This is a genomic window from Mesorhizobium sp. WSM3868, assembly GCF_002294785.1.
GTDB lineage: Bacteria > Pseudomonadota > Alphaproteobacteria > Rhizobiales > Rhizobiaceae > Mesorhizobium.
The window spans coordinates 576,715-634,385 of the sequence record NZ_NSGB01000001.1; the positions used below are offsets into that span (position 1 = coordinate 576,715).

Sequence of the window (57,671 nt, forward strand, 5' to 3'; positions counted from 1 at the left end):
CTATCTAGCCGCAACGGGTGCTGACCAAGGGATGCTGGTTTTCCTAACTCTCAGCGAAATTGTTCAGGTGGAAAGCGCCAGCCGGAGTCAAGTTGACCGTCCGGGCTGAGAACGAGCGACTGGCAGGAGGCATCTTGCACCGAGGTGATTGCATTGGCGGCGCTCCGAAAGGTGATGTGCTGCTTTGGCAATGGTGTCGCCTAGTCGAAATTCGGGTGATTACGTTCGAACGGCTTCCGTCACTGGCCGTACTGATCGAGCCAGTGGCGTAGATTGAAATAGTCGTTGAGTGCAATCTGATATTGGAGGTCTTCGGCGAACTCACGCGCGGGGCCAGTGAAGTAGGATGTCGTCATCAGCATTGCAGCGGTTGCGCGCTCGCGTTGCGCAACGCCGTACAGTGCCCGAACGACCCCGACGCCAACAGGTCGGTCAGGCGAGTGCCGCTTGCACTCAACGACATAAAGGAACGCGCCAAACTGGTCGCTACGAGCCGCGTACATATCCTTGCCGCCATCTCGCGTCTGGGGCGTCAGGGTGACGGAGTAGCCGGCACGCTCCAGGAGCTCGGCTACTAGTTCCTCGAACCGGCGCGGCGGCATCTCGTATAGAAGCCGCGGATTGCTCGCAACTTGGAGGAGCAGGGCGTCGCTGACCTCACGCACATCGGTGATGATGCGTTGCTCCGATTTGCTGCCTTGCTGCAACGGCCGACCATCTGGACCGAGCAGCCCAGACCTGTTCCAGGGATCGAAGAGCCGCGTGAATTCACCAACCTCTCTGATCTTCCCAGCTCGCCAATGCTCTCCCAGCAGCCGGGCAAGCAGCGGGTTGCCCCGCGTCGCCTCCCATAACCGTTCCATGCCGGCCGCGTCCAAGGCTCCGTCGAACTGAGACTCAAGCAGTTCCCGAAATGCCGAACCACCAAGCGGAGAAAGTTCGACGATGGGACCGCTGAGCCCTAGTCCCTTGTGGGAGGCGATAACCGTTGAGAAGGACCACGGCCCCGAGGAGAGGCGATCGATCGCTTTGAGCGTATCAGTTGGATCCAACGGATCGGCTGCATCGATCACAAGGACACTGTGCCCGCGCGCCTCGCGAAGGTTTTGGGCGATCACATCGACCGCTGCGCTCAAAGGGAAGGCATCGCTACCCGCGAAGTACTCCACCACTCCCCCGAAAGTCTCCTGCGCATCGAGGGAAACTCGCTTCAGCAGCGTGGTCTTTCCCATGCCGACTGATGCCACGAGTTCCACGATTTGTCCCGGTTGCCGCAGTGCCTCGAGAAGCCTGGCACGCTCCCTCTCACGCCCGATTGTAGGCGGAGGTTCGAGATGGTTCCACTGCTCGACTAGCGCGCGCATCTAGACGTCCGAGTTCAACCGAAGATCCTGACGATCATTCGCTACCCGCAAAGTATGAAGAAACATAAGCTACCAGCGAATCTAGTTGTAGACGGAAGCGCAAATCGCCTGCCTGATCGTCATGGCACCTCGTGGAAGGCATGGTGCCCGCTGCATGAACCGCATCGTAACGTAGTCATAAGATCAAGGAACTATCCAACAAGCCACTCAGAAGGAGTCGATGAAACCCCGTCAAAGCGTTTGCGCTATCCATTGCAGCACACCGAGTGCAGCCAGAAAAGTGCGTTCGTCCCGGCAATAGATCAGCGGCGGGCGCCCATCGAGCTTGCCATCAACAGCTTGCCTGACGATACGCGCGGCGCCATCTCCAAAAAGCTTCTTGGCCTCATCGTCCAGTCTCAATCGCCACTCTGCCGCAACGCGTTCCGTACGTCGCGTCTTCGCAAACCTCATCAGGACCTCTTCAGCTATCCCAAAGTCGGCGGAGCTTCTCTCGGCAAGGATCGAGTGGAAGGATTCCGCCCTGATCGGCAAGCGGCGTGCGAAAGAAATCGGCGCGATCCTGTTCATCCAAGGCCTGTCCACTGAGCCTGATCAGCGATTGCCGGCGACAATCCACCTCGTCCGTTGCACGTTTCGCGAAGGCCTTCGCCTCGTTCTGGGCTCTCAAGGATATCGCCTCCTGATGGCGCGTTCGGAGCAATTAAAGCTGCTTTATCCGAAAAACACGATAGGGCACGCTGCAGTACGATATCCATTTGAAAGCGCTGGATATTTCCTACCTTTGATGCGACCGTTCCTATCCAAAACTACGCCCTGACTTTCCCCCGTGCTTACGTGGTGCTTACGCGGGATCTTAGGGCCGATGGGAGACTAGGTGTGCCCAGGATCACCAAACGGCTCGTAGACGCCTCCGAAATTCGAAGGGTTCAACGCCCCGGTTCACAACATCGAGGTGTCGGGCCTGTCGTTCCATCGGGCAAAGGGGCTGGAGGCGGACTACACGATTCTGCTCGATGTCAGCGAAGGCGACTATGGGGTACCGAGCCGGATCGAGGACGATGAGCTGCTCAATCTCGTGATGCCGCGACCCGAAGCGTTCGAATATGCGGAGGAGCGGCGCTTGTTCTATGTGGCCCTGACTCGCGCCAGCCGCGGCGTCTTCCTGCTCGCCAACGTTCGGGAACCATCCCGCTACATCCGTGAGCTCTCCGAGATTGCCGGCAACGACCTCCGCTTTGAGACGATAGACGGCGAGCTTCTGCGTCAATGCCCAGCATGTCGCGCCGGTCACTTGGTCGAGCGAACTGGACCTGCCAATCGCCGTTTCCTGGGCTGCAGCCAGTTCCCCAACTGCGAGCATACGGCACCGCTGAAATAGCAGAGCGCCGCGCCCATCTCATTCGAGTTCACGCTCGAAGGTCTCAAGCAAGGACGTGGCCAACTTGGGTCCCTCGAGATAGAGGCCGATTTCATCGAGCGGATTGTCCTCGAGTCCTGACTGGGACCCCCAATTCAGACTGCTGACGACGACGTGGTCGGAGTCCCAGGCCAGAAACTTCGCATGCAACTGCGGTTCGGGCACACCTGTGAGGTCCACGATGCCGTGGAGCCGTTCTCGATGCTTTGTGACGTGGCTGCGCTTCACCGGTCCGGTTCGGCGCGAATAATAGATGCGCACGTGGCTGAGCCGCCGGCCGGCGACCTCGGCGGGATCGAACAGCGCCGGCACCATGTTCGCGCCCACCTTGTTGGTACAGCAGATGAAGCGCTGTTGCGCATCGTGGGCCGCAGCGCGCAACAAGCGCTCGTGGTCAGCGGCATGCAGGATCGTCAGCGTCGCGGCCGGCGCTTGCGCCTCTTCAGAGGTCGACAGCATGTTTCGCTGGCGCCGCAGCTCGGACGCCATGAACTGCAGTACCTCCACGGATCGGCTGGCACTTGAAAGCCTGGAGACAATCTCGCGGAGCAGATCCAGCCCTTCTGCGGCCGCGTTGGCCTCTCTGAGTTCGGCCGAGACTTCAACGGCCGAGAAGGGAGAGTGAAGCCAATTGCACGATCCCATCAGCACCACCGCACCGTCGTGGCCGTCGTCGGCAACGAGGAACTTTGCATGGCTCTCGACGGGATCCCTCTGCACCAAGAGATATCCTCTGGTTTGCCGCGCCGCAGACAGGCGCAGATAGAGTTCCTGCATGGCTGCGGCATGCTTGGCGCGATCGAGCGAAGTGCCGAAAAAGAGGTGGCATCTCACGCCGCGCTTACACGCATCCTCCAGGGCTCGCACGATGCGTTCCCGACGATCCCGGCCCTGTTCATCGGACTGAGAAGCAACGAACGTGGACAGGACGAATATGTTGGATTTCGCAGCGCCGACGATCTGTTCGAAGCGTTTCAAGTGCTGCTCGGCGCCGACGACGATGTCGCTGGCGCTGAATCGGGTTTCGATGGATACCGGACGCTCCGGCGGCGGTGCGGTGGTCTTGGGTAGAACGCCGGTCTTGATCGTTACTTTGAGGGCCTCGACGAGCTGGTCGCTCGCGCCTTGCGGAAACACGCCAGCTCCGGTCTCATCGAGATCAAGCACGAGGAATTTCGGCTCCAGGAACGAGCTATTGGCCTGCACGCCGCGCAGCCATTCTCCGGGCCTTAGCATGCCGACCATGAACTCGTTGACGCGTTGCATCATCGAATAGTGCGTCTCTGGCGGCTCGCCGTCCGGAAACCGGATGATTGCACCCTTGCCGGGAAGCTTGGTGACGGAGATCGTGTCGACGTCCCTCGTCCTGAAGACTGATAAGCCGACCTTCTCGTAGACCACGCTGATGCCGATCTCGCGATCGGCCGAGCGTTCGGGAAGGGCGCGCCCCGTGCGGATGAAGTCGTGACCAATACTGCTGGTGACGAGGACCGGGTGCGGCGATAGCCGAACTTCCACAAGTCCGAACTGCATAAGGCGGGCCACAGTGGAGCCGACCACCTGTCGGGGAATCTTGAGCGTGTCGGAGACGTCATTGATCGTTCCCGGGCTTCGGTCCAGCGACAGCAGGATCATTTCCTCGACAGGGCTCCAGCCCCAGGTCCGCTGGACAATGCCGGGTGCGCGATAGTGCCAGGCCGGGATATAGATGTTGTTCACCGGGGCAACCTCCCCTGATCATCCACCGGGATGATGGAGGCGCCTTTGCCAACCGACGGAAAGTCGGCCTCGGACAGCCGGGTCAGTTCATCGAGCATGGTTCGCAGAAAGCCCAGCTCATCGTTGACCGCATCGGGATCGATGCCATCAACCGCGTTGCGGACGAACTTCCGGCTGGTGGTGAGGACGAGCTTATGCTTGGCGCGGCTGAGCAGCACGTTCAGGCGCTGGGGGTTTCTCATGAAGCCAACGGCTCTTGAGCCCACGAGGACGTTATTGCGGACGAGGCTGGCGAGGACGAGATCGGCCTCACCGCCCTGAAAGCTGTCGCTCGTATAGACGAACTTGCCGTCGCCTCGCGGGCTGGCGAAGCCGAACAGCGTTCCCGCGGACACATCGATCTCGGGCTTGAGCAGCCGCTCGAGGTGATTAACCTGTGCGAGATATGGCGACAGCACCACCAGCGTGGGGACCCGCTCATCCTCGCTGATGACCGGCCGCAACTTCCGCAACGCAGCCAGCAACGCATTGGCCTCAACCTCGTTGCGGATCGATCGTTTCACCGGTTGCTCGAATGCACGTCTTTTGACCGTGCTCAGCGAGGGCACGTCAAGGATGACGACCGGAGAGGCCGGGAATCCGCCTACGCTCTCCACGACCTGGCCACGTGTCTTGACCCGGCCGGACGAAACCAACTGTCGCTTGTAGAACGTGTTGGAGACGAGCTCGCAGATGGCCCGATGCATTCTGCTCTGTTCGCGCAACGTGGTGGCGATCGAGCTGGGGCGGCCGGTGTCCATCGTTCTTGTCTCTTCCCGCTCGGCAATGGATCGGAACGGCTCTTCGAGGCGAGACGCGACCGCGAGAACGTCCCCGAGCAGGAACTGATCTGCCTTCAACGCCTCGAGCGCCAATTCCACCTCGCTCGGCAAGTCGGAGATCGCGGCGAGCTTCTCCTTGGCATCACGCAGGAGCTCACCGGCCCGACTCGGGTCGTAGAATTTCTGCCGATCCGCCGCATCGAAGGGCGAGAGCTGGTTGTGATCGCCGATGATCACTCGACGGTTCCCCAAGAGCAGCGCACCGATCAGTTCGGCGCCATTGGCCCGCGCCGCCTCCTCGATGAAGACCCAGTCGAACTGCTCGCCGTCGGCAATCATCTCCTCGAGAATGTGCGACGACGTGGTCGCCAGCGTCACGTCCGACGAGCGCAGCATCAGATTATCGGTGTCTCGGAGAGCGCGGTCAGCGATCGATTGCTCGGACATATCTACTGGTTTGAGGGCATGGATGATCTGGTTGAGCTGGTTCGTCATTATCGCGGCGCTGGCCGGATCCGGCTTGGACACGGAACGCAGCAGAGACTGCGAGCTACGCCTCAGCGTGCTCTCTTTCTCGCTCGATCGAGATCGCTCGACGCGAACGACGATGGTTGAGGACGCGGGCAGAAACTTGCGGAGCTCGTCCTCCATGTGAACGAGCGTCTCGTGGTTTTGGGAGGATACGAGGATCCGAGCGTCGGGCGTTTCATGCAGGATACTCTTCACGAGGTGCGAGATCAAAAAGGTCTTGCCCACTCCGGGCGGGCCGACAACGACATTGATCGATCTGCCCTCGACGATGGACTGCCATGCCTCGACCTTGGATTTTTCCATGTCGGCGTCGGCCGGCGGTGGGCCGGGTGCTGCGATGTCGCGCAGCACGTCATCGATTCGCACCTGCGCGGGATCGTCCAAAGCCCTGAGAAGCTCGACATTGGACCTGGCGGCGACGATGTTCTGCAGTCGTCGCCGAATGGCCCGCTCGGTACCGGTGTCTTTGCGGGGGCGCAGGAAAAGCCGCTGCCCGGCCTGCATCGCGAGGTTGGTCCCGAATGCGAACGCGACCTTCCCGTTGATCAGCCCACTGCCCTCATAGCTGAGTTCCGGAACGCGCTCGCGGCCCACGGCCAGACGCGCCGTTTGTGACAGCGTCCAGTTTGCCTTTCCGTCGTCCTGCTTCAGCTCTCGCTTCAGCGCCTCGGCAGCGGGGCGCAGCCCCATTGTTTCGCGCTGCGCATCCCGCGGAGCGTCCTCGGCGGGGGCCAGCCAAACGACGTTGACGTCGGTATTGACTGTCGGGAGTACATGCACCGGATAAAGGCGAAACTGCTCTCGGAGCAGAGTGAAGGCCTCGAGGAGGATAAGAGCAAACCATATTGGAACGTCGTTCGTCCCGTCGGCAGTCTGGATGGGTTCCAGGAGATCACGCCAGACCTTGGCGCCTGGCCCGAGGTTCTGGACCCGCTCTTCCGAGCTCGCTCGATTTCGGGAGAGATGCAATCGATGAACGATGTCGACGGCGCCGTGCATCCATTCGTTTGGCCGACGCTGGTGTGCCGCTACGATCATCCCGACAGAGTCGCTCATGACGCGAACATGATAGACTGCGAGGTCCGTCATGAGACGGACGGTGTCCTGGTCGGCCGGGACAAGGCGGACGCCGGGCGACAACAGATCGTCCGCAACAAACTGCAGGATCGCGGCGCCATCCGCTGCGGGTATCGTGCCCGAAGAGAGGGCCGGCAAATCGCTCTGAACCACGTCCCGAGAGGGATAAAGAACGAGCTCCCCCTCCGAGCTGGAGCCAACCCTGTCGAGCTCGGTCACGACGCTTCTTAGCTCGTCGAGGACAACCGCACCGTCGAACAGTTGAAACTGCGGGGGACTCGCCAGTCGTTCCAGCATTCGACGTTCGACCGAAAGAAGCGCGGGCGGGTTGTCACCATCGAGGCCGAGCAGCGCGCCGGCGACCGCAGCCAGGTCGATCCAGTCTTGCCGGAACGAGATCACAGCGGAGGCGCGAAGCAGATGCCCCGACTCTTTGAGATCGCCGTCCGCAATGTGGACGCAGGCCTCGACCCCACCGAGCCGATAGTCGGCGCTATCGTCTCGCTGTGAGAATATCGAATGCAGGCTGACGCCGCCGTGCACGATACCGGCGTCGTGACACAGTGCGAGCGCTTCTGCCACGCGGACCATATTCCGCCAGAAGACACCACGACTTGCGCTCGTAAGAAAACGCCCCTCCCTCGTCCTCCGGCGCTGTGACGCCCCCGAGATCGGACTTCCGGGGTCCACCATGACGATGGCCAGCTCGTGCTGGTCTTCCGCGGTTTCGAGGACCTCGACCAGGACGTCTCTTGCGCGACGGGAAGAAAGCACACGCCGAATACGCCTCAGTCCACGTCCGACGATCGCCCTCAGATCGTCGTCGAGCGGGGTGCCAGTCTTCTTGAACAAGCGCAGGAGATACGGCTCGCCGTCCGCCACCCCCACAGCAGGGCGCAGGTGAGAGTCCCACCCGCCCGCCAATCGGGCAAACGAGTCTTCCGCAAATCTGAAACGTGTATCTAGTGGCGGATAAGTCTTCTTCTTGACTGCAGCCATATAGTCCGAGCCCATCAATACTTACCGCTTAGCAGATTCGGGGGCGACTTGCCGTGGGAGATGGCAACAAGCTGGGGATCATGCCAACACACGATCGTTCAGTTTAGCGTAGGGCGGGGCTCCTGCATCGCCTCGGGAGCCACAGAGGCGGGCAACGCCGTCCTGCAGGGACTCGACCTGGGGCTCGAACAGGTGAGGCATGATGTCGGTCAGCATCGGCAACTCGGAAATGCGATGTTGCTGAAGGTAGGCGACGGCACTGTCCCGAGCAGCGCCGGAGGCCCAGATGGCGGTTCCACCACTGGCGAAGTGTTTTTCTTCCGCGATGTCCTTGATCCATAGCCAGGGAGCAAGGCGCTCAGTTCCATCGTTCGATATGCGCCACATTGGAAGATAGTCGCGCGAGAAGGCGACTTCCAATCCGTCCGTCAATTGCCAGAGCCCGTAGGGCAACCAGATGCGCGATGGCACGAAGTCCGGAAGCGCAGTGCGCGGAGTGGCGACCTCGAAGTCGGCCCGCATACCAAATCCCGTGTCGAAGAGCAGGTGGGTGGGCCGGCCGGGATAGCGAAGGTAGGCCAGGGCGGCGGAGTCATAGGCTTTGTATTTCACGACGGTTCCAGGCTTGCCGCGGCCCGGCGGCCCGAAAACACGTCGCCGCCAGATGGAGGCGCGCAGGACCATATGCTCATCGATCGACCACGGCGTCGCTCGCAGTAGACGGGCCCTCGAAACGGCATATTGGACATGGCCGTCCGGAAGGCCAAGGGCATCAGCCAGATCGAGGATCGTGAGAAGCGCGGCATCGAGATCTGGACCATCATGAGCAGCGAGCGCGTTTGGGTGACTAGTGATCGAAAGCTCGTGCCAGTCTCGATAGCCGAGTGCCCGCGCAAGCGCCTCGTGCACCGTTGCGAGCTTCAGTCCGGTCGACGCGCGAACGAGATATTTTGCGGCCTGTTTCGGCCGAGTGAGATCGGGAAAATGCATTCGCATGGAACCGCTCCGGCGGTGCTTCAATGGCGTGTCCACTTGGCCCGCGCACCTTGGAGAGAGGTTCATACGGGGTGATCGTTCATTCCTGCCCGCGGGCTTCGCCAATGTGGACGGCATGGCCGGATCAGCCATGCTCCAGCATAGGCGATTCGAACCTGTCCGCAAGCTACGCCGGTGGCGCGGGCAACCAATCTTGGTGAGGAGCAGCGCGCCGCCCTAATCGACGAGGCGGGTCCGCGCATTGTCGCGGCCGTTGTGGAGCACCGTGAGTCCGCGAGTCTGGGCTATCCGCTGACGGCGGCTGCAGATGTCTCGATTGCGCGGATGACCTCAATGGCCTTTTGCGCAAACGGCTGATCTGCAGTTACACGCCGCAGCCTGCCAAGGTCGCTGCGGTCGCCGTGTTTCGCAATCACGCCAAAGGCGAAATGCAGGTCCCGATCACGAAAGCCTACCCGATGGTACGATGTCGGGGGCAAGCCCTCATCAACCAACTTCCGGCTGACCGCGAGCAGGTCGACCGGAAACACATCCACCAGGTTGAGAGCTAGATAGTTAGGTGGTCGTTCCGCCACATGACTTGCCGCCAGCGGCTCGTTTATTTCTGCGAGACAGCCGATAACACGTTGCGCAGGGAGCGCGTGCAGTTTCTCCCAGGCCGCACGTGCCTGTTCCCTGTCGACGTCGCGGCCGGACTCGGCCGCATAGACCAACGTTCTGATGAGAACCATGCATTGTTGTGCATCGTTCTCAGCCTCCACAACCGGAAGCGGCGCGGCGTGCCGTGCGAGGAAGCGAACCGCCAGGACGAAGGCCGCCAACTCGTCCTGGCTCATCGGATTCGTCTGCGACGGAAGTCGCGCCAGGTTCGAGAACAATGGAGCGTCTGAAGGCTCTTCGTATTCTGCGATCCTTTGCGCCAAGTATCTCACGCTCATGGAATCGCCGATTCCATCAGCCTGAAAGGCGCGACGGTAGAGCAGACGCTGTGTCTCCTCCGGCAGCCCGTAGACCTCCTCGGCATAAATCCAGTCAAACGGGTGATCGAACATCCGCGTGTAGACGCTGAGAGCCTGCTCGCGGATCTCGTCGCTGTCCGCTTCCCCAATCACAGCCACAACCTCGTCGTGAATGGCAGCTCGCTGCCCTTCGCCCTCGTCGTCAAGCGCTCCCAGTATCTTGAGGGCATCGATCACGCTCGAATTCAACGCCCAGTTCGAAGGATGAATCTCGAGGGCGTTGATCGCCTCGACAAGACCAGCTCTCGCCGTCTCCTTGGCGTCCCGGACGAACCCGACGATATGCAGCAGTTCGAGCCGAACATGATAGGGCTCGTATTTCCACCGCGTGCGCAATACCTCGGTCAGCTCAAGCGTGAATCGCGTGACATCCGCTTTGCCAAACAGCTCATGGCGCTGCTTGAGAACGAACAGGAGCTCGCCGGAGGTCAACCCGACAAGAGATCGCATCGCGATCTTCGGTGGCCGATTGCCGATGATATGGGTGAACCTCGTTGCGTCAGCCTGTGTCGCGGCGAGCGTGAAGTTGTGGCGCGATCCGAAGCCATAATAGGCCAGTGCGAACGCTTCACTACGCAAGGCGACGTTGCCCTCACGAGCCGCCTCGGCAAGCCTTGATCGTTCCTCGTGCAGTTTTGTGTCCATTGCTCGGCACAGAACCAGGTATTCCTCGATGCCCGTGCCCTTGGCCGCGCGAACGCCCAAGGCCTGATAGCGGGCTCGACTCGTCGGCGGAGGCTCGATGTGCCCTTCCCATTCGAGGCGCTTGAAGGCCTCACCATTCGTCAGGACCAGCGTGGACTGCGCGATCTGGGCGAGAAGACTAGCGTGGCTGGTCTCAAGAATAGCCCAGGCGGTCACGGTCGCCACGCTACCAAGTTCACCGTCGGCGGCATCGGCAATGATGTCTGCGTCCGTGATTTCATCCAGCACCGCACGGGAAGCGGGCTCCGTGTCGAGAGCGGCGATGATGTCGCGGGCCAGTGGACGAAAGAGCGGCGTGCCCAACTGGACGCCAAGTTTCGCGGGATTCGTCTGCGCCAGCCTGACCAGTTCTTGAGCGGCGCACGTGCTCTGAAAGATTTCGTGACTGAACGACACCCTGCCGCTTCGAGTTTCCAGAACGCCGGCCCGCAGAACTGCCTCGCAATCGTCGAACGTCAGGCGCTGTGCCAGCATGAACTCATCGAAGGCAATCTCCGATAGGGAATAGGCCATTTCGTCGGTGAGGCGCGCCGCGAGCCGTCGAAGGCCCAGCGAACCCGAACGCGCATGTGGACCCAGTCGCGTGCGAATGAATTGGTCAACGAGTTCAAGGCGGGTAACGTTCGGCCGCAGCTCGTTGCCGATTTCACCCACGATGCCCGCCTCGAGCCCGCTCCGCACGCCGCGCAGCACATCCTTTGCCGCCGAGGTCAAGACTCCATGTCCCCGTTCGGCGATGCGTGCCTTCAAAATCTCCGAGGGCTTCCCGACCCTGACACTGCTCAGGCCAGCCAGACCTTCTGGACGGGACTCCTGGCTCGTCACAACGACCCGCGCCTCATACCGCCTTGCGAGAGCCTTGAGTCCCCGCAGCGCTTGTCGCGCATTGTCGGCCGACAGCTCGTTCAATCCGTCGAAGATCAGGATGACCGGTATCCCCAATTGCGTAGCCCGGCGCAGGAATCGCGGATCATAGGAATCAACAAGCAGAGAAATCTCGCGCTGAACCGCCTCCGCCCACGAGCCCGAAAACAGCTTTGCCGAAACGAAGAGGCATATGGCGCCCGTCGCTGTCAGTTGGACTCCCAGCCACTTTGCCATCAGGCTCTTGCCGCACCCGGAGGGTCCCCACAAAAAGCTGCCAGCCTGCTCATTGGTGAATGCGATGAGAGCCTCTGCTTGCTCATCATCTTCCGGGATCCATAGATCGGCATCGGGCTGGTATTCTGCAGCGAATGCCCGCCGATAGCGTTCCGCCCACTCGCTAAATGTCCAGGAACTTTCGGCTGCCAGCGCGGCGTCCACCGTCGTAGCGGTCAACTTCAAGGACCGCGCAAAGCCCTGCCAGGCCGCCAGTGACCATACACTGTCTCCCCTCGCTGCCAAGGCAGCCAGCACCTCGGCAGTCGACCCGATCCGAACCTTGAAGTCGCCCGCAGTGATGGTTGACCCAGCAGGGAGGTCACCGGTCATCGCGACCAACCCATCCGGGTAGAAATCGCCGATGGGCGCCGCCTGAGCCATGGCATCACGCAAACGGTTCTTGGCGTCGAGCGCCTGCTGATAGGGGTTGCGGAACGGCGTCCACTCGCCGGACGGCGACAGCCGCTCCCATGGTCCATTGATCTCGCCGCGAACCGGAAGCTTGGTGGCTTTCGCTTCGATAAGGGCGACGGCATCCTCCGTCGCCACGACGAAGTCGATCTGTCGACCCTTGAGCTGGAAATTGCACAGGACGACTGCCGCCGCCGCGCCTCGCGCCAGATGGTCGACGAGGGCGCGCAGGAAGATACGTTCCGAGTCATGTTCCAGCGGTCCCCCGCAGAAGATCGTCAGTGGGCGTGTCGGGTTCATGATGTGGATTCTACAGCTTCATTGCTGAAAAGCACTCCTCGATGCAGGCCATCATGACCGCACCGACCGAATGCTATCGGCTGTCCATGGCGACATCTTCGAGGTACTGGTGCCACCCGTGCATATTCTCGATGGGTTCGGCCATGATTTCTTCCAGCTGGTCTATCTCTTTCCTGATCTGATCAAACATCTCCAGTGCGGCCAGGGCCGCCCGTTTGGCGCTAAGCGAGCCGGCCCGCTTTCTCCAGCTCTCGAACGGCAACTGCGGGTATCTCGGCTTCCATTTAGGCAGCAGGCGCGCATTGAGATCGACCAACACTTTCGTCCCTCGCGCCATCCCAAGCGCGTCCACATCAAGCGGCTTGGGCGGGAGGCCCTTTGCCTTCAGTGCCTTGTCGCCATCGCGGCGAAAACGAACGATTTCGGCGATCGTGTCAGCTTCGAGTTGGATCGTCCGCAGCGTATCGACAGGGTCGTCTGTTCCCGAGCGTCCCCTGGCGATGATCTCGAAGGCCGATTCCGCCTGCTCGACCCGAAACAACAAATGCGCGCTCAACGCTCGCTCGACCGACATTGGTGGTTGCGGACAAGCCGCGAGCAGCCGATCGCGTAGTCCAGCCATATCGACCTTGGCTCTGCGGTACTTAGTGGTTACCAACTCAGGCAAAAGTCGACGTGCCGCATCACTGACTACTTCAGGTTCCCAGCGCAGATGACGCTGTGCACCGAGGAGCGACTCGAGCAGCCCAGCAGCTAGGCGGAAATAGACGTGTGCGAGCTGCCCGATGATCGGATCGTCGCGGAGCCCGACATGATAGAGCTGGTTCCGATACTCGTGCAGGATTCCCATCGCCCGGACCTGATCGGGCGGAATGTGACCGAGCTCTTTTAGAAACTGGATCTTCCTGTCGAAGGCGCGGCCACGCGCGTCGCTGCGCTGTTCCGGCGTGAGCCGGTGGGAGTTCCCGTGCCGGTCTTCGAACAATACGTCAGCGCATTTTTGATGGCACATCAGCTCAACGCCATTGTCGACGAGGATCAGTGCGATCCGTTCATTGAGCGGGTGATCAATTGTCAGTTCGGCAAGTGCGCGGTCCAGTTGTTCTGCAATGGGAACGATCGATCGCACGGATCTTCTCCTAACGCGCCCCGCAACCGTGACATTACGGCTCGCCGCACCTTACATTATTTGACCCGTCGCATTCGGACAGCTTCAGATAGTCAAAAGGAGTTCGCGTCCTGAACAACCCGCTCCCAATTGAGCTAGTATCCGCCGTCGACGCGTTGTGGCGTCACGATGGTCCGGTAGCAGGCAATCTATATGCCTCCCCCGCTTTTGTGAGGCTTCGGGAAACCTGCCAACGGCTCTATCAGTCAGCGGGATCGAAGGACGCCGTGAACTTCGCCCTCAGCCACGCCCTCCACGGCCTCGGCTATCGCTGGAGCGATGGCGCACCAGCTCGCTTTGCTGTCTCCCCGGCTATCGCAGCGGCCCGCCTTGACCAAGCCTTCAGGCAAACCGAAGCGCGCCTGGTCCATCTCTGTCCGCTTGATCTCGGCGACGAGGTCCCCGAATTGCGTTTTGGACCCAATGCCATTCGAAACTTCACGGCAGAAGAGCTGGACGATCTCCTCGACACCGATGGGTTGTCGCGAAAACGGCCCGGCTGGCGTTTCGACAGCCAGCGCTTCAGCCGGTTTGCCTGGCTTGTCGTCGAAGAGATCGTGGTCCTCCCCGGAAAATCTGGCGGCCGCGTCCTCCCCGGACTGTTCGCCGATCTGCGACAGGATTTCGGGCGGATCGGACCGCACAAAAGGCACTTTCCCGCTCCGGTCGAAGCCGCGCTCTTCGCGCTACTGACGGCCTCCTGGGAGGAAGTCACCAGCTATTCCGACTTGGATTGGCGTCCCTTTCGCGTGCCATGGGTCCATACGCTGTCGGACGACCTGTTTGCGCGCCGAGCGACGCCGCCCGATGCCGACACATTGTCGTGGGAACCGGACTTCTACGAAGATGAGGACGGTGCCATGGTGGAGCTTGAACGACCTGCGCGGTTGCCCCTGACCGACGGTGCGATCCCCCAAACAGCCTATCTGGATGATACAGCCTGGACTGAACTCTCGGAAGCTCGACGTTCCCCGCTCTTTCATCGCCCGATCGAGCACTTCGTGATCCGGGCGTTCGCGAGCGATGGGATCGACGAATTTCTCGCGCATGTCACCGTGATCGAGGCAGCGCTAGGACAACCAATCGATCATGACTCCAGGAAGCGCCCGAAAATCAGCGGACAACGGCGTCAGGGCGCGACCGCCCGGGTCGCATGGCGCTTGGCGGCGCTGCTGGACGACGCCTCCGCCGGCGAGCGATACCTCGCGCTTTTCAAGGAGAGGAGCGACTTCCTCCATGGCCAGGCGATGCAGGACATACCAAGCCAAGTGCGACTGGACGCTCGACGGCTTGCGCGTCGATGCGTGTGTGCCTTGATCGGCGCAGCAACCTCACCGTCGCCTCCAGAAAACCAGGATGCCTTCCTGAACGAGCTATTGCAGCGCGGTTCGTCGCAGGCTTCGGGCTAGAACGCCATAGATGACGGCTTCGACACGCGCATATTGGATTGGAGGTTCGCTGTGACAGAAGATGTCGATCTGGCCAATGTTGGCGCAGCGTCCGAGAGGTTCTTTCGGCTCTACCGGACGCATTGCGTTTCGCCGAGCCGCGACACACTGTTCTCGCTCCTTGAGGCGGCACACAGTCTCAATGATTGACTGAAGGTCGGAGCGGCCGTCGATTTCTTGACGTCCAGGAATTTGCTGCCCTCAAGTGCCTCCGCAACTACTTCCACCATCAACAGGAACTGCGGCACGTCGTCAGACTCATTCCGATCGGCGGCTACCCGATAACGACGGATCTGATGACGATGTGCCTCGTCCCACGCGGGAACGTCGTCGCGGCGATACAGACGACAAAGCGATATCATGAGGAGGCTCGGCAGGCCTGCCATCAGATGTTCCATTGGTATGGTCCGGTCGTGAACATCAACCGCGCTCTGTTCAACTTTGTCGTCGCTGCCTATGAGCGCCTGAGGGATCGAGGCGTCCCCCTGGCGGGGGAAGCCGTTGAGGAATTCGCAGCCAGCTATTGCTATGAAGAAGAGAACGACCTTCCACATGTTGTCGACGGCAGGCTTGCTGCATCGGCTGGCAGCATCGACCAGCTCCTGACGGACATTATGAAATCCACGCCGAGCCGCGACGCGGCTGGGAATCCTTGAACTATGCGCTCCAGGCGCGCACTGCGGTGCAGCGCTGCACGATGTCCTCGACTGCCAGCGCGAGCAGCTTGCTGTCGGCCTCGGTCCCTTTCATTTCCGCGAGCACCTTCTCGGCTGCCGGGATCATGCGCTCGGCCATATCGAGCAATTGCCGAAGCACGAAGCGGGGACGGAAGTCGGTATCCTTGGCGAAGGCTTCCCAGTTTTCCGGCGTCAGCGTGAGCGGATCACGATTGCCCCCGACGAACTCGCCAGCCGCGGACGCTGCTCCTTGTAGAAGGACCGGAAGGCGGCGGCGTTGTTGACATCATAGAGCTGACTGAGCTCGATGCGATCGAGCCGATAGAGCAGTGAGTAGTTCTTGGCGTGGGCGTCCGGGTTGCCAACCAGGAACTGGAAGATCGCGCGATCAAGAAGTTGCGTGCGGGCCGTGACGACATCGGTGACCTTCTTCATCAGCTCGAAGCATTCCTGCCAGCCCGGCCCGCCATCCTTTTCGTACTTCTGCCGTGGAAACCGCCCGAGCGCCTGGCAGAAATCCTCCTGATGCAAGCGACGGAAAACCTCTTGCCCATTCACGCCGACACGGTCGTATCGCCGGATCACCATATAGGGCGTGTCCTTGACCACTCGGATGGTCGAGAACGGCACCGGAATGCCGACAGCCGCGGCTACGCGCAGGCAAAAATGCTCGACGCGGATCGAATCCGGCAAACCGTCAATGTCGACCTTTAGGATGTGAGTGCTCGGCGTGCGCCCTCTCGGCAGCGCGATCCTGCGATCGACGACGCCGACCCCCGCCTTGTGATGGACGCCGGCAAGGGACAGCCGCAGCTCCCCGTCGGCGTCGATGAACAGCGGCCGCCGCGGCAGGGCCTCGATGTATTCGGCAAGCCGATCATCGTCCAGCACGTCCCACTTCGTCTCGACATTCTCGTCGGCGATCACCTCATCGTCGAGCGGCATAACGGTGACCGCGCCCGGGCAATCGCGGCCGAGCTGGTAGAGCAGCGCGTAGTCGTCGGTGGCATCGACCTGCAGATAGCCAGAGCCTCGCGCGTTGCTGAGAGTCCGGCAGCAGCCCATCGAAAAACGGACCGGCGCGATCATGGTTGTAGGGATCTGGCGAGAGAGGTAGCGCCAGAGAAAGCGGATGGCGCGGCAATTGCGTGCGCTCAAGCCAGCCCGGCTCGTAGCGAAAGGACAAATCGCCATCCCTGGCAACGTCGAGGACGCCAACAGGAAGACCGTAAAGGCGGATGGATGCGGGCATCAGAATTCGGATCCTGCGTCTGCCGGGTCACTCGCCGAGATTGTCGCCGGCGAGAACGCGATCGTCACGCCCAGCAACACCAGCACCTTGAGCACGATCGACATTGGCGGATCGACGCGGCCACGCTCGAAATCGCTGACCCATTTCTGCGAGGTCGCCGTAAGGTCAGCGAGCTGGCCTTGGGTCAGGCCGCGACGCTTGCGCTCCTCCCGCAGAAAACGGCGAACGTCGTCGACGCTCCGAATGTGCATGTTTGACATCCTATGAACGCTCAGTGATAAAGCGGTTAGTATCGAACAAATATCACCGACTGGTGAAATTTCAAGGCAACGAGCGGAAAAATAACCGTTCGGTGGTATCTCTCCGCACCAACCGGGCTATGAACGTCGCTGTGGGGTAATCATGCGCAAGGTTGGCGACATTGCTGTCGAGGGCAACGAGACGCTCTGGAAGTACTTCCGTCTCGAGCGCTTCCTTTCAACGCTCGCCGAGAGCCGGCTCTATTTCGCATCGGCCAACCAGTTCATCGATCCGTTCGAAGGCGCCGTCGCCGTCCAGTTGAACGTGCCGCCGCCTGATCCGCGCTATGCCGAAATGGAAAGCGTGGAGCACGCCTTCTTCCAACTGAAGCGGTTGACCAAGATAAGCTGCTGGCACCGCGCCGCCTACGAGAGCGATGCGATGTGGAAGCTCTACGCCGGAGAGCACAAGGGTATCGCCATCTGCACGACGCCCGATCGCATGCGCGCCGCCTTCAAGCCCTTCCGTCTCAAACCGGAATATGGCGTCGAAGATCTGTGGAGTGGTCCGGTCCAATATGTCGACCTGACCCAGATTCGGATGCGCGGCGTCGCTATGCTCGACCGGTTCTTTTTTAAGCACAGGGCCTTTGAATGGGAGCGGGAGTATCGGCTCGCAATCTCCGTTCGCATGGCCGAGGAATTTGGCGTCCGGGTTCCCGAACACGGCATCCTTGTCGACGTCGATCTTCCCACCCTGATCGACCGCATCGTGCTCGGCTCGACCATCACCGAAACCGAGCGCGCCACCGTCGCTCAACATGTGGCAGCCGCGGGGCTCAGCGATCGCCTTGAGCTTTCCACCCTTCTGGGCAAACCCCGCTATGTCTGAAACCCAGCGAACGGGAGTCGGGGCGAGGCGAGACCCACCAGAATGATATTCTATTCAGACACCGCTCTAACGATCTCGGAAACGTTGCAGACCAACGCGATCGTGTGGATCCACTCGCTGCCGGAACAGGAGATGGGGCCAAGCCGGCGCATCCTCGAAGACCTTGAGGGCCTCGCCATTGCCGGCGGTTTCCCCGTCATCGCGTGTGCCGTCCGAGACCGCGCCGAACTGAAGGATCTGTTCAGGCAGCTGACGACGGAGGCCGAGCAGGGGTTGAGGCCCGTGCTCCACGTCGATGCTCACGGAACGGTTGCCGACGGCCTCCTGCTTGCGCCGAGCGGCGATCGTATTGGCTGGAGCGAGATCATCGAGGATCTGCGGGCCCTCAACGTTGCAACAGCCAACAATCTCACCTCCATCTTCGCACTGTGCTTCGGCCTGCATCTCTACAAGCAGGTGAGCCTGAAGCGACCCGTGCCGGCCTATCTCTTCTGCGCGCCGGCTGAGGAAATCAGCGTCGGCTTCCTCGAGGCGCAAACCCTGGCCTTCTATCGGGAGATGAACCGCACCTCGAATGTGACGGCCGCATTCGCCGCAACTCTCGGCGGGGGCATGCAGTCGTTCCATTGCCAGGGTTTGTTCCTGCAATCGCTGTTGCGATACATCCGAACCTACTGCATCGGGCGCCTGCGGCAGGATCGGCTGGAGCGCATGGTCACGGCCGTTCTGCAACGTGACGGCATCGCAAACCCTTCCAGCGCGCAACTGAAACGGGCTCGGCGCGAGATACGCGAAGCTCTCAAACCAGGCCAGAAGGTGATCGATGTGTTCGCGCCATCCTTCCTGGTCGGCCGCGCGCCGGCCTTCAGCTACGCCGATCTCGACCGGATATTGAAGCGCTCTGTCCGCGCCCGGTAATCTCAGCCGCGCCTGGCATCAAGCTGAGCGCTGAGCGATCTCAGGCTCGGATCGCGATGGACGACCCGAAACCAGCCGGATGACCGTTCGCCAAAGCGCTCCACCATCACTTGGCTCATCCCACGCCTCACCTGCCGATCAACATAGAGTTCGACCCGCAACATCCCGGTGTCGCCAGCGACCTGGGCCAGCAGATCGACCTGCCCGGTTCTTGCCGTCAGGCCTTCGCCGCTCTCGTCGATCTCTTCAATCGCCAGTGTGCAGTGATCGAGGGAACCAAAGATGACGAGGTGCGTCCCCGCGGGCATGCCCGATCGCGGTGGAGGCGCGTTCCCCATCTGGCCGAGCTCGACATGGGTCTCGACGCTGCGCAGGTCCTCATCCTTCCCTAGGATCTCGCGTGCGAAGTCGAACGCATCGGTGTCGGCATAAAGATAGCCGGCGCTTTGCGAGACCTGGAGGCCATTGAGGTAGCGCACCATGTCGCCATCGATGGCGATCGGCTCACCGGACCGCAGGCCATCCCGATAGCGGATCATTCTTGCCCTGCGCTCGGGCTCGAGATCCGCGCTCGCAGCCAGTTCGTAACGCTGGACAATCGTCGGGCAATGCAGGGCAAGCGTCAGGCCAGGCGAAACCGGCAGCATCACCATAACGCCCGGCGACTTGAGCCCGACATCTCCATAAGGGAAGGCGTTGATGCGGCTGACCGGATGGTCCGAGATGATGAAGCGATGCTCTCCGTCGCTCGCGTAGAGGGCGGGATGAAGACCAAGCAGCGCCACGGTGTGACCTTCTCGTTCAAGGAACGCCTTGACGGCACCAAGCCTCACTGCCGCGTCAGAGGGCATGGCCATGTGCGGATCGGCATCCGGGTCATAGCCGACCTGGCGCGTCATCTCCCGCAATTGGCCTGCCAAATGCTTTGGTCCCGTGCGGCTGAAATGCGTCCGCAGCATCTGGGTCGCGAAGAAATCAGCCAGGGCAATACGATCATCCGCCGTCATCCATGCCAGCGAGCGTCGCGATACCATTTCGGCGACGAGGCGGGCCGAACGCGCGTCGACCTCCTGGAACAGGTCCTCGAAGTTCCATTTGGTATCGCCCAGGCTCACCGTATTGAAGTCGTTCTCGGAACCGGCATTGGCAATCGAGGTCAGAAACGACCGGTCGGACCGCTTGGCGAAAACATAGATGGAGCGCCGTTCTGGATCGGCGGCAAAGTGCCGAAGCTGGGCCTGCGGAACGAAGTGATGCTTTTTGGATGGTCGACTCATCGTTCTCTGCCGTGATGCGCGGTCTTCAGCGCAATTGATCGTTCAGAGGCCTTCGGAAGCCCTCAATAGCGCTAAACTCCGTTTTGCCGCCGATGACCGGCAATGTCACGCCGCATCTGGAACGGGCAGCCGCGATCAAGTTTGGGGCCGCGCCGCGAATCCGATTGACTCATTCCCATCGAATAGAACACATAGGGAACATATCAACCCGAAAATCCATTGGGGACTGTTTGAGAGTGATTATCCATTGGTCAGGCGGCCGCCAGCCCTGCCATCGCTGCGCTCGCGAGCGAATCGCACGCCTCGAAGGTGGGTCGGCGCGCAATCGTACAACACTGCCGTTCGGCGGGGCCTCCATCGACAAGGTCCTGCCGGGAGGCGGGCTGGCGCTCGGGGCGCTGCATTAGGTGGCGGGCGGCCTCAACGGGGCGATCGATGGGGCGGCCGCAGCGCTCTTTGCCGCCGGCATCGCCGCGCGCACCAGGGGCAAGGTGCTCTGGTGCGTCACCCGGCAGGATCTCTTCGCGCCGGCGCTGGCCCAGGCCGGGCTGCTGCCCGGCCGCGTCGTTTATGTCGAGGCCGGCGACGAGGCCTCGGTGCTCGCCTGCTTCGAGGAAGGGCTTCGCCATGTTCGAGGCAACCGCTGCTGATGTCGAAGAACTGCTTGCCGGCCTGGACGCCGCGCTCGGCAGCATGAGCAATGACGAACGCAATCGAGAGTTCGTCGGCATCCTGCATGAGACTGTATTCGGCTCCTTCGGAAAATCCTGCGTCCGCGCCGATATTCATCGGCTATTCAATGCTGATCGAGAGTCAATTGAGTGGCAAAAGCGAATCGCCGCAAGCGTTTGCGAGGGAATGGACCGATTAAATGCGAACCTTGCCCGGCTCACTAACCACGCGTCGGCGTCGGGAGATTTATGAACGTTCCTGCGGCTTCAAGGAAACCACTTTACCGATCGCCGACACACAGTTGTCGAACGTCAGCATAGATTTCGACACATCCCCTTGCTGGTTACTTCCAGAGAACCATGATCGCGCCATACGTCGCCGGTCCGAGGTCGACACCTTTGTGGCATCGCGTCGGAGACTACAGCTCGCACGATTGAAGCGTCCCGCGCGCGTATTCGTGCAACTCGATCATCTGTCCTAGCGCGGGTGTGCTATTCGTCCGTGACGGCGACAGCTTCGAGATCGCTGTCGTCGGCAAATCCTGGCATGACGTTACCTGTGAGCAGCTTTTCTTTTGACAGCAGTCCAGCGTCTTCCAGTGCCTCGAAATCCGGCAGCTGGCGCAGCGTGTCGAGCCCGAACCGCGACAGAAAATTCTTCGTCGTCACATAGGTGTAGGGCGCGCCCGGTTGCGGGCTGCGCGGCCCCGAGGCGATCAGCTCCTGCGCGCGCAGCACGCCGATCAGGTCGCGCGACACCTCCTTGCCGAAGAAGGAAGACAGTTCCGCGCGGGTGATCGGCTGGAAGTACGCAATACACATCAGCACGAGCGCCTCGGATTGCGACAGCTCTTTTTCGCCCCTGCCGCCTTGCTGGCCGAATGCGGCGTGGATGGTGTCTCCAAAGGCCTTCCTGGTCCGGTGCTGCCAGCCGCCGGCGACCGCGACCAGCTCGTAGGGGCGGCCGGCGAGCTCGGCGCGAATGTCGTCGATGATCAGCTCGATGTTGCAGTTTCTTCCCACCACCCGCGCGAGGACACTACGCGTCACCGGTTCGCTGGCCGCAAAGACCACGGCTTCGACGCGGCCCATCCATTCACGCCAGCGCAGCTCTGGCGGCAGATGCTCCAACTCGGTGTCGAGCAGCGTCGGCTGATCATTCGGCTTGCGGCGGGCGGACGCTTCGCTCATCGCTACAGCCCAAACAGCCGGAAGCTGGGACGGCCGGAGAGCTCGCGCACGGCGTCCAGTTGTTGCAAGCGCTCGAACAGGCGTCGCGCCGCAAAACGCGACATGTTTTTCGTTGTCAGCGATCCGGCGACAGCATCTTCATTCAGAAGCAAAAAAATCACGTCGCCGGCGCCCTTGGCGCGCATTTTGGCGCCACCGACAAGAGTTTTTCCGCGCGCCGCGAAACCTCGCCGGCCAGCCGGCAGGCATCCGCCGCCGCTTGAACCAGCGCGACGTAGACCGCGCGCTCAAAACTCTTTTCGCCGGGTCGGGCGCGCCCGCCACCGGCCCCTGTGCGGAAGGCTGGAGCAAAAGCCTGGGCCATCAGCAGCGGCGGCGGCTCCGGCCAGCGCAGGCTTTGCGCCAGCACCAGGTCGGCCAGCCACCAGGCAAGCAGCTCGGCGTCGGGGCGCATGGCGACAACGTGGGTCGCGATCGCCGCGGCGGTGAATGGCGCCGGCCGCTGCGAGCCCGCCAGTTTTTCGATCTCCGTGCCAAGATCGGCGAGCGCCGCGCCTTCCCAATGGAGGCCAAGCAGGTCGACGATCTTTTCGAGCCGACCGGCGCTGGCGAGGGCCGGCTGCACGGCCAACTGCCGCCAAGCCCCAAGGACGGCGCCGGCCGGACCGGGATCGGCGCCGGCGGGACGCAGATGCCAGGCGTCGCGCAAGGCGGCTTCGTCCTCGGCGCGGCCGGCGAGCCGCATGCTGGCGGCCGCGCATTTTAGCGCCAGCCTCTGCCGCCAGGCGCCGGCCCAGGCGGGCCGCGCCCGGGCAAGCGGGTCGAGCGAAGCCAAGGCGGCGCCGGCCAGGAAGGCGGCGTCGGCGTCGCTCGGGCCGCTGCCGCCAGCGAGCGCCCAGGCCGGGACTGTCGGCGTCGCGATGGGGCTGGCGGGCAAGGGATTGGCAGCGAGGGGATCGAGGCCAATCATGTGTTCGAGGGTAAAGTGCTCGTGCGCTTTGCGCCATGAAATTCGCACCAAAACGCACAGCCTGTCGGCGCGACAAAACGAATGATAATGTTGCCTTACCAGTCGTTTAACTCTACTTCTTCCACTCGCAATAGGTTAGCATCGTTCTCCGGGCGCATCCGGACGTCCGTAGATGACAGCGGCCGGAAGCCGCCCCAGCCAAATCATCACAGCGCCCGCCCAATCGAACATGAAATCATACCGGGCGGCGTACTTGCACGGGGTGGGCCAACGTTGCACGCTGCAACTGGAGCAGGCGAGTGAAAGCGCACATGAATCGGGGGGCTCCAATATTTTGGCATTGCTTTAATCGATTATAGTTGTGAAGAGCAATTTCAGCCCGTTTACTTGCTGCTCAAGTCGCGGATAAAAGAGGTAGCACCGATTCGGTAGCTTATCCCCTGTCTTTCGCGTACTCGCGGTCGTGGCGCCGCGTGGACGATTGAAGACCAACGGTCTCACCAGCAGGTGGGCACGAGGGGGCGGGATTGGCAAGCCACAGGAGTAGGACAATGTCGAAGGATTCAGGTAAGACCGATAATCACGGCGGCGGGCCAGGCAAGATCGAGATCACGGTGGTCGTGAACGGCCAGCCCACGCAGGTCGAAGCCAATCCCAACCAGCCGCTGCACGTCGTTCGTACCAAAGCCCTTGAAAACACGCAGAACGTCGCCCAACCGCCCGAGAATTGGGAATTCAAGGATGAGGCCGGCAACTTGCTTGACGTCGACAAAAAAGTTGGCGATCTCGGTTTCGCGAATCCTGTGACCCTGTTCCTAAGCCTGAAGGCGGGTGTTGCAGGTGCCTGAACTCCAAGCTGTGGACCCGGAGGTCTCCCGAGCGAAGTTTGATCGTGAGATGGGCCGGTTCCGGCCATATGCAGATGCCTATCGTGCTCAAGGCTGCTTCCTGATCGAGGCGAGCTTCCCGAGCGCCTTCTTCATATTTGCACCGCCGAAGATAAAGCCACAGATGATCGGTGCAGCTGTCGAGATCGACTTCTCCAACTTCGACCTTCGACCTCCTTCGGTGGTCTTCGTAGACCCGTTTACCCGTCAGCCAGTTGCCCGGAAGGATTTGATGCTTAGAATGCTGAGACGTCCTGCGTTGCCGGGAACTCCTCCGGAGATGATCCCAGCCCTGATCCAGCAGAATGCTGTGGCCTTGACGGACTTCATCCAGGCCAACGGCCCCGAAGACCCCCCATTCCTGTGCATGGCGGGTATCCGCGAATACCACGATAACCCAGCCCATTCAGGTGACCCATGGCTACTTCATCGGGGTTCTGGCGAAGGCTGTTTGGCCTTCATTCTGGACAAGATCATCAAATACGGAATCAATCCTGTAGAGCAGTTGCAGATTCATCTCCAACCGACCGTCGTGGGAATGGCGGTGTCGCCTCAGGCGATACCGGAATGACTGAATTGAAAGATGTAGCGACCGTGACTCTCCCGCGCGGCTGCATCTCGACCACGCATGCGCATCTGCGCTCAGTTGGTCGCGAGGGCAATGAGGGGATGGCGCTCTGGGTCGGCGTTCAGCAACACCGGCAGTTTGCCGTAACAGAGACGGTTATCCCGGCGCAGCGTCACATTCGGACAAGCGATGGCGTTTGCGTGATAGTTCCGGCCGAAGAACTGCACCGGCTCAATGTCTGGCTCTACAAAAGCGGCCTGAAACTGTTGGCCCAGATTCACAGCCATCCGGGCCGCGCCTACCATTCGACGACCGACGACGCTTATGCGGTTGCTAGCACGGTTGGGTGTCTGTCGCTGGTAGTGCCGAATTTCGCCCGGGAGCCTTTCGATCTTGCTCGCGTCGCTGCCTACCGACTTGACGCGAAGGCGAACTGGAATGAGGTCGCGTCCACGGCCCTGATGCGAATGATCACGATAACGAGCTGACGATGGCCCTTGCAAACTTCATCGACCGCGCTGCCACGGCGGCATCTCAGGTGCTGGCCGACTTTCATCTGGGCGACTTTAAAGCCGCTCTTGAAAAGCAGGTCGTGGCAGTCGCGTTCGACAATCAGGCGGCTTCCTGCGCCGAAGGCGCGGCGACGCTGGATCTTGCGGTGAGATTGCTCGCCAGGCTCTACCCAGTTCTGGCGATACTCCCGCTGGACAGCGCGGCAAGCTGTCAAACCCAAGCGCTGGAGCGCTTGGCAAAGTCGATCAATCCAAAAGTCGGCATCCGGCGTTCCGGCAAATCTGCCACCGTCTGCGTAGTTGCAGGGGTAACGCGCCCATCACTCCGGTGCCCAACCTTTTTCATGGGATCGGACGGTTGGTCGGCCAAGCTGTCGCTTACGGACCCGGTGGGCTCTGGCTCAAGTTTGCTGCCCTATGGAGCTGGCGCCGCCGGTTGCTTCGGCGCCGCCAATGTCTTTCGAACCATTTTCGCCGCCCAACTGACCGGCGCCGAGTTGGACGAAACAATTGACCTCTCGTTATACAGCTACGACAAGACCAAAGCCGGCGAGGCAGGCCCGATCGATTTCCCTGTCGACCTTGGCGAAACGCACCTCGTTGGGCTCGGCGCGATAGGCCACGGCACGCTTTGGACGCTAGCGAGACACCCCGGCCTCTCGGGTCGCCTGCATGTAATCGATCCCGAAGCGATCGAACTCTCAAACCTGCAGCGCTACGCATTAGCCGGCCAGGCGGAGATAGGCATGTCCAAGGCGGTCCTTGCAACCACCGTCCTTCGATCGACCGCCCTCGATGTCGAGGCGCACCCGGTGAAGTGGGCAGAATATGTTGCGCGCAGGGGCAATTGGGTCTTCGACCAAGTGGGTGTGGCGCTTGACACCGCCGCCGACCGTCTCGCTGTCCAAGGTGCTCTGCCCCGATGGATCGCGAATGCCTGGACCCAGGAGCACGATCTCGGAATCTCGCGGCACGGTTTCGATGACGGCCAGGCTTGCCTTTGTTGCATGTACATGCCGTCGGGGAAATCCAAGGACGAGCACCAGCTGATTGCCGAGGAACTCGGAATACCGGAAGCACACGAGCAGGTAAAAACGCTGCTGCAGACCAATGCCGGAGTTCCCAACGACTTTGTAGTTCGGGTGGCTACTGCGATGGCTGTGCCGTTTGAACCGCTAGCCCCGTTTGTTGGCCAGCCCTTGCGCTCCTTTTATCAGCAAGCGATCTGCGGCGGTCTGGTGTTCGAGCTTAGCGATGGAAATCGCCTCGTTCGAACCGTGGTTCCGATGGCCTTTCAGTCAGCGCTTGCCGGGATTATGCTTGCCGCGGAGCTGGTCAAACATAGTGCGGGTTTTCCCATGAGCGCTACGACGAGCACTCGGGTGAATCTTCTGCGCCCCCTTGGCTCTCATTTGCATGATCCGAAGGCCAAATATTCCAGCGGCCGCTGCATCTGTAGCGACGGCGATTTCATCGCCGCGTACAGGCGCAAATATAGCAAGAACGTTGAGCAGCTAAGCTATGTCTCCGGCTCCTAAGCAGACGCGGACGTCTCCCTTGCCCCAGAGCGGCGGCTTGTGCGCGTGAGATGTCGGCGCCACTATGACACGCTTGGCCCACTCCTTTGCCGGCCGATCGCCCAGGAAATCCCGTCCCCGCGCATGATCCCGGAAACCTCCTTGCCGATGTGTCGCTCTAGCACCGGTCGCCATGGCACCAGTGTGAACTCGCGCGACTTCTCGATCACGCCATATTTGCCGCTGGCAAGCTCGACGGAACGGCGGAGCGTACCCTGTACTCGTTCTCCGGATCGCGCTTCAGCATAGGGCAGACGAAGTTCCTCCGACAGTTGGCCGGCAACACGGTGCAACTCACGCTGCCGCAGGATCGAAAGCATGTTGGCGCGGTAGACGATCCGATCCTGCTCTACGCGCGCGAGGCCTTGCGCGATCAGCCAGTGCCGCCTGCTGGCTTGCGCCTCCCGGACCTCATGCCCGAAGCCTGAGTTGCGCAACCGCTCTGGTCCGTCGGCAACCAGTTCCCGGTCGAGCCAGGTGGCACCTTCAAAGCTGACTTGGTGCTCCAGCGGCATTGATGACAGCCTGTCGACAACGACAGGCTCGACCCTGGCCCGCTGGCGCTCGTATTCCACGACACGATCGAGATGGTCCGGCGCGACCAGCCAGGTGCCGTTCGGCTCTCGCTCGATGCCGCCGGTCGCGCGGCGGATTGCCTCCAGCCGCCGGACATGCGTTTGCGCAAAGCTCTGGGTGGCGGATGGCTCATGCTTCAGGTGGATATCAGCGTCGTAACGGCCGCCATGGGCTGCGGCGATCTCGGCGACAGTACGGTCGACCTGCCTCGGCTCGGTGCTCCTCGGGGTGGCAAGCACGATGCAGCCTTCTGGCATCGGTTCGGTGGCCTCACCGTTGCCGATGTCGATCCAATGGCTTTTACCGTCAACTCCGTCGACGAGAAGATATTGCCGGTCATTGATTTCGTCGGCGAGCCCGCGAGCGACGACGCGGCCGACGACGGGCTGGGCCGGCTCACCGGATCGATCGTGGATCACGCAGTCGGCGGCACTGCGCGCGAGCCCCTTGCCGGCCAGCTCGCGATGCATGGTCTTGATGATGTCGCCGCGATCACCGATACGCCGCAGGGTGGCTTCCAGCTCGCCGTCGAGTCGCCAGGAGCCAGCGCCGACGTCCTCGGCCAGACCCATGCGCTCCAGCTTGCGAAGCCTGCCCTGATGCAGCGTCTGGCGAAAGGTGTCGCGGCCGTTTGTCGAAACAAGACCGTCATCGTGACGCGTGCGCAGCAGTTGCCGGTCGATACTGGTGAAGCGTTCCTGCTCCATTTCCTGGCGCAGGCGCTGCTCGATCTCGCGATCGGTGAGTGGACCGAGATCGAGGCTGACCAGCTCGGCAGCGCGCTCGCGGATGCCGCTCGAAATATACTCACGGGCGATGACGAGGTTCTCCCCGCGGTCGTCCTTGCCACGCACGATGATGTGGCTGTGCGGATGACCGGTGTTGAAATGGTCGACGGCGACCCAGTCGAGCTTGGTGCCGAGGTCCTCTTCCATCTGAGCCATGAGGCGCCGAGTCAGCGGCTTGAGGTCCTCATACTCGATGCCATCTTCGGCTGCGACGATGAAGCGGAACTGATGGCGGTCGCCATCAGTGCGATCGACAAACGCCTTACCATCGATGCGGTCGCTATCGGCGCCATAGAGGTCGCCAGGTTCGCCTTCGCGGGTGACGCCGTCGCGCTGAAGATAGCGCAGATGCGCACGCGCCCCGTCCGCGCCCTTGCCGGCGAGCTTGACGAAGCGGGCCTTGACGACGACCCGCCGCTGGCGGAAGGCGGCATACCGGTCGCGGGATTTGAGGAGTGCTGCGGCCGCCCCTCCCCGCCCTGCCCGGCTTCCGGTGAAGCGACCATCGCGTTGCAGCCGGCCGCCGGCCCTGTTGATCGCTGTCCGGATCTGGCTGGCGAAGCGTTTGCCTGCTTTCGATCCGCGCGACCCGATCTTGCCGAGCTTCGGCCTGAATTCATCGTCCTGCATGTCGGCCTCCGGAATCCAAAGCTAGATCAACGGTTTAGGCGCCGCAGCCTCCTGGCCCCGCCAGCTGCCTCCTCGAAAAACGATGTGCAGACAAAGACTTGACCGCCTCCCGGAGGCGGTACCTTTATCTTGCCTTACGCGCACTGCCCTTGTCGCGCGCGCACAGCCTCCAAACTCCTAGCCATCCGGCTCCTTCGGCCGCATGTCATCCTTGCGAAGCGGCACGAGCAGATCGCCGTTTCGCGTGCCGGCGCGAACACCGTCGTGGAGGAAGAACAGCGAGCGCCCCGAGGGTGCCTTTCGCCTCTCCGGAGCGACAGATTCGCCCTTGAATTGTTTCATGTCGGTGGCCGAAATCCCCGCCGCCCTGAGCTGATCGAGGTAATCGACGGTCTCTTTCGGCAATGGCTTGCCGTGCTTCAAATGCCCTTTGTAGCGCTCGGGGCCTGCGTTGTAGGCGGCGAACAGGCCGGGGAATCCGAAGCGGTCATACATGGCTCGGAGATAGGCGGTGCCGGCGAGAATATTGTCGCGCGGATCGTGCGGATTTGGGCCGAGACCATGGGCCACGCGCATCTCCGCATAGGTGGCGGGCATCACCTGCATGAGGCCAATGGCGCCGGCGCGAGAGGTGATGGGGCGGCCGTCGCGCATGGTGTTGCCGCCGCTTTCGGCATCCATGACGGCGTAGATCCAGGCCTGCGGAACACGAAATCGCCGGCTCGCTTCGGCTACGAACTGCTGCCAGTTTCGAAGCTGCGGACTTTGGGAGATGGCGACCGGCTCGGCGCCGGTCGAGGCGGAACAGGCGCATGGCGCGGTGGCGATCATGCCTAACATCAGGAGGGTCACTCGGTCCATAGCGGCACGAGCCTCCCGAGGATTTTTTGGGCCGGCACCGGCCCGAAATAGCGGCTGTCGAAGGAGCGATTGGTCTCGCTGCCGAGCAGGAACACCTCGGACTTCGTGAGTGCCCGGCAGCCGTTCCACCATGGCAAGGGCCGGCCTTGGGCGTCGATCTTGAGCCGGCGCGCGACGATGTCGCCGCCGATGATGATGGCGTCATGGAAGGCGCAGACATGCTCGCCGGGCAGTGCGGCAAGGCGTTTGACGAGTTTCACATTGACAGGCAGATAGCCGCGTTGGGCCGCCAGATACGCCACGTAATCAGGCGGGCGGACGAGCACCAGATCGCCCAGCGCCGGCGTGCCCGCAGCGATTCGATAGAGGCCGATCGGCACGCTAGCCGAGGCGTTCCAGACCAGCCAGGGCGTGGGTTTTGCGAACGTGGTGAAGCCTAAAAGGCTGAGGCCAATCGTGGCAATGGCGATCGTCTTGCGGGCGCGAATGCGGCGCAGGCCGGAGCCGATCATGCGCAGAAAAGGACGCCGGGTCATGAGCGGCCCCCATCGTCGGCCGGCGTGGAACCGGCTTCGGGAGCGCCGCAGTGCGGATGGCCTTTCGACCATTCGTCGAGCTCGTCGATGTGATAGCGGACATAGCGGCCGTGCTTGCGGAATTTCGGGCCGCTGCCCTTGAGCCGCATCTTTTCGAGCGTGCGCTGGGAGAGGCCGATATAGAAGGCTGCCTGCGCGGTATTGAGAAAGGGGCTGCCCTTCTTGGCGCGGGCGGCGCGTTCGTTTTCGTCGTCCATGATTGTCCTCGTATCGCTTAAGGAGAAGCGACGGAGAGGATGGGCGAGCGAGGTCGCTGCGGGGACGGGCGAAGAGTCGGGGGCGAGTTTTCGCCGCTCTTGTCAGATGAGCCCCGCGCCGGTCGCGGCGCGGGGCTCGGAGCTCCGCCGTTTAGTCGACGGGGTTCCAGATGATGGCGTAGGTGTCGTCATCGTCCTGGCCGGCGGCGCGGCCGAGATTGGCGTAGAGCTTGCGTGGACCGAACTCCGGGGCGGCAATCGACAGGCTCACATAGTCCTTGCCGGAAGCTTCGCCCATGCGGATCCAGCCGGCGCCGACTTCGACGCCTTGCGTCAGCACCCGGAAGTCTGGATGATTGTCGGCGGTCTTGCCCTGGTTGGGCACGATGTCGATGTCGGCACGGACGCTGAGCGTCTTGAGCTGGCCCTTGTAGCCGCCGTTTTCCTGCTTGGTGACGTATCCGATCGCGGTCATGTTAGTCTCCTGTTTTGCTGTCGCCGGGGACCATTCCCCTGCGATGGCGGACCGTGATGGGCGCGTCCGGCCCGCCTGAACCCGACAGGGCCGCAGCGACAGCGCAGGACCCGAGCGGGCGGCTTTTTTGGAGCGAAGCGGGCGCGAGGAAGCCGCCATAGGCGGCGGGGAAAAAAGCTGCTGGCCGAGGGTTTCGGGCGGGTCGGAACCGCCCATAGGTCGACAAGCCAACCGCAGGGAAATGGTCCTGAAAGACGCTTGGGGGACAGATCGCGCGATCGGCTGACACGATCCCCAAGCAACATGGCGGGTACCGGGCTTGGCACGGGTTCAGACACCGCAGCCAGCGACGACGTACCTACCCGAGTGGCGCCTCGGCGAGCATTCTGGCCTGGCACAGGGCTGGCGAGGGCATCGATTTGCGTCGGACCACCACATGCAGTGCGCGCTTCAAAAATCGCGAAAGTGCAACCGGTTCTGCCCGAGAGGTGCCCCAAGCGGCGGCTTTCGAAATGCCGCCGCTTGGGGCTTGGCCGGTCACTCCGACACGAACAGGTGCCGGACCTTGGCCCACTGATCGGCGGTGCGGAAGCCGCCGCGCGCTGTGTAGCTTTCGGCGGGGAATTTCATCCAGCGCGGCAGCCAGCTTTCCACCTTCTCTCGGCCGTCCTCGCCGGCAAGGAAGTCGCGGATGATCTTCTTTTGCGTCTTGACCTTCTCCAAGACATTGCCGTCGGCGACAGGCTTGCCGCCGATGTCGGCGAGCATGGCATTGGCGACTTCCTTGTCGCGCAGTAGCTCGAAGAACGCCTCGTCCGCTTGCCAGAAAGCAGCCATGTCGACGTTCAGATTATGCCCAAGCGCCTCAATGACGGCGCTGCCGGCCTCGAGCGTCTCGGCCATGACAAGGCTGAGAACGCGCAAGACATCGTCATCGGAGAGCGCCAGCAAGCGGGCAAAGACGCTGGCGAAAGCAAGGGCGTCGACGTGGCCGCCGGTGAGCGGGCCATCATCGTTCGCTTGCCCAATCAGCGCCAAAACCTCACACCGCTTTTCGGCGAAGGCGGCTTCGGTCTTGCAGGTGGCGAGGCTGGCGGCGACCGTCTCGTTCGCCGCGCGCTGCGGCTCGCGGCGCACCTGCCACAGGCTTGAACCGGAAATCGCATGCGCCACCATGAGGCGCATTGCGATGGCGGGATGATCGAGCAAGGCGGTGCGCACGGCACCGTGACGATGCAGATCGACATAGTTCTGCATCGGGCCGGTGAGTTCAGGCCGCGACGGCTTGAGGACCTGTTCGTCCGGCTCTCCGCCCTCGTCATCGGCGCGGGCGCGCCGCGCTTCCTTGCGCGAAAGCCAGCCCTCGTGACACTCGACCTCGCCGCGATGCGAGACGGTGATGACGACCTTGCCGCCCTTCTTCTTTGGCGTTTTCTCGTGGTCCCAGGAATGAAAATACTGCCCCGGTTCGAGCACCGTCACTTCGCTCCATCCAGCCTCGATATAGGCGTCGCGTCTGGCGGCGATCGCCTCGTTCTGCTTCAGCCAAAACACGTCGGCATCGGCAAAATAGCTGTCCTCGCCGAACAGATCGGAGACGACCATGCCCGGATAGTCCTCGATGGCGAACAGCGCCACCTTGATGGAAATCGACTGGCCGCCGAACAGCCATTGTTTCAGCTGGTAGCCGCGCGGCGCGTATTGCTCGGGGTCGGCATAAAGCGCCAGCCAGTCCTTCTGCTGCGCTTTCGAAGCCATGGTGAGATAGCGCGCCGTCTCGGCGTCGATCTCCTCGCCGCGGTATGCTTCGCGGATCTTGGGGAGAAGCTCGCCGAGTGCCAGGATGCGCTTCACCTGAAGCTCGGTGATGCCGAAGGTGGCGGCGATGTCGGCAATGGAGCGGCCTTCTTTGATCAGCCGCGAGAAGGTTTCCCATTGCGAGACCTCGTCGGGGTCGAGGCGAGCGATGTTTTCGATGAGCGAGGCTTCGAGCGCATCGGCGTCGTCGCCGTCCTCCATGATGGCGCAGGGCAAGGCGTGGCTCTCGCCGCGCTCGTCTGCGAGCGACTTGGCGGCGAAATAGCGTCGCCGGCCGGCGACGATTTCGAAGCTTTCCGGCGTCCCGTTGGGCCGCACAAGAAGCGGCACGAGAACGCCGCGCGCGCGAACGGACGGCAGGATATCGGAGATGTCCGGCGCGCGTTTGCCGTGGCGCATGTTGAGGGCGGAAATGTTGAGCCTATCAAGCGGAATATGAGCAAGCTGCATGATCTGTCTCCTTCGGTTTGGTTGAGGTTCTCCCGCCGCAAAGGCCGCAAGGCCGGCGCGGCGGGACGGTTTTCGCGCCCTAGCGGCGCGTCTGTTCCGCCATGTCAGGCGGAAGCTCGGAATGGGGGCTTGCAAGCGCGTCTGCTGCCTGCCGCAGCAGACGCTCGTCCTGGGTAATGCGGCAACACAGCCGCGCGGCTTCGGCGTAGACGGAGAGCGGAAACTCGGCCTTGAAATAACGGTCGCGCTCGATGCCGAGGCCAAGCCGGCCCTTGACGCTTTGCAGTTCGGCAAGGCTGACGCTGCCGAGTTCGGGAAAGCCGACGCCGAGATCGCAAAGGCCGAACAGCGTGTCGCCGTCGGCGGCGAGTTCGCTCAAGAGCCAGGTTGCTGCCCCGGTCGGATCGAACAGTTTTACGACCGGAACATGGTCGGTTTCGGTGTCGGAAGCGCCATTGGCGAGGAGACGGGCGCAAAGGTCGTCGGTGATCAGGATCATTGCTGAATTCCTTGTCAAAACAGGTCGAGTTCATTGCGCGCGCCTTCGTCGAAAAGGCCTATATCGAGCGGCTTTCGTGCCTTGCGCGGTCGCATCGGCGCGTGAATGAGAAGCGAAAAGCCGGTCGCGCGTGGTGACTGGCCGGACACCGGGAATGAGCGTCTGCTCGCCTTCCGGCGTCGTGTCGGGCGGCAGCGTATGAGGATCGTGCGCGCTCACGCCGCGATCTCCTCACGGTCCGAGTCTTCAGTGCTGGGGATAGAGCAGAGCAGCAAATCGGCGGCTTTCGAGGCTTGGCTAGCGGCGCGGAAAATGGCGCGGTTGTCTTCGCGCAGCACGGCGAGCCATGAGCCGATGTAATCGGCATGGCGCACGGTCGGCTCGATACCGAGACTGCTGCAGACGAAGGCTGCGCAGATTTCTGCGACCAGTTCCTCGCGCGCATAGACCTTCGAGCCGAAGGAGCCGGAAAGGTCGCGCGCAAGCCGGGTTGGATGGCCGGTCCAGTGGCCAAGCTCGTGGAAGCACGTGCGGTAATAGTCGATCTGGTGAAAGAAAGCAGGCTGCGGCGGCACTTGAATGAAGTCGCTGCCCGGCATGTAAAAAGCGCGATCGCCGCCGATGCGGAAGTCAGCGCCGCAGCCGTGAATCAGCGCCTCGGCCTGCGGAACGATCTGACGCTGGGGCAGCGGTTCGGCGGCGGCATAAAGATGATCCGGCAGGTTGTCGCATTGCGTGACATTGAAGACGGTGAAGCGCTTCAAAAAGGGCACGGCGTGCGGTTCGTCGCCATCCGTCTTGGCGCGTTCCTTTTCGTCCTTGGGAACAAAGCGGTCAGCGTGGACGATGGTCGTGCCGTGTTCGCCCTTCCTGACATTGCCGCCGAGCGCTTGAGCCTGCCGGAAGGTCAGCCAGTTCTGGCTGGCATACCCGCGCTCGAAGACAGCGCCCCAAAGGATCAGGATGTTGATGCCGGAATAGGCGCGACCGGTGGCCGCGTTGCTGGGCAGGCCGAGGCCGGCCTTGGCGCTGCCCCATGGCTTGACCCATGGCACCGTGCCGCGCTCCAGCTCGGCGATGATGCGATCAGTGATTTCCTGATAAAGGCTGGCGCTCGTGCGCCCGCCCCTGCCCGCGCCAGCCTCTTGGCTACCGGAACGCTTGTATTTTGCACCCATCGTCTGGTCCTCCGCTCCTAATCCCGCGCCCTCCCCGGAAGCGGGGTGGGCGGCGAAAGCGACCGGAAAGGCCCGACGTCCAAGGCGGACCGCATCCGAAGGACCGGAACGAAGAGGCGGACCCGAAGCGAAGCGAAGGGTTGCGGGACGCCGCGGCGGGCCTAGAAGGGAGTGCCGCTCACCGCGCGCCACCGGGGAAGGCCAGTACAAGAAACCACGCCGGCCCAAAGGCCGGCGACCGTCAGCAGCCGACAGGCTGGGCCGCGCCAGGGGGCGAAGCCGCAGGGCCGAGACCGCCTGAGCTTGCCGAAGAAAGTGGGCTCGGTTCACGAGCACCCGGCGCGCGCCTCAGGCGCGCGGGCGCTGAGCAGTGCCGATGGCGTCAAGGCGACCGCTGCGCCCTTGGCGGCTTACTAAGCCTATGGCGTCAATTACCATAGGACTCTCTTTGCGAAAGAGGCTGCGCCGCGATGCGGTCGCCCGCTTCTTCGCCAATTTGCCGGCGTGTCTGGTCGGCATGGAGGCTTTGAATGGGGCGCGCTATTGAGCTCGCGTGCTCACTAAGCTTGGCCACCGGGCGCCTGTGGGCATGTGCCGCGATATCCACGCCATGGATGCACTATATCCAAACAATCAAGTTTACCGATGGGTTCTCATACTGCATAGCGCATTGCTTGAAAGCGTATGCCCGATGCTTTCCAGCTCACGTTCGTCGGTTGCCTAAGTTGTTCCACAGCTAACTTTGACATGGATCTATTATGCGAATTTGCGGTATTAAGCTAACGCACGACGGGGCAATCGCTGTCGTCGAGGACGGCCGATTGGCCTTCTGCATCGAGCAGGAAAAACTCGACAATAATCCTCGATATCAATCCATTGATCGTCTTGAAACGATTGTTGCCGCCTTAGCGGAGCATGGCCTGGATCCGCGCGATGTAGACCGGTTCGTCATCGATGGCTGGGACGGTGAGATCGAGTCGCAATTCGAGGTTGTTAGTGAGGGCACACCAGTCACTCTCAACGGGGCACCATATGTGGAGCGGGATCCTAAAAGTCCCCTGACAGCTTGTCATGGCTCAGGCCTCGTGCTGGGCGGCGGGGTATTTTGTTATGAAAGCTATCCGCATGTCCTTGGCCACGTAGCTTCCGCATACTGCACCAGTTCATTCGCCAAAGCCAAAGAACCTGCCCTTTGCCTGGTATGGGACGGCTTCATCTTCCCGCGGCTTTACTACGTGGAACCAAGCGGAGTGCGGTTTATCGAATGCCTGTTTCCGATGATGGGTCATGCCTATGCCGCCGCGGGCCAACACTTCGGTCCTTACAGGCAGGAAACGAGGACCGGCTGGAATCTGGATATCGCCGGCAAGCTGATGGCCTATATCGCGCTCGGATCTGTCAGCGAAAAGATCGTGACAGTATTTGGGGAACTTTACGACCAACATTTCGCCGGTGACACGAAGCTTGCTATTGAATATAGAAACAACAGCCGCTCCGAGGACGCGTTACTCACGGCCGTGCATGATTTCTTCGATGCAGCCGAGGCACGGCTGGTCGCCGAGACACCTGAGGACATACTTGCTTCGTTTCATGCCTTTCTCGAGCGTCTTCTGGTTCGCGAAATGGCAATCGCGCTGCGTGGGCTCTCGGTTGCCGGAACGCGAAACCTGTGCATCGCCGGGGGATGCGGGCTGAATATCAAATGGAACAGCGCACTTCGGGCGAGTGGTTTGTTCGATACAGTTTGGGTGCCTCCGTTCCCAAACGACAGCGGGTCGGCGCTCGGTGCCGCTTGCTGCGCGCTGGCTGCCGACAAAGGCTTCGTTCACCTCGATTGGTCGGTCTACAGCGGACCAAACATGAAGGATGGCCCCGTGTCGCCGGGATGGCAGGCTGCTCCATGCAGCGTGGCAGAACTGGCCAGCGTGCTCGCCGACGGCAAGCCTGTCGTTTTCCTCACTGGCCGTGCAGAGCTTGGTCCACGAGCCTTGGGAGGCAGAAGCATCCTGGCCGCCGCGACTTCGCCCCAAATGAAGGACCACCTCAACAAAGTAAAACGTCGAGAGCACTTCCGGCCGGTAGCGCCAATATGCTTGGAGGATCGCGCAGTTGATATATTTGAACCTGGCACGCCTGATCCCTACATGCTGTTCGATCACCGAACACGTTCGGAGTGGAAAGAGAAAATCCCGGCAGTCATTCATCTCGACGGGACTGCACGACTACAGACAGTTTCTAGAAAATCTGATCACCCAATTGCAGAGCTCCTGGTCGAATACGAACAACTCACCGGCATTCCGCTGCTCTGCAACACGAGTGCCAACCTAAACGGACGGGGCTTCTTTCCCGATGCCTCGGCAGCGTGTGAGTGGGGATGCGTGGACCACGTTTGGTGCGATGGGTTGCTGTTGACCAAGACGGGCTAGTCGCCGCTCCGGTCTTCAATAAGGCTGGCTGTGTGTGCAGGGTCAATCGCGCCTGGTTTGGCGCGTGCATGCGGCATCATCGGGCAGCGTAGCCGGCGTCACAAGCCCGTGGCCGGTCGAAGGATAGGGCATGAAGGCTCTCCTCACGGTATTTCTCGTCAGGATTCGACAACCGCCACGCCGCCAATCGTTGGTCAATCACCGCTGAGCTCGTGAAGCACTGCTGACGACGCCCACTACAAAATTGTCGGAGCAAGTTGCGCGCCGATCGCCGTGCCGTTTGCCTTTGACCATTGCCCCAGTACGGGCAGACGGCCGAGGCGATCTTTTGGTCGCGCTTGCAACATTCTTGTCCGCCTTCGGGCCCAAAAAAAGTTTTTCGGATGGGCGCGCCCGCGAGCAAATCAAGGCATCTCGATCATGCAACGATCCTGACGCCCAGCCGAACTCGATCCTTACCACGTGCAGACCGGCGCGGTGCTGATGAGCGGGAGGCGTCAAAGACCTTCCTCGACGGGGGAGCAGCAACAGCGCAATGGTAGAGGTGCGATGGCCGCGTCATCCCAGATCCCCGGCCTGCGCACGCAATCACCCACTAAAAAAACGCGGTCGATGCAGGTCCCAACTCCCGAGCATGCCGAGAACGCCGGTGGACTGATGGCCGCAACGTTCCAAGTGGCCATCGCGCTGGGAGCATCGGCGTGGGCCGCGGTGATTGCGGTTTCGTATGGGGCTTTGCCTTCGGCGGGGTGCCGGTGGGTATGCAGACATGGATGGTGCTGCGCGCCGCTGCAGCCGGCGCGGTTTTCGGCGGACTACTCGTGGACAATGCCGGCGTGGCCAGTGTTTTTGCCTACAGCGCCGTAGCCTCGTTCCTCGCTGCCCTGACGGTGTTCTTGCTCGGCCCCAAGCGCGATGCCTAGACCGTTGAAAGAGGCCGTAAGTGAAAGCGCGGGGATAGATGCAATCAGATCGGCCGCGCGGTCCGATCCTGCGCACGATCTTTGGCGGTTGCAGGCTTCGCAATCGGCCCCGGACGCCGCCAGCAGGACGACCAAAATCGCGACTTTGATCCTCGGGTTCCTGGCCACGTCCAGCAGACGGCGAAAGCTGGCCGGTCCCATCGGAGGCAGCCTCGGAAGGGTCACGAGTTGCACTATCAGTGTAATGGCGGCTACGACCGCAGCGATGATGAAGGCGGTTCGCCATTCCCAGATGTCGCCGACATAGGCGCCGATAGGAGCCGCGCAGACTTTAGCGACGGTAACGCCGGTGAGGATGATCGACATGGCGCGCTGCAGGAAGGTGACTTGGAACGAGCCGCATCGCCAGCGCTGCTGAAATCGACCAGAAGCCTCCGATCGCTATTCCGAGCACGACGCGGGCGGTCACAAGAACCGGCAGCGACCCCGCGACGGCCGATAGAACGTTCGACAGGATCAGCAACAGCGTCATCGCCCACATGACGATCCTGCGGTCAAGGCGATTTGTGATGATGGCCATCGTCGGCGCGGCGATGGCACCGACGATTGCAGTCGCTGTCAGCGCCTGTCCAACTGCACCCTCGGTGATACCGAGATCATGCGCGAGCGGCGTCAGCACGCTGGCAGGCAGAAACTCTGCCGCCACAAGCCCGAAGGTGCCTAAGGCAAGCGAGATGACCGCACCGCAGGGCGGGACCCGACCGTTGATTTTGGCTGTTCTGGGTCATGCAGAACTCCGTCCATGTATATCGCGGATTCCGTCATGAACCGGGTCTCCAGTTTCGATGCGCACGCCGCGTGACCTCCGGGAAGCACCCGGGGACAGTGGGGAAGCCAGCACCACACCGTCATGCCAAAATCATCGAAGAGCCAGGCCCAATTTTTTGCGCGCCGTTTGCACCCGTACGAGGCGCTGAGTAAAATCCAGACCTGGACCAGGGAGCACCCGCGACTTCACATGCGGGACGCCTCCTGCAACATTATCTGCCGCATCCAGGTACTTGCTGGATCGCTGTTGTGAAGGGTGGGCCATTGGACGGCCTCGGTGAACGTGGGTAGTGGCCGCGGAAGTTCGATGATCCGCAAGGGAAAGGTGTTTTTGAAATGCTGAACCAGCCGGAGCGGCATGGTCGCTATACGAGATGTGCCCGAGACCATCGGCGGGATCATGCTAAAAGCCTGAACGATGATCTCGACACGCCTCTTGAGGCCATTCTCAAGCAAAAACCGTTCCTCGATGGATGGCATCTGCGCGCGGCCAAGCCTGAACGCAATGTGCTTCATCGTCACGTATCTCTCAAATGTAAGCTGCCCTGGCAATTGCTTGTTCGTGGGGCAGCCGACGCACACGAATGTCTCGTCGAATAGCGCCGCTCTTGGATGCGCGCTCGACATGAACAATTCGGGAAGGATCAGAAAATCAACGTCACCGCGCCGGAGAAGATCGTCCGGATCGTCGTCGAGCGGCAGCAATTCGAAGCTGATGGCGGGTGCTACGCGTGCAACACGCTCCACGACCTTTTCAAAAAACACAAGTGTGACGAAATCCGAAACCATGATCCGGAAGCGGCGATCGGATTGAGCCGGCTTAAACGGCTCCCAAGAAATAATCGAGCACTGGATGTGCAGGAGTGCGCCGCGAACTGCGGGAGCGAGTGTTTCCGCACGCGGGGTTAGAACACGTTCGCGTCCGCTCATCGTAAACAGTTCATCATTGAAATAATGGCGCAGCCGGCCGACGGCCGCGCTCATGGCAGGCTGGCTCAGGTTGATGCTGTTTGCCGCCGCCGTGAGGTTGCGCTCGGTCAGCAGTGCGTCGAGTACGACGAGAAGGTTCAGATCAAGGCCTTTGAAGCGCATGCCTCATCCGTCCGCAACGTGGTTGCTTGTCATCGCGACCATTGCGTAAGTCCCACTCAGAGGTGTTGTGTCTTGACCTGCCGCCCACGCGTGTGGAGGAAGTGCTCGGGTTATGCCGATTGCGCGGCCGATCAGCGAATGGCCGGCGTGTACAACTGTTGATCGGACAGGTCCGGAGCTATGAACTGAATTTTTCACGTGGCTAATTGATCACAGATTGAGATTTGAGCAGGCTTGAGCGTGGCGGCGCTCCGACAACGATCTGCGACACATATCCAAGGTCTCCCACAAACTTGCGAATTGCCATCGCTGTTACGACAATGGCCACTCCAAGAACACTTGCGAACACGATTCTGGTCGTGAGATTCCAGACTTCTCCAAACTGTATAAAATCCGTGAGGCGAAACACGGCACCCTGGACCAGGTAAAGCAGCAGAGTGCTCTGACCAAGCTCGACCGCTACAAAGTGAGCTATTCTGGTCGAATACCCGATTCTCCAGCATTGCAACATAAACTGCATTGCCACTGCAGAAGCCGCCGCAGAGCCGGCGAACATTAGCAATACTTGTTTAGCTGACCGTTCATCATTGATTAACACGAGATTGTTGAAGGCGTAGGTCTGCTTATCCCACCATAGCAAGCATATGAAAGCTGCTATCGAAAGTAGGAACAAAAATATTGATTTGTGGGTCCAGCTAATACTTTCTTGCCACCCTTTCGACTGGGCGAAAAAGAAACCCAAACAATAAAATGGGTATGTGTATCTTAACGACGGGATTATCGATGATGTGATGGGGGCGATTGCGACCGCAATTGCAGATGCGCTTATGATCCACATCGATAGACGATTGAAAGTTGTAAAAAACTTAACCAGGACGAACGACGTAAACGCCGCCCATATGAACCAGTATGTTCCAATGACCTCATTCAAAAGATCCAACAACCCACCAGTTAAACTCTTCGTCGGGACCATCACGGTGGACTTTAGCGTCCAAATTAACGCACACCAAAAAAGCATTGGCAGCAGTAGCTGGGTTGCTCGATTGCGGACTCCCTGAATGAATGGTTTTCGCAAAATTGCCGCAGAAGATAGATAGCCGCTTATGGCCATAAAGAGAGGCATATGAAATATGTATATCGACTTGAAATACGGCGACAGCCAGAAGGCGTCAGTGCCTCGATAAATGCAATATTGTAATAAGTGCCCAATTATCACTAAAGTAATGAGTATACCTTTGGCGAAATCAAAGCTTGGATCTCGGTTGTTTGTTCCGGCTGGGCGCGAGTCGCGTGCTTTCGCTCCGATTGTTATGTGATCAAGCATCAGACTCCAGCCTATCTATCGCATTGCTACGTGCCGTCTGCGGGCACGGCGAGCGGGCCAGTTGCGGCGCAAAGGATCGAAACTGACGGGGATCGGGCATGGTATTGTGGGGCGATCGGCTGCAAGCGAGCGGACAAAATCTCAGCGCCTGATCGCTACCTCGATCGCGGCGGCGGTCGCGATCATGTGCGGCGACGCGAACGCACGGCACTATTGCCGTCAGGCGGTCTCTGCAGAACTTCTCAAGGTGGTTCCACAGAGCGTGCCGAACCGTGCCGAAAGCGAATGGAATGTCAGGCTGCTGCGGTGGGACACGCATGACGCGGATAGAATGGCTCATTCCGAGTCTCTCAAGATCCGACTTGCACCGTTGTACAATCCGAGTTCGCCTACCAAGAAATCAACCTCGCCGACCGTGAGGAAACGGCGCAGCAGGTCCAAGTGAGCCGCTACGCCGTGCAGTGGCGTGATCGGGTGCATCTCGGGTGCGGTCATCTATGCAGCGCCATGGAAGTTTGGTAAAATCGATTGTTTAGATCGTGAGCATCCACGCTATGGATAAGTGAAAGCCATGCGCTTCAAGGGCCTTGATCTGAACCTTCTCGTCGTGCTCGACGCACTGCTGAGCGAGCGCAACCTCACGGCGGCGGCAGACAGCATCAACCTGAGTCAGCCGGCCATGAGCGCGGCCGTCGGCCGGCTGCGGGATTATTTCAACGATGAACTGTTTACGATGAGCGGACGCGAACGTGTTCTAACGCAGCGTGCGGAGACACTCGCTCCCGCAGTTCGCGGCGCACTCCTGACAATCCAATCCTCGATTATTTCTTGGGATCCGTTTAACCCGGCTCAATCCGATCGCCGTTTCAGGATCATTCTTTCCGATTTCGTCACACTCGTGTTTTTTGAAAAGGTCGTGGAGCGTGTTGCACGCGAAGCACCCGGCGTCAGCTTCGAATTGCTGCCGCTCGACGACGATCCGGATGAGCTTCTCCGGCGCGGCGACGTCGATTTCCTGATTTGTCCCGAATTGTTCATGTCGAGCGCGCATCCAAGAGCGGCGCTGTTCGACGAGACACTCGTGTGCGTCGGCTGCCCCACGAACAAGCAGCTGCCAGGGCAGCTTACCTTCGAGAGCTACATGTCTATGAGGCACGTTGCGGTCAAGTTCGGCCATGCGCTGACGCCATCCATGGAGGAACGGTTTTTGCTTGAGCATGGTCTCAAGAGACGTATCGAGATCGTCGTACAGGCTTTTAGCATGATCCCGCCGATGGTCTCAGGCACAGCTCGTATCGCCAGCATGCCCTTCCGGCTGGTTAAATATTTCGAAAAAACCTTGCCCCTGCGGATCGTCGAACTTCCGCTGCCGCTTCCCGCATTCACCGAGGCCGTCCAGTGGCCCGCCCTTCACAACAGCGATCCGGCAAGCATCTGGATGCGAGAGGTGTTGTTACAGGAGGCGTCCCGAATGACTTCTCCGCCGGACGCCAAAGGGCGCCGCAGGCACCCCCACACCCGCGTCTCAGGCCGCCAGTCGGGTCAATAGCCCGTGTCGGACTAGATCGATGCTTGCGGCAAGTGCGCCTGCGAAGTCGTCGAGCGGGTGGGCTGCATCGACAAACGGTGCGAATGAGAAGGGGCCCCCATAACCGCCATCAAGCAGCGCCCGGATCTGGCTGCCATTGTCGGAACCTGCCAGGACGCGATCCGGGTAAATCCAGTGGATTGGATCGTTCACTCTTGAAATGTGCACTAGACCGGTCAGCTCGCAGGAGAAGAACGTCTCCCCGGCGAGCGTGTGATGGAACGTGTCGTGCACGAGTCGGAATACCGATTGGCCATCAACAGCGGCGATGGCCTTAGCCGCTTCGTTCTTCGATCGAAGCGAGCAGGTTTGGAAGCCCAGCGGCTCGACGAGACCGATCAGACCGCGCGACTGGAGGATCGGCTTGAGCGCCTTCAAGGCGGCGTGGAGATCGCCCCGCCGCTCGCCATTGGCGGGCCAGCAACCGTCGTTGACCGGGACCAGCATGAGCATCTTGGCTCCGCAGGCGGCCGCGTAATCGGCGAGTTTGCTCGCCTCGGCCTTGCGGGCGGGTGTCCACTCATTGAAGCGCTGCAAGGCATTGACGGAAAGAATCCCAACGCCTGCTTCGGCGGCGGCAGACCGGACGTCCGCTGCCGGGATGCCGAGTGCAACCGCATTGCTGCGCGGCTGGCCGCGGATCTGGACCTCGGTCAGCCCCTGGTCGCGGGCAAAAGCGAAAAGTGCCCCGACGTCAAGTCCGGGTGTCGCCATATGATCGAGTGCAAAGCGGGGCGATGCTTGGCGCATGGGTTGGTTTTCCTTCCAGGAAACGGATGCCATTCTCGGCTGACTTGTCTTCTACCGTCCGTTGATATGCGAGGGCCGAAATGATCTTCATGCGGGAGGCGAGTCGGTCGAGCTCACGCTTCTCTCACTGTGGTGCCGCGCCTTCCGAGAAATTGCCTGAATAGGTGCAATGACCGAAGCTGGCTCGGGCCATCCATCTGCTTGCGCAAGCTAACCCGCCAACCCACAGAGACGGCCAACCGATCGGATTCACAATTCAGGCAGCCGGGTTCTTGGCCAGAGCGAGGCCTACGCCCAGCGCGATCATCGCGCCGCCCGACGCTTCCCTTAGGCGGCGGATCAACCCGGGACGCGCTGCCGCGCCGTCTTGAATGCCGCTGGCCAGGAAGGCAACCACGATGTCGGCAAGCGTGTTGAGTGCAATCGACAAGGAGCCAAGCACCACGAATTGCAGAGCTACGAACCCTGCGCTCGGGTTCACGAACTGCGGAAGGAAGGCTAAAAAAAACGCTGCCGTCTTCGGGTTGAGAGCCTCGACCAGCACCCCTTCACGAAATGCCCGCCGGGGTCCGACTGGACTCACCCGGTCGCCGTCATGGCCGCCAGTCGCTCCCTTGCGGCGGGCGGTTTGAAAGGTGCGCAAGCCCAGCCAGACGAGGTAGACCGCGCCGAACAGCTTTAATGCAGAGAACAGTTCCGAGCTCCCGAGCACGATCGCGGAGACACCTAAGCTTGCGGCGAGGACATGGATCATGCCCCCTACCCCGGTGCCGAAGCTGGAAGCGATACCTTCCGCACGACCGCCGGCAAGCGTGCGCGCGGCAACGTAGAAGATGCCCGGACCTGGCGTGATGGCGAGCATGAAGGCCGCGGCGAGATACAGGGCGAACGGGGTCAGTTCTGGCATCATGGTCGATTCCAACGAGGTTCACGATTATTTGGGATGAGCGCGGCGATCTCTCGGTCAGATGCCCGCCCGCTCGCTGCAAGGCCCTCCTTGCGTTACCAGTCAGCTACTGGCAATCTGACCTGCTGAAAACGGCCAGTCAGAAGCTATCGACGTGGTCCAGTTGACGAAAGACGGCATCGCGCCGATCCGATCAGGGACAGATCCCGCGGCGGGGTGGGCGAGTCTGGCAACAGCCTGCGTCCTTCGCAGCCGAGCGGTGGTGCATATCCCGCAACGACGGCAACGGCGGCTAGTTTCCCAAACCTTGTGGCCCGCGATCACGCAGGAATGTGGTATAGGCCTCTGGCAAGCCCAATGAATAGAGCTAACGCAAAATGAGCCATGTTAAAACAACCTCCAGGAGAGCGCGTCGGCCAGGCAATGCCGAGAGCGTGCGCGGGTCCGGCAGGTGACAACTACCTTCCATGCTTAAGCGAACGGTCGCAGTTCGTCCGAGGTCGACGAAGTGCTTGTGCGCAGGGCGTAAACGGCCTGCAAGCCTTCATGCGCGAGATCACAAGGTTCTGGCGGGAAGCAGGTCCAATCCGGCATTTCAGTGATGTTCTGGTAGCGAGCGAATTTCATATCCGCGGGCATGTAATGCCGGAATCAGATTGGACAGCGCCATAACGGTCTGGTCGCGCAGACTGGCTTGAGTGCTGGACTCGTCGGGAGGGCAACCGTCATGCAAGAGCACGATTGCGCCAGGCCGGACCGAAGCGAGCACTGCATCGACGATTGCGTCGGTGCCGGGCCGCGCCCAGTCCTTTGGGTCTATCGACCAATGAAGGGCGGCCAGCCCGGCCATCTCTGACGCAGTGAACACTTCTTCGCTCCAGGCGCCGTATGGCGCGCGAATGTAGCGGATCGAGGCCTGCGGGCATGCTGCCATAATGGCACGGTTGGCCTCAAATACCTCGCGTTGCACTTCACCCAAGTCGCATTTGGACAGATCTGGATGAGACATGGTGTGGTTGCCTACCTCGTGCCCTTCTGCGATCATTCGCTGGATGAGATCCGGGTGCTCTGCGGCACAGGCACCGATGGCGAAGAAAGTCGCTGGCACCCCATTTTGCGCCAGCACATCGAGTATCTGTGGCGTGAAAAATGGATCGGGACCGTCGTCAAACGTCAGATAAACGCTCCGACTTCCATCAGCGCATTCACTCTGCACCTCCCATCTTTCATCATGATATTTCATAGCTCTGGATCCTTCCGGGTCAATTGTTGTACCGGCCATTTGCTCATCGGCCCCGCAATCGGCATAGCCACGAGAGCACGTGCTCAAACGCGCGAGACGGCCGGTCGAGGTTCGGCACTCCGGAGTGGGATCGTACGCGAAAGTAGACGCGATAGCCGCCACGCCTGTTTCTGCAGGACCTCAAATTGGTTCCGCAGCGCGTGCCCCAAGTGAGAAAGCACTGGATATGGTATACAAAATGAATTGCTGATTCCGAACCGATCAAGATGCGGACGCATCGCGTGCAACCCGAATTCTCCCGCCACGACATCAACCTCGCCGATCCTGATGGCGGCGCAACAGGCCCAAGTAAGCCGTGACGACCAGCGCGTCGTAGCCGTTAGGCCGAAGCCCCAGCCCAACTTCGAACGGCTGCGAATAGCTTTCCATCAAAGGGATCAGTCCCTCGATAGGTTTTTCGGAAGAGTCGGAGAGTTCGACATGATCGGCCACTTGCAACTTGTTTCCAAGCACAACCTCCACCGTCCTTGGGAGCGCATGGGAAAACCTCAACCTTGTTGATGTTGAGGTAGGCGCTACGCCACCTGAGGGAGCTTGTGGCGAAGAGCCGACCCGATGCAGCTTGCGCCGATCACCGACGAACCTGATCGGAAAGCGGATCGGCTCGCCTAAGTTCGGCGCAGCCCAGGAGGCACACACCAGAAATGCTACTCGGAGCCAACGTATACATCGACAATCCTTTTAGGGCTGCATCTTCCTATGCAACGTCCTGTCCAATCCGCAAAATCGATTGCTTCGATGACAAGCATCCAGTTTGTGAATAGATGAGATCAAGCCCTTGATCTGAACCTCCTGGTCGTGCGACGCACCGACCGAAGTGCAACCTCACGGGGGGGCAAGCAGCATCAACCCAAGTCAGCCGGCCATGAGCGCGGCCGTTGCCCGGCTGCTTTCAACGATGAACTGTTTACGATGAGCACCCGCGAACGTGTCCTACTCCGCATGCGGAAACTGTCAGCGTCTCAGAGTTGAGCGACGACGTCCCGCAGCATCTCGACGCCTTTTTCGATCTGCCGGATGCCCAAGGCAGAATAGCCCATGACAAGCCCGACGCGATCGGCCTCGCCTGCTCCCGATTGCCCATGATAAAGCGGCGAAATGAGGTGCAGACCTAGACCTGCGCATTGCGCGGCTTCGACCAACGCCGTTTCGCGCGACCGCGGCAGGTCGTTGAACCATATGACGACGTGCAGTCCGGCCTCTGCCCCTTGGACGGCGATCCTATCTTGAAAACTCCGTTTCATGGTGGTCAGCAACACCTCCCGGCGCTCGCCGTTGAGGCGGCGCACGCGGCGCACATGGCTTTCATAGCTGCCGCTCTCGATCAGAGAGGCCAATGACTCCTGCTCGGCCATCGGAGAATGCCGGTCGGCAAACTGCTTGGCGGTTTCAAAAACCTGCTGCAATTCCACCGGGACGACGAGATAGCCGATGCGCAGCATCGGCGAGAGCGTCTTGGAGATGGTGCCTAGGTAGATGACGGCCCCATGATCCTCCAGGCTGTGCAGTGGGGGAACGGGGCTGATATCGTAGCGATATTCGCTGTCGTAGTCGTCCTCGATGACGTAGGCGCCCTCGTCCCGCGCCCATTCCAGAAGCTGATGCCGCCGCGCGATCGGCATGACACCGCCGAGCGGAAACTGATGCGATGGCGTCGCATAGGCCAGCCGAGCCGCGAGCCCCGCCAGTTGCTCCGTCTGCATGCCATGCTCGTCAACCTCGACCGGAACCGGCGTGGCACCTGTACTGGCAAAGACCTGGCGTGCCATCCTGTAGCAGGGGTCCTCGATGACGAAGCTGTCCCCTGGGTCGAGCAGCAGGCGCGCGCAGAGATCGAGCCCCTGCTGCGACCCATTGACAATGACGATTTGCTCAGGGTCGCAGCGCACAGTACGGGCGCGCCAGAGATAGCCCTGAAGCGCCTGGCGCAGCCGGCGCGAACCGCACGGATGGTCGTAGGCGAGCCGTGCAGGCCGCTGCGCCATAGCCGCGTTCATCGCGCGCTTCCAAACCGGTGCCGGAAAATCTGAGGGCGCCAGGTCGCCATATCGGAAATCGATCTTCAGCCTGTTGGGCAGGTGATCCGGCCAGCGCGGAGTGCCACGCAGCCGTTCGCCATAGTTCGACAAGTGACCCGGGCCGGCCCGTTTTGGGGGATTGGCGGTTAGCTCAGGTCCGATCAGCGAGGATGCGACACGATGGCGCGCGCCTTGACGGACGTCGATGAAACCTTCCGCCGCCAGCTGCTCGTAGGCAGCGGTGACGGTCGTTCGCGAGACTCCAAGTTCCTCGGCGAGACCACGTGAGGAGGGCAGTTGGCTGCCGGTGTCGTAGACGCCTCTGAGGATCTGCTCGCGAAGCGATTCGTAGATCTGGCGCGCACCCATGCCGTACGAGCGGTTTGAGCCGCCGGGACCTGGAAACTGGACCATTTCTTTTCCTCCCAACTGGACCAGTTTGCAGCTACTCTTGCCGAAAGCCAAGAGCATGTCCGAAGTCGATGCCCGAGCCCGCCCCACCGATCCAAGACTGATAAACTGGCACCGTCTGCGAACGGCCAACTCGGCTGCCCGCGCGATAGGCCGCGGCGCTCCAGTCGAACTCGCATGGTTTAGATCGGCGTGCCAACTGAGGTTCGCGTCACGCTAGCAATTCCACGTTCCTCGCGGAAATCCTTCAGCGACGCGTGGCGCAGCTTGAGAACAGCTCGCCTTGGCCACGCTTTCATTCGCTGCCCTCGACACGAGGCGATGACGCGTTCGACGCGGCTCCAACTGCCGGCTCCGTGAACGAATTTGACCTTCGGACTCGCCCTTCGCCGGGACGCTTCGAAGCGCGCCATTGTGCGGGGCTCCAGATCCGCGCCATGCCTTGCGCAAGCTCATGGTGAGCACCAGGCCGAGGCTGAAGTCGATATATTGGCCCGGCACCAGTCGAAAAACCTGCGGACTGCAATAAATGGCTATGGATCAGGATCCGGGTGTTCGGCCAATTGCTCCGGATCCCCCGCACCAAGCGGCTTGTCATATGAAGGTGCTTGGACGCACCGGTGTTTCGGCAGCTGGTATCGGTCGTCCAGGCTCTGGCATCATTTTTGGTGGACGCGAGCAGCTCGTGAGGGGTGCATCCGGACGTGGCGCTGCTCCCACAATCGTCTCAGCTCTGATGTGAGAGCCTCGCGCTGGGCTTGATCCATCGTGGTTGTGTCGAGGAGCTCTGCGAGCACGGCCTCGCCTTCGATCCGCGTCAGCAGATCGAACAAGTCATGTGAAATACGCGCGCAGTCACGGTTATCCGTTCGGATTTCGCAGACGGTCTCTTGGCGATCCTGCGCCGTGTATGCGCGGACTTTATGCAGGGACACATATGGCGGCAATGAAACCGCGAGCGCAGTCCAGTCCTGCAGCGTTGCGGCCCGTTTTTTGACGAGGTACGGCCCGACCACAAGTCCATCCAGCTCTGTCGTCAAGAACGTGGCAATCGAGTCTGCAACTGAATCTACGATCGGCTCGGCATTGTTGTTAAAGGACGTATTGAGCAGCATTGGAATGCCAGTGCGCTGCTTGAAGGCATTGATAACGTTCCAGTAGGCAGGACTGGCCTTGCGCGATACTGTTTGCAGCCGAGCCGTACCGTCGACGTGCGTGATGGCGCCGAGCAAACCACGTTTGGAATCGTGCACACGAACTACGAAGTTCATGAACGGAAATTCGCCCGCACTCCCCGGAAGGTCAAAGAATTCGCGCGCATCCTCCTCCAGCACAGATGGGGCGAACGGGCGATACCCTTCCCGCTTCTTGACCATAGCGTTGATCCGGTCCTTGTTTGTGGCGGGCCTGGGATCGGCAAGAATGCTGCGATTTCCGAGCGCGCGCGGCCCGAACTCCGAACGACCTTGCACCCAGCCGATCACGGCCCCACCGGCCATCCACTCGGCTGCCCTATCCGCCACTTCCTCGGTGCGTTCAAACTCCAGGTGCCCCGCCCATGCCTTTAGTTCCTCTTCGACAGCGTGATCACTCGCAAGATCCGGCCCCCAATAAACCTCCTGCAATCGCGCACGCGGCGCGGGGCGGCCCAGCTCATTAGACGCGATTAGTGCAGCGCCTAATGCGCACCCAGCGTCATGCGATGCGGGCTGCACGAAGATGTCTTCGAAAAGTCCTGAATAGAGGAGCTTGCCGTTCATGGAGCAATTGTGCGCAACTCCGCCGGCCAGGCATAACCGCGTCATCCCGGTGGCCTCGCGATAATGCCGAAGAATGTGAAACACGATGCGTTCGAGCGCTTCCTGTAACGACGCACTCACATCCTTGTGCTGCTGGGTGAATGGCATTCCCTTTTGCCGAACCTGAATGCTGCGGAGCAAAGTCGGACCGATGCGGTCCAGGTGGACGCGATACTCGCCGTTTGCTGAGAGTTCATAGAACTGCTCGAAAAGCTCGCGATAGGGAACGGGATCGCCGTAGGGGGCTAGCCCCATTACCTTGTATTCATCGAACAAGCCGTAGCCGAGATACCGGATCGTCTCGAGATAAAATTGCCCAAGGGAATTGTTCTCCGGGAAAGTCGCGAGTTGCGTAATTTCAGTACCGGATCCTATCGCCATTAGGCCCGACAGGAAATCACCAGAGCCATCGACCGCAAAAATCAGACTTTGCTCGAAGCCCGACATTGCAAAAGCACTCACGGCGTGCGCCTGATGATGACTTACGAATGAGATACGCGAAGCGTCGAGTTCGGTACCGAATTCCTGCGCCAACAGCTTCTGCACCAACAGTTTAGCATCCAACGGAATGGAGGCATCCGGCTGGGAAACAAGCATGTTTTCTAGCATGGCATTCGAGTAGGCTTCGGTAGCGTAGAACGCCACACGATCGATTTCGCTGAGCTGAACCCCGGCTGCTGAAAGACAGTATTGAGCCGCGCTAATTGGGAGCTTGTTGGAATGTTTGATCCGATTCAGGCGCTCTTCTTCTACTGCCGCAATGACCTGTCCGTCCCGGACGAGCACCGCAGCGCCATCGTGCATGAATGTGTTTGGAATCTGAAACCTGTTTTCATGGACTTTGTCCAATCCGCCGTTCAATCCTAGACACAGCATCTGGCTCTCCGTTTGTCGTACAAGAATACTAAATTGGCCTGTCTCGAGGCCGTTCGATCAGAAAGACCGGCTGCGTTGTCATTCGTCCCGGCGAACGCCAGTCAGACATCACTGACCTCAAAGAAATCCTCTTGGGTCCGCCGGGATCAACATAAGATTCTGTGCTCGAGACGCCGGTCCCATAGCGTTGTGAGTTGTATTGACGCCAGCCAAACCCTTCGCGGCACATGCTGGCGATGTCGTTTTTATTTGCGCTCATAGGGCATGATTTATCTCCTTCTCTCTTTCGCGTCAGCGCATCAGTCGGCGGCGCAACAGCGCCATCGAGAGAAAGAATGGCAACAGTGCGTACAGGCCGAGCACACCGATGTGCAGGGCGATGCCGGCGATCGGGCGATCAAGCATAACAGGTCGAATGAGGTCGATCGAATGTGACAGCGGCATGCATCGCGCTATGTTCTGAAAGGCGTCAGGCAGCTGATTCAATGGGAAAACGGCGCCCGACAGGAACAGCATAGGTGTAAGCACAAGCGTCTGGTAAAATACGAAGTAATCGTAGCTGGGCGAAAGTGCGGTGACGATCATCGCGAGGCTCGCAAATACGCACCCCGTCAGAGCAATGATTGGCAGCGCATAGAGGACGGACGGCCAGGCTGCATAGCCCAACGTTACGGTGACAATCGTAATTGCCGTACCGGCCAGGAAGGCCTTGGTGGCTGCCCAGGCCAGTTCACCCAAAACGATGTCGCCGAGGGTAACGTGCGTGTACAGCATGGCTTCCCATGTGCGTTGAGAATGCATGCGAGCGAAAGCCGCGTACAATGTTTCGAGGGTAGAGGCGGTCATCGCACTTACCGCGACCATACCGGCCGCCAAAAAGGCGATATACGACGCACCGTCAACGTGGCCGACCATTATGCCGAGTCCGGTGCCGAGTCCGAAAAGATAGATCATCGGATCGGCGAGGTTACCGAGAATCGACACGAGTGCGACTTTCTTCCATGCCAGATAGTTGCGGCGCCACACCGCAACCCAGTTCCACGCATTGGCCGGCAGCGCCGCGGCAAAACCTTCAATCATCGTTCACTCCTCCATCTCGCGCCCGGTCAGCCGCAAGAAAACATCCTCGAGATTGGCTGGGCGCAGAAGAAGACGCAGACCTGCACGCTCCTGCAGTTGCGTGCGCACCTGGTCAGGGTCTGGCCCATAGCAATAAAGGGTTTCGCCGCTGATCTCGATGCGCTGAGAATGTGGCTTGACCAGCGAATGCAACTCGTGCGGATCGCCGCCGTAGATCTCCATGACCTGGCATCCTATATGCTCGTCGATAAGCGCCTGCGGGCGGCCTTCGGCGATGTTGCGACCTCTTTCGAGCACGCACAGCCGATCGCATAATCTCTCAGCCTCTTCCATGAAATGCGTCGTCAGGATAATCGTCTTGCCGCATGCCAACAGGGCGCGCAGCCGCTCCCAAATCAGGTGGCGCGCGTGCGGATCGAGGCCGGTTGTCGGCTCGTCCATCACAATGAGCTGGGGGTCGTTGATCAACGCCCGCGCCATCGTCAGGCATCGCTTCATCCCGCCGGACAGTTCCGAGACACGCGCATCCGCCTTTCGCTCGAGGCGAGCGAATTCGAGAAGGGACGGGATGACTGCTTCGCTCTGGCGTGTGCTCATGCCGAAGTAGCGGCCGAACACCAGCAGGTTCTCGCGTACGGTGAATTCCTGGTCAAGATTGTCGAATTGCGGGACCACGCCAATGCCCCTGCGTGCCAGCCGAGCTCGCGCCGGCACCGGGACGCCGAGCACTGTGATCGTGCCCGCGTCAGGGCATGTCATGCCAAGGAGCATACGCGCAATCGTGCTTTTGCCCGCGCCGTTTGGTCCGAGGAGGCCGAAACACTCGCCCGACGCAACGCTGAACGACAGTTCGTCGACAACGGCCTTGTTCCCATACGACTTGGTTACGCCGGCAAAATCGACAGCCACGGTCGACAGAGGGCCAGGCAGGGAGCTTTTCGCGCTTGCTTGCCCGTGAGACTTCCGTTCGATCGGACCAGTCTCGAGCCGCCCCAAATCCTCTGGGCCCAACTTCCGACTCAACACTTGATGTTCCTGGTCCTGGCTCAAAGCTCTTCCACCTACGTGACTATTGCTGTTCGCTGTAAGTTGCGTCAGATCCCACCAAGTTGTGCTTTGGAACGGCGCCGCCGATGTTTGGCACATTGGCCGCAGAGCCTCGCGACAACCAATCGCTATTGCTCAATGTACACAGCGCGTATGCTTTCAATGGGAGCAAGAGAAAAATGTTGATGAGTGTGTGGAGCGAGAATCCGAGAAATCGAAGTTGGCGCGCACGAAACGCTGCCACGCTGCAGCGAATTATAGTCATGACCGCAATCGTCAGGCACGCCGTCCAAGGCACGGTACCCGTCGTTAGGAATTGCGCGAGCCCCGCCAGGAGCGACAATGACAGCAATAATGGGCCAAGGTTCTGCCCAATCACATCCAATGTGAGATAGATATTAAGGCCGCGCAGCAGTTGGAGCCCCAGCAACGTGTCACGAAACGTGCTCCGAGCCCAGCGAAGTTGTTGGCGCAGATAAGGCCCCATGCTGTTGGGAACGACTGTTGCCGCGACGGCCTCCGGGACATATTCTGTTCGAAAGCCTGCCTTCAGCATCAGGATCGTAAGGTGGCGGTCCTCACCGAAGTCGCTCGGTTTCCCTCGAAAGCGCTGCGTCTCGTACTGATCAAGCAGCGAAACAAGCGCGGTTCGCCGGTACATGGCACACGGACCGCAGCAACACATGACGGCACCGAACCGAGCCTGCGCTGCCCGCTCTTCGTTGCAGGCGAGCCAGTATTCCATGTCAATTAACCGCGTCAGCCAAGTTTCATTGCGATTGCTAGCCGCCAACTGGCCCATGGCGGCGCCGATCGCTTGATCTTGCATCTTTAGCGCAAGCCTTGTGATGACGTCCGGTGCGAGTATCGTGTCCGAATCTACATTGAGCACCAAATCTCCGCACGAGCGGCGAACCGCCGCAATCTGTGCCTTGCGCTTTCCGACATTCTTTGGGAGCGCAATGAAATTGAACCTCGGGTCGCGCGCGTATTCCTCGTGCACACCTACGAGGGCATCGCGGTTTCCAGAACCATCATCAACAACATAGACTTGCAGTTCTCCGGCATAGTCCTGGCTTGCAATGGAAGCCAGGCAGTCCGAGAGGGTGCGAGGTGCCTCGTTGTAGCACGGGATAATGACATCGACGCTCGGCCAAGGCTCACAGCCGGCCGGTTCGCCCGAGGACGGCGGTACGTCTGCAGGCAGGGTATAAAGCACCTGCGCGGTCTTATAGACGGTCGACAGCAGCGCATAAGAGCAGACGGCGACAATACTGGCCGGGACAAAGAGGTTCATGAGATGTCAGATTTTTCAGTACATTTGAGGAAGCGAGCGGACAACAAATCCGCGGTCAATGCTGGGTTCAGATCGGTCAATGCGATGAGGGGCGGGTCGCGGTGACTGATATCATTGCGGGTGTTCTTCATAGCTCTGGACCGTTCCGATCGATCAAAGTGCCGGCCGGCCACTCGCTCATTGAGCGTCCAATTGGGAGCACCATGACGAGCACGTCGTCGTCGATTCGCGTGGGAGGCAGATCTGGGTACACGTCCGGGCGGGTTGAACGCACGCGAACGCCCGACAAAATGCTCGCCAAGCCTTTGCGGCAGAACCTGCCAAGATGGTTCCGGAGCGCGTGCCGAACCGTGCCGAAAGCGAATGGAACGCCAAGCTGCTGCAGCACTGGATACATCGCGCTGATCGAATGGGCGATTCCTAGCCCCTCAAGATCCGGACGCACCCCGTATAGACCGAGTTCAGCGACAAGGAGATCAGCGTCGCCCACTTTGATGTATCGGCGCAGCACGCCCAAGTGAGCCGCTATCCCGTGCACATCATAGCCGATTGCGCGGACCTCCGGCCTTGCACCGGCCCAACTTCGACCGCCCGCGAATGCCGTTGCACTAAAGGCTCCGACAGGCTCATAGATCTTCCGGAAGAACTCAGAGAGTTCGAGATGATCGGTAAGCCGCAACTCATTTTCCCAGCACAACCTCCACTGCACGTCAGAGCGCATGCGAAGACTTCCTTTTTTTCGGGTTCTTTTGTGTACCTCACGCGGTGGTGCAACGGCGGTGTACGTCATGTGCGGCGGTCTATGAATGACCCGCTCGGATTGGTAAAATTGATTGTTTAGATGGCGAGCATCCAGGCTGTGGATGTTAACACCATGCGTTTCAAAGCCCTGATCTACAGCTTCTGGTCGTCCTCGATCGGCCCGATACTGCGACGGCAGCGATGGCGGCTGTCGGTGACACAACCTGCCTCAAGAGCGGCCGCCAGCGGCGTGTCTGCGCCTCGTGCCGAAGCAGCGATCAAGTGGAGGAAGGGCCCGACCCGCCAACGTCAATGATGTCGAAGCCGTCGTCACAGCCGGCCATCAACGTGCCGCCAGCGCGTCGGCTCTCTTCGGGAGACGCTGCTGGAGTCGAGCCGCATGTCGTGCATCGAGCGGACTGATCTGCAACGAGCGTCAAACCGACCGCGAGCTCAACCTCGCCTACACACTGGCATCCAGGCTCAATTCCAAGCTCATCCCCTTCCTGCCTCGCGACAACATCGTCCGAACTCAGGAAGATGTCAGTGATCCAGCATGCGCCGGACTCCAAGCAGGCAGGGGAATTGCAAACAGGTGGATGTATCTTCGCGCATCTCGGAATGTCGTCGCATCGCCTTACCCTTCGTATTCAGCGGAGAATTTCGGGGGTGCAGACTTACCATGCGCAGAGCGGCTATTCCGCCGGCCGCGTCTGCAGGACAGTACGGCGGTCGACTGACTGCAGCAGCACAGCGGCGGCGACGGCCAGAAGCGCCAGCGCCGCACCTACCAGCGGCAACCGGGCGTAGGATACGCCCCAGGAGATAGCGAGGCCACCGATCCAAGCGCCGCCGGCATTGCCGACATTGAAGGCGCTCTGGATGAGCGTGGCGGCCAGGTTCGGGCCCTCGGCAGCCGCCTCGATGACGCGGATCTGCAGCGGCGGCACGACGATGAAGATCAGCATACCCCATAGGAAGACGATGGCTATGGCAACCATCCCTATCGCACCGAATTTGGCGAAGATGACGAACATCAAGGCCATGGCGAAAAGCGTGCCGATTACCGTCGGCATCAGCCTCCATTGGGCTAGGCTGCCGCCGATGAGGTTGCCGATCGTCATGCCGGCGCCGAACAAGAGCAGCACCCAGGTGACGGTCGCCGTCGACAGGCCGGAGACGTCGGTGAGATAAGGCTTGATGTATGTGAAAACCGCGAACAGGCTGGCCGATGCAAGCGAGGCGATCACCATCGCCAACCACACCTGCAGCTTGCCGAGCACGCGCAATTCAGCGAGCAGGCCACCGCTCGGCTCGGCGACATCCGAAGGCACCAGCCAGGCGATGGCCGCGACCGAGACCAGCCCGATGCCAACGACGGCAAAGAAGGTGGCGCGCCAGCCGAAGGCTTCGCCGAGCACGGTGCCGGAGGGGACGCCGAGTATGTTGGAGAGCGTCAGACCGGCGAACATGAGCGCGATCGCGCTCGCCCTTTTGTTGCGCGGCACAAGACTCGCGGCGACGACCGAGCCGATGCCGAAGAAGGCGCCATGGCCGAAAGCGGTGAAGACGCGCGCCGCCATCAGCAGCCAGTAATTGGGCGCAAGCGCGCAGAACAGATTGCCGATGACAAAGAGCGTAGCGAGGCCGACAAGCACCGGCTTGCGCGGCAGGCGGGCCGTCGCCACAGCGACGATCGGTGCGCCGATGACAACGCCCAGCGCGTAGCCGGTGACGAGCAAGCCGGCCGATGGAATTGAAACGCCGAGATCGGCGGCCACCTCCGGCAGCAGTCCCATGATGACGAATTCGGTGGTGCCTATGCAGAAGGATGCAATGGCAAGTGCAAGGATCGGCAAAGGCATGGGGTGTCCAGACTCGCTCGGTGATGACTCGCGGACAACCAAGCATGTGCCGTTCCGAATAAAAGGTCATTCTGGAACAAGCAGATAGCGTAAACAGATACGTCGCCTGTCCGACATTGTCGCCCCGGCTTTGTCATTTCTGCACTGCTGTCCGGGAAGCCCATGCCGCGCGTTGAGGGAGTTTCCGGCTACCTTCTGAGCATCGGGTGAATGCTTCACCGACTAAAACCGGTGGCTTCAGGTTACGGCTTAAAGCCGGATCGGTCCGCCGTCCGGCGGACAGGGCGCGAACTCACGTCACGTTGAGATTGTCGTCAGGCTCGGGCGGCGTCTGGTTCCCCACATTCGTCGGTAACATTGCCGCTTGTGGCAACCCAATAACCCCTCGCCCACAGATGCTGGCCCTAGTAGCGTTTGCGCAATATCCGAACTCGCTCAGCAGCTTGTGTAAACTGCGTCCCTTCAGGCGCTGCACGCGATACTTACCGACAGGTTCGGCGGGACCGACACAAGCATGCGCACGTCGATCCGGCGTGAATGACAATTTCGTGCGCCCGCGCCGTCTCACGCAGCAAC

General features: G+C 60.8%; 47 protein-coding genes and 7 pseudogenes (1 of these 54 running past the window's edge). 17 read left to right on the forward strand and 37 right to left on the reverse strand.

From position 1 onward, the window contains the following. Nucleotides 1–109: the end of a UvrD-helicase domain-containing protein gene (locus tag CK221_RS02585; protein ID WP_095776564.1), read on the forward strand. Its footprint begins 3,200 nt before the window's first position; 109 of the gene's 3,309 nt are visible here — the last part of the coding sequence; its start codon lies beyond the left edge, outside the window; the stop codon is at nucleotides 107–109. Nucleotides 110–239: 130 nt separating this feature from the next. Here the strand turns inward: CK221_RS02585 and CK221_RS02590 are convergent, their stop codons facing one another. Both CK221_RS02590 and CK221_RS02595 read right to left on the reverse strand, forming a co-directional pair. Then, nucleotides 240–1,256 (reverse strand): restriction endonuclease, encoded by a 1,017-nt coding sequence (locus CK221_RS02590; protein WP_170954334.1) that lies wholly within the window; start codon nucleotides 1,254–1,256, stop codon nucleotides 240–242. Between the two features lie 339 nt (nucleotides 1,257–1,595). After that, nucleotides 1,596–1,934: a hypothetical protein gene (locus tag CK221_RS02595; protein WP_095776566.1), complete on the reverse strand. Its 339-nt coding sequence runs from the start codon at nucleotides 1,932–1,934 to the stop codon at nucleotides 1,596–1,598. A gap of 385 nt (nucleotides 1,935–2,319) precedes the next feature. On the opposite strand from CK221_RS02595, the gene CK221_RS02600 reads away from it, so the two are divergent. After that, nucleotides 2,320–2,745: a topoisomerase DNA-binding C4 zinc finger domain-containing protein gene (locus CK221_RS02600; protein WP_245420472.1), complete on the forward strand. Its 426-nt coding sequence runs from the start codon at nucleotides 2,320–2,322 to the stop codon at nucleotides 2,743–2,745. An 18-nt stretch (nucleotides 2,746–2,763) separates the two neighbouring features. Here the strand turns inward: CK221_RS02600 and CK221_RS02605 are convergent, their stop codons facing one another. From CK221_RS02605 to CK221_RS02625, 5 genes are all read right to left on the reverse strand, one after another. Continuing rightward, nucleotides 2,764–4,503, reverse strand: coding sequence for a phospholipase D-like domain-containing protein (locus CK221_RS02605; protein ID WP_095776567.1), 1,740 nt, complete (start codon nucleotides 4,501–4,503; stop codon nucleotides 2,764–2,766). Further along, complete coding sequence (locus CK221_RS02610) at nucleotides 4,500–7,790, reverse strand: AAA domain-containing protein (RefSeq protein WP_095776691.1); 3,291 nt, start codon at nucleotides 7,788–7,790, stop codon at nucleotides 4,500–4,502. The genes CK221_RS02605 and CK221_RS02610 overlap by 4 nt, the downstream gene beginning before the upstream one ends. A 219-nt stretch (nucleotides 7,791–8,009) precedes the next feature. After that, nucleotides 8,010–8,927, reverse strand: coding sequence for a hypothetical protein (locus CK221_RS02615; protein WP_095776568.1), 918 nt, complete (start codon nucleotides 8,925–8,927; stop codon nucleotides 8,010–8,012). Nucleotides 8,928–9,211: 284 nt separating this feature from the next. Further along, nucleotides 9,212–12,505, reverse strand: coding sequence for an NERD domain-containing protein (locus tag CK221_RS02620; protein WP_095776569.1), 3,294 nt, complete (start codon nucleotides 12,503–12,505; stop codon nucleotides 9,212–9,214). 73 nt (nucleotides 12,506–12,578) lie between these two features. Beyond that, a complete protein-coding gene (locus tag CK221_RS02625) occupies nucleotides 12,579–13,634 on the reverse strand; it encodes a hypothetical protein (RefSeq protein ID WP_095776570.1) in 1,056 nt (351 codons plus the stop codon). Between the two features lie 266 nt (nucleotides 13,635–13,900). Between CK221_RS02625 and CK221_RS02630 the strand changes: the two genes are divergently transcribed. Further along, a complete protein-coding gene (locus CK221_RS02630) occupies nucleotides 13,901–15,082 on the forward strand; it encodes a hypothetical protein (protein WP_143749015.1) in 1,182 nt (393 codons plus the stop codon). 110 nt (nucleotides 15,083–15,192) lie between these two features. Here CK221_RS02630 and CK221_RS30655 read toward each other — a convergent pair whose 3' ends face one another. Then, nucleotides 15,193–15,519: a hypothetical protein gene (locus CK221_RS30655; protein ID WP_245420468.1), complete on the reverse strand. Its 327-nt coding sequence runs from the start codon at nucleotides 15,517–15,519 to the stop codon at nucleotides 15,193–15,195. A 15-nt stretch (nucleotides 15,520–15,534) separates the two neighbouring features. Between CK221_RS30655 and CK221_RS30660 the strand changes: the two genes are divergently transcribed. Next, nucleotides 15,535–15,777, forward strand: a complete 243-nt coding sequence (locus tag CK221_RS30660) for a hypothetical protein (protein ID WP_245420466.1) — start codon at nucleotides 15,535–15,537, stop codon at nucleotides 15,775–15,777. A gap of 1 nt (nucleotide 15,778) precedes the next feature. Here the strand turns inward: CK221_RS30660 and CK221_RS29585 are convergent, their stop codons facing one another. From CK221_RS29585 to CK221_RS02650, 3 genes are all read right to left on the reverse strand, one after another. Next, nucleotides 15,779–15,916 carry a type II toxin-antitoxin system HipA family toxin gene (locus CK221_RS29585; protein WP_141245929.1) on the reverse strand — a complete coding sequence of 46 codons (138 nt, stop codon included), beginning with the start codon at nucleotides 15,914–15,916 and terminating at the stop codon, nucleotides 15,779–15,781. 74 nt (nucleotides 15,917–15,990) lie between these two features. Continuing rightward, nucleotides 15,991–16,956, reverse strand: a complete 966-nt coding sequence (locus CK221_RS02640; protein ID WP_245420464.1) for a HipA domain-containing protein — start codon at nucleotides 16,954–16,956, stop codon at nucleotides 15,991–15,993. Nucleotides 16,957–17,049: 93 nt separating this feature from the next. Further along, nucleotides 17,050–17,301 (reverse strand): helix-turn-helix transcriptional regulator, encoded by a 252-nt coding sequence (locus tag CK221_RS02650; RefSeq protein WP_170954332.1) that lies wholly within the window; start codon nucleotides 17,299–17,301, stop codon nucleotides 17,050–17,052. Between the two features lie 151 nt (nucleotides 17,302–17,452). On the opposite strand from CK221_RS02650, the gene CK221_RS02655 reads away from it, so the two are divergent. Beyond that, complete coding sequence (locus tag CK221_RS02655; RefSeq protein ID WP_095776575.1) at nucleotides 17,453–18,181, forward strand: DUF2971 domain-containing protein; 729 nt, start codon at nucleotides 17,453–17,455, stop codon at nucleotides 18,179–18,181. Nucleotides 18,182–18,223: 42 nt separating this feature from the next. Next, a complete protein-coding gene (locus CK221_RS02660; RefSeq protein WP_141245928.1) occupies nucleotides 18,224–19,099 on the forward strand; it encodes a hypothetical protein in 876 nt (291 codons plus the stop codon). Between the two features lie 2 nt (nucleotides 19,100–19,101). On the opposite strand, the gene CK221_RS02665 is transcribed toward CK221_RS02660, so the two are convergent. Beyond that, on the reverse strand, nucleotides 19,102–20,376 hold the full coding sequence (locus CK221_RS02665; RefSeq protein ID WP_095776577.1) for a DUF4238 domain-containing protein: 1,275 nt from the start codon (nucleotides 20,374–20,376) through the stop codon (nucleotides 19,102–19,104). A 242-nt stretch (nucleotides 20,377–20,618) separates the two neighbouring features. Here CK221_RS02665 and CK221_RS02670 point away from each other — a divergent pair. Both CK221_RS02670 and CK221_RS02675 read left to right on the forward strand, forming a co-directional pair. Beyond that, nucleotides 20,619–21,005: pseudogene (locus tag CK221_RS02670) on the forward strand (damage-inducible protein); the annotation flags it as partial. Beyond that, the gene (locus CK221_RS02675) at nucleotides 21,004–21,300 is read left to right on the forward strand and encodes a hypothetical protein (RefSeq protein WP_095776578.1); all 297 of its coding nucleotides are present in this window, start codon (nucleotides 21,004–21,006) and stop codon (nucleotides 21,298–21,300) included. The pseudogene CK221_RS02670 and the gene CK221_RS02675, both read left to right, overlap by 2 nt. Before the next feature lie 239 nt (nucleotides 21,301–21,539). Here the strand turns inward: CK221_RS02675 and CK221_RS02680 are convergent, their stop codons facing one another. Both CK221_RS02680 and CK221_RS02685 read right to left on the reverse strand, forming a co-directional pair. Further along, nucleotides 21,540–22,238, reverse strand: coding sequence for an SMC-Scp complex subunit ScpB (locus tag CK221_RS02680; RefSeq protein ID WP_095776579.1), 699 nt, complete (start codon nucleotides 22,236–22,238; stop codon nucleotides 21,540–21,542). 2 nt (nucleotides 22,239–22,240) lie between these two features. Beyond that, nucleotides 22,241–23,208: pseudogene (locus CK221_RS02685) on the reverse strand (DUF1403 family protein). 551 nt (nucleotides 23,209–23,759) lie between these two features. Here CK221_RS02685 and CK221_RS02690 point away from each other — a divergent pair. The 4 genes from CK221_RS02690 to CK221_RS02705 are packed head-to-tail and all read left to right on the forward strand — an operon-like array spanning nucleotide 23,760 to nucleotide 26,713. Further along, complete coding sequence (locus CK221_RS02690) at nucleotides 23,760–24,056, forward strand: DUF2604 domain-containing protein (protein ID WP_095776580.1); 297 nt, start codon at nucleotides 23,760–23,762, stop codon at nucleotides 24,054–24,056. Further along, on the forward strand, nucleotides 24,040–24,666 hold the full coding sequence (locus CK221_RS02695) for a putative metal-binding protein (protein WP_245430565.1): 627 nt from the start codon (nucleotides 24,040–24,042) through the stop codon (nucleotides 24,664–24,666). The genes CK221_RS02690 and CK221_RS02695 overlap by 17 nt, the downstream gene beginning before the upstream one ends. Continuing rightward, complete coding sequence (locus tag CK221_RS02700) at nucleotides 24,663–25,151, forward strand: Mov34/MPN/PAD-1 family protein (RefSeq protein WP_095776581.1); 489 nt, start codon at nucleotides 24,663–24,665, stop codon at nucleotides 25,149–25,151. The genes CK221_RS02695 and CK221_RS02700 overlap by 4 nt, the downstream gene beginning before the upstream one ends. Nucleotides 25,152–25,153: 2 nt before the next feature. After that, on the forward strand, nucleotides 25,154–26,713 hold the full coding sequence (locus CK221_RS02705) for an E2 ligase fold family C protein (RefSeq protein WP_095776582.1): 1,560 nt from the start codon (nucleotides 25,154–25,156) through the stop codon (nucleotides 26,711–26,713). 62 nt (nucleotides 26,714–26,775) lie between these two features. Here the strand turns inward: CK221_RS02705 and rlxS are convergent, their stop codons facing one another. The 8 genes from rlxS to CK221_RS02745 all read right to left on the reverse strand — a co-directional run bounded on the left by rlxS (nucleotide 26,776) and on the right by CK221_RS02745 (nucleotide 34,820). After that, on the reverse strand, nucleotides 26,776–28,746 hold the full coding sequence (gene rlxS, locus CK221_RS02710) for a relaxase/mobilization nuclease RlxS (RefSeq protein WP_095776583.1): 1,971 nt from the start codon (nucleotides 28,744–28,746) through the stop codon (nucleotides 26,776–26,778). Nucleotides 28,747–28,923: 177 nt separating this feature from the next. Beyond that, a complete protein-coding gene (locus CK221_RS02715) occupies nucleotides 28,924–29,607 on the reverse strand; it encodes a lytic transglycosylase domain-containing protein (RefSeq protein ID WP_095776584.1) in 684 nt (227 codons plus the stop codon). After that, on the reverse strand, nucleotides 29,595–30,119 hold the full coding sequence (locus CK221_RS02720; RefSeq protein WP_245420462.1) for a S26 family signal peptidase: 525 nt from the start codon (nucleotides 30,117–30,119) through the stop codon (nucleotides 29,595–29,597). The genes CK221_RS02715 and CK221_RS02720 overlap by 13 nt, the downstream gene beginning before the upstream one ends. 20 nt (nucleotides 30,120–30,139) lie before the next feature. Further along, nucleotides 30,140–30,400, reverse strand: a complete 261-nt coding sequence (locus tag CK221_RS02725; protein ID WP_095776586.1) for a helix-turn-helix domain-containing protein — start codon at nucleotides 30,398–30,400, stop codon at nucleotides 30,140–30,142. A 151-nt stretch (nucleotides 30,401–30,551) separates the two neighbouring features. Continuing rightward, nucleotides 30,552–30,875 carry a DUF736 domain-containing protein gene (locus CK221_RS02730; RefSeq protein ID WP_095776587.1) on the reverse strand — a complete coding sequence of 108 codons (324 nt, stop codon included), beginning with the start codon at nucleotides 30,873–30,875 and terminating at the stop codon, nucleotides 30,552–30,554. Nucleotides 30,876–31,412: 537 nt separating this feature from the next. Further along, nucleotides 31,413–33,143 (reverse strand): ParB/RepB/Spo0J family partition protein, encoded by a 1,731-nt coding sequence (locus tag CK221_RS02735; protein WP_095776588.1) that lies wholly within the window; start codon nucleotides 33,141–33,143, stop codon nucleotides 31,413–31,415. Between the two features lie 79 nt (nucleotides 33,144–33,222). Further along, the gene (locus CK221_RS02740) at nucleotides 33,223–33,642 is read right to left on the reverse strand and encodes a DUF2958 domain-containing protein (protein WP_095776589.1); all 420 of its coding nucleotides are present in this window, start codon (nucleotides 33,640–33,642) and stop codon (nucleotides 33,223–33,225) included. A gap of 215 nt (nucleotides 33,643–33,857) precedes the next feature. Next, the gene (locus tag CK221_RS02745) at nucleotides 33,858–34,820 is read right to left on the reverse strand and encodes a zincin-like metallopeptidase domain-containing protein (protein ID WP_095776590.1); all 963 of its coding nucleotides are present in this window, start codon (nucleotides 34,818–34,820) and stop codon (nucleotides 33,858–33,860) included. Nucleotides 34,821–35,578: 758 nt separating this feature from the next. Here CK221_RS02745 and nodU point away from each other — a divergent pair. Continuing rightward, nucleotides 35,579–37,246, forward strand: a complete 1,668-nt coding sequence (gene nodU / locus CK221_RS02750) for a nodulation protein NodU (RefSeq protein ID WP_095776591.1) — start codon at nucleotides 35,579–35,581, stop codon at nucleotides 37,244–37,246. Between the two features lie 681 nt (nucleotides 37,247–37,927). Next, a pseudogene (locus CK221_RS30665) lies at nucleotides 37,928–38,169 on the forward strand (MFS transporter); the annotation flags it as partial. Nucleotides 38,170–38,277: 108 nt separating this feature from the next. Here CK221_RS30665 and CK221_RS02760 read toward each other — a convergent pair. Beyond that, nucleotides 38,278–38,973, reverse strand: a pseudogene (locus CK221_RS02760) (MFS transporter); the annotation flags it as partial. A gap of 210 nt (nucleotides 38,974–39,183) precedes the next feature. Next, the gene (locus tag CK221_RS02765; protein ID WP_095776592.1) at nucleotides 39,184–40,089 is read right to left on the reverse strand and encodes a LysR family transcriptional regulator; all 906 of its coding nucleotides are present in this window, start codon (nucleotides 40,087–40,089) and stop codon (nucleotides 39,184–39,186) included. A gap of 74 nt (nucleotides 40,090–40,163) precedes the next feature. On the opposite strand from CK221_RS02765, the pseudogene CK221_RS30670 reads away from it, so the two are divergent. Further along, nucleotides 40,164–40,273 (forward strand): annotated as a pseudogene (locus tag CK221_RS30670) (acyltransferase); the annotation flags it as partial. 18 nt (nucleotides 40,274–40,291) lie between these two features. Here the strand turns inward: CK221_RS30670 and nolL are convergent. Continuing rightward, nucleotides 40,292–41,413 carry a nodulation factor fucose acetyltransferase NolL gene (nolL, locus tag CK221_RS02770; protein ID WP_095776593.1) on the reverse strand — a complete coding sequence of 374 codons (1,122 nt, stop codon included), beginning with the start codon at nucleotides 41,411–41,413 and terminating at the stop codon, nucleotides 40,292–40,294. A 571-nt stretch (nucleotides 41,414–41,984) separates the two neighbouring features. Between nolL and CK221_RS02785 the strand changes: the two genes are divergently transcribed. Beyond that, nucleotides 41,985–42,962, forward strand: coding sequence for a LysR family transcriptional regulator (locus CK221_RS02785; RefSeq protein ID WP_095776596.1), 978 nt, complete (start codon nucleotides 41,985–41,987; stop codon nucleotides 42,960–42,962). Here the strand turns inward: CK221_RS02785 and CK221_RS02790 are convergent. The 10 genes from CK221_RS02790 to CK221_RS02835 form a co-directional block, all read right to left on the reverse strand. Next, nucleotides 42,939–43,751: a TIM barrel protein gene (locus CK221_RS02790; RefSeq protein ID WP_245322475.1), complete on the reverse strand. Its 813-nt coding sequence runs from the start codon at nucleotides 43,749–43,751 to the stop codon at nucleotides 42,939–42,941. The two genes, CK221_RS02785 and CK221_RS02790, sit on opposite strands and share 24 nt — an antisense overlap. 256 nt (nucleotides 43,752–44,007) lie before the next feature. Beyond that, nucleotides 44,008–44,658, reverse strand: a complete 651-nt coding sequence (locus CK221_RS02795) for a LysE family translocator (RefSeq protein WP_095776693.1) — start codon at nucleotides 44,656–44,658, stop codon at nucleotides 44,008–44,010. A gap of 595 nt (nucleotides 44,659–45,253) precedes the next feature. Next, nucleotides 45,254–45,901: a chitooligosaccharide deacetylase NodB gene (nodB, locus tag CK221_RS02800; protein ID WP_095776598.1), complete on the reverse strand. Its 648-nt coding sequence runs from the start codon at nucleotides 45,899–45,901 to the stop codon at nucleotides 45,254–45,256. 309 nt (nucleotides 45,902–46,210) lie between these two features. Next, nucleotides 46,211–46,393, reverse strand: coding sequence for a hypothetical protein (locus CK221_RS30115; RefSeq protein ID WP_170954330.1), 183 nt, complete (start codon nucleotides 46,391–46,393; stop codon nucleotides 46,211–46,213). A gap of 530 nt (nucleotides 46,394–46,923) precedes the next feature. Further along, nucleotides 46,924–48,393 (reverse strand): PLP-dependent aminotransferase family protein, encoded by a 1,470-nt coding sequence (locus CK221_RS02810; RefSeq protein WP_095776694.1) that lies wholly within the window; start codon nucleotides 48,391–48,393, stop codon nucleotides 46,924–46,926. Between the two features lie 656 nt (nucleotides 48,394–49,049). After that, nucleotides 49,050–51,065, reverse strand: a complete 2,016-nt coding sequence (locus CK221_RS02815) for a carbamoyltransferase (RefSeq protein WP_095776600.1) — start codon at nucleotides 51,063–51,065, stop codon at nucleotides 49,050–49,052. A gap of 291 nt (nucleotides 51,066–51,356) precedes the next feature. Continuing rightward, complete coding sequence (locus tag CK221_RS02820) at nucleotides 51,357–52,145, reverse strand: ABC transporter permease (RefSeq protein WP_095776601.1); 789 nt, start codon at nucleotides 52,143–52,145, stop codon at nucleotides 51,357–51,359. A gap of 3 nt (nucleotides 52,146–52,148) precedes the next feature. Then, entirely contained in the window at nucleotides 52,149–53,171 is a 1,023-nt protein-coding gene (gene nodI, locus CK221_RS02825) for a nodulation factor ABC transporter ATP-binding protein NodI (protein WP_095776602.1), read from the reverse strand. 43 nt (nucleotides 53,172–53,214) lie between these two features. Next, nucleotides 53,215–54,489, reverse strand: coding sequence for a chitooligosaccharide synthase NodC (gene nodC / locus CK221_RS02830; protein WP_095776603.1), 1,275 nt, complete (start codon nucleotides 54,487–54,489; stop codon nucleotides 53,215–53,217). A gap of 127 nt (nucleotides 54,490–54,616) precedes the next feature. Then, nucleotides 54,617–55,210: a NodA family N-acyltransferase gene (locus tag CK221_RS02835; protein WP_095776604.1), complete on the reverse strand. Its 594-nt coding sequence runs from the start codon at nucleotides 55,208–55,210 to the stop codon at nucleotides 54,617–54,619. A 436-nt stretch (nucleotides 55,211–55,646) separates the two neighbouring features. Between CK221_RS02835 and nifH the strand changes: the two are divergent. After that, nucleotides 55,647–55,821, forward strand: a pseudogene (nifH, locus tag CK221_RS02840) (nitrogenase reductase); the annotation flags it as partial. Nucleotides 55,822–55,925: 104 nt separating this feature from the next. On the opposite strand, the gene CK221_RS02845 reads toward nifH, so the two are convergent. Both CK221_RS02845 and CK221_RS30675 read right to left on the reverse strand, forming a co-directional pair. Further along, nucleotides 55,926–57,095 (reverse strand): MFS transporter, encoded by a 1,170-nt coding sequence (locus CK221_RS02845; RefSeq protein WP_095776605.1) that lies wholly within the window; start codon nucleotides 57,093–57,095, stop codon nucleotides 55,926–55,928. A 344-nt stretch (nucleotides 57,096–57,439) separates the two neighbouring features. Next, nucleotides 57,440–57,617 (reverse strand): annotated as a pseudogene (locus tag CK221_RS30675) (transposase); the annotation flags it as partial. Between the last annotated feature and the right edge of the window lie 54 nt (nucleotides 57,618–57,671).

Bases quoted from the DNA above. Each gene is read 5' to 3' on its own strand.
- CK221_RS02815 (WP_095776600.1), bottom strand. From the start codon at position 51,065: ATGCTGTGTCTAGGATTGAACGGCGGATTGGACAAAGTCCATGAAAAC.
- CK221_RS02735 (WP_095776588.1), bottom strand. From the start codon at position 33,143: ATGCAGCTTGCTCATATTCCGCTTGATAGGCTCAACATTTCCGCCCTC.
- CK221_RS02705 (WP_095776582.1), top strand. From the start codon at position 25,154: ATGGCCCTTGCAAACTTCATCGACCGCGCTGCCACGGCGGCATCTCAG.
- nodC (WP_095776603.1), bottom strand. From the start codon at position 54,489: ATGAACCTCTTTGTCCCGGCCAGTATTGTCGCCGTCTGCTCTTATGCG.
- CK221_RS02660 (WP_141245928.1), top strand. From the start codon at position 18,224: ATGATATTCTATTCAGACACCGCTCTAACGATCTCGGAAACGTTGCAG.
- CK221_RS02765 (WP_095776592.1), bottom strand. From the start codon at position 40,089: ATGCGCTTCAAAGGCCTTGATCTGAACCTTCTCGTCGTACTCGACGCA.
- CK221_RS02650 (WP_170954332.1), bottom strand. From the start codon at position 17,301: ATGCACATTCGGAGCGTCGACGACGTTCGCCGTTTTCTGCGGGAGGAG.
- CK221_RS02820 (WP_095776601.1), bottom strand. From the start codon at position 52,145: ATGATTGAAGGTTTTGCCGCGGCGCTGCCGGCCAATGCGTGGAACTGG.
- CK221_RS02745 (WP_095776590.1), bottom strand. From the start codon at position 34,820: ATGGGTGCAAAATACAAGCGTTCCGGTAGCCAAGAGGCTGGCGCGGGC.
- CK221_RS02790 (WP_245322475.1), bottom strand. From the start codon at position 43,751: ATGCGCCAAGCATCGCCCCGCTTTGCACTCGATCATATGGCGACACCC.
- CK221_RS02595 (WP_095776566.1), bottom strand. From the start codon at position 1,934: ATGAACAGGATCGCGCCGATTTCTTTCGCACGCCGCTTGCCGATCAGG.
- CK221_RS02810 (WP_095776694.1), bottom strand. From the start codon at position 48,393: ATGGTCCAGTTTCCAGGTCCCGGCGGCTCAAACCGCTCGTACGGCATG.
- CK221_RS02620 (WP_095776569.1), bottom strand. From the start codon at position 12,505: ATGAACCCGACACGCCCACTGACGATCTTCTGCGGGGGACCGCTGGAA.
- CK221_RS02680 (WP_095776579.1), bottom strand. From the start codon at position 22,238: ATGAGCGAAGCGTCCGCCCGCCGCAAGCCGAATGATCAGCCGACGCTG.
- CK221_RS02845 (WP_095776605.1), bottom strand. From the start codon at position 57,095: ATGCCTTTGCCGATCCTTGCACTTGCCATTGCATCCTTCTGCATAGGC.
- rlxS (WP_095776583.1), bottom strand. From the start codon at position 28,746: ATGCAGGACGATGAATTCAGGCCGAAGCTCGGCAAGATCGGGTCGCGC.
- nodB (WP_095776598.1), bottom strand. From the start codon at position 45,901: ATGAAATATCATGATGAAAGATGGGAGGTGCAGAGTGAATGCGCTGAT.
- CK221_RS29585 (WP_141245929.1), bottom strand. From the start codon at position 15,916: ATGGCCGAGCGCATGATCCCGGCAGCCGAGAAGGTGCTCGCGGAAATG.
- nodU (WP_095776591.1), top strand. From the start codon at position 35,579: ATGCGAATTTGCGGTATTAAGCTAACGCACGACGGGGCAATCGCTGTC.
- CK221_RS02730 (WP_095776587.1), bottom strand. From the start codon at position 30,875: ATGACCGCGATCGGATACGTCACCAAGCAGGAAAACGGCGGCTACAAG.
- CK221_RS02700 (WP_095776581.1), top strand. From the start codon at position 24,663: ATGACTGAATTGAAAGATGTAGCGACCGTGACTCTCCCGCGCGGCTGC.
- CK221_RS02655 (WP_095776575.1), top strand. From the start codon at position 17,453: ATGCGCAAGGTTGGCGACATTGCTGTCGAGGGCAACGAGACGCTCTGG.
- CK221_RS02615 (WP_095776568.1), bottom strand. From the start codon at position 8,927: ATGCGAATGCATTTTCCCGATCTCACTCGGCCGAAACAGGCCGCAAAA.
- CK221_RS02665 (WP_095776577.1), bottom strand. From the start codon at position 20,376: ATGAGTCGACCATCCAAAAAGCATCACTTCGTTCCGCAGGCCCAGCTT.
- CK221_RS02715 (WP_095776584.1), bottom strand. From the start codon at position 29,607: ATGGACCGAGTGACCCTCCTGATGTTAGGCATGATCGCCACCGCGCCA.
- CK221_RS02675 (WP_095776578.1), top strand. From the start codon at position 21,004: ATGTTCGAGGCAACCGCTGCTGATGTCGAAGAACTGCTTGCCGGCCTG.
- CK221_RS30655 (WP_245420468.1), bottom strand. From the start codon at position 15,519: ATGGAACATCTGATGGCAGGCCTGCCGAGCCTCCTCATGATATCGCTT.
- CK221_RS02835 (WP_095776604.1), bottom strand. From the start codon at position 55,210: ATGCGCTCTGACGTGCAGTGGAGGTTGTGCTGGGAAAATGAGTTGCGG.
- CK221_RS02690 (WP_095776580.1), top strand. From the start codon at position 23,760: ATGTCGAAGGATTCAGGTAAGACCGATAATCACGGCGGCGGGCCAGGC.
- CK221_RS02785 (WP_095776596.1), top strand. From the start codon at position 41,985: ATGCGCTTCAAGGGCCTTGATCTGAACCTTCTCGTCGTGCTCGACGCA.
- CK221_RS02720 (WP_245420462.1), bottom strand. From the start codon at position 30,119: ATGATCGGCTCCGGCCTGCGCCGCATTCGCGCCCGCAAGACGATCGCC.
- CK221_RS02725 (WP_095776586.1), bottom strand. From the start codon at position 30,400: ATGGACGACGAAAACGAACGCGCCGCCCGCGCCAAGAAGGGCAGCCCC.
- CK221_RS02740 (WP_095776589.1), bottom strand. From the start codon at position 33,642: ATGATCCTGATCACCGACGACCTTTGCGCCCGTCTCCTCGCCAATGGC.
- nolL (WP_095776593.1), bottom strand. From the start codon at position 41,413: ATGCTTGATCACATAACAATCGGAGCGAAAGCACGCGACTCGCGCCCA.
- CK221_RS02795 (WP_095776693.1), bottom strand. From the start codon at position 44,658: ATGCCAGAACTGACCCCGTTCGCCCTGTATCTCGCCGCGGCCTTCATG.